47 protein-coding genes and 2 pseudogenes are annotated in these 47,492 nt (G+C 60.9%); 21 read left to right on the top strand and 28 right to left on the bottom strand.

What is annotated here, in order from left to right:
* A pseudogene (locus EZI54_RS25485) lies at positions 1 to 117 on the top strand (IS630 family transposase); the annotation flags it as partial.
* Between the two features lie 56 nt (positions 118 to 173).
* On the opposite strand, the gene EZI54_RS19925 reads toward EZI54_RS25485, so the two are convergent.
* The 4 genes from EZI54_RS19925 to EZI54_RS19910 all read right to left on the bottom strand — a co-directional run bounded on the left by EZI54_RS19925 (position 174) and on the right by EZI54_RS19910 (position 4,307).
* A complete protein-coding gene (locus EZI54_RS19925) occupies positions 174 to 2,135 on the bottom strand; it encodes an aconitate hydratase (RefSeq protein ID WP_131483637.1) in 1,962 nt (653 codons plus the stop codon).
* A 101-nt stretch (positions 2,136 to 2,236) separates the two neighbouring features.
* Entirely contained in the window at positions 2,237 to 3,202 is a 966-nt protein-coding gene (locus EZI54_RS19920; protein WP_131483636.1) for a zinc-binding metallopeptidase family protein, read from the bottom strand.
* A gap of 67 nt (positions 3,203 to 3,269) precedes the next feature.
* On the bottom strand, positions 3,270 to 3,620 hold the full coding sequence (locus EZI54_RS19915) for a hypothetical protein (RefSeq protein WP_123633997.1): 351 nt from the start codon (positions 3,618 to 3,620) through the stop codon (positions 3,270 to 3,272).
* A gap of 96 nt (positions 3,621 to 3,716) precedes the next feature.
* On the bottom strand, positions 3,717 to 4,307 hold the full coding sequence (locus tag EZI54_RS19910; RefSeq protein ID WP_131483635.1) for a YdeI/OmpD-associated family protein: 591 nt from the start codon (positions 4,305 to 4,307) through the stop codon (positions 3,717 to 3,719).
* Between the two features lie 204 nt (positions 4,308 to 4,511).
* Between EZI54_RS19910 and EZI54_RS19905 the strand changes: the two genes are divergently transcribed.
* The gene (locus EZI54_RS19905) at positions 4,512 to 4,844 is read left to right on the top strand and encodes a tRNA-binding protein (RefSeq protein ID WP_131483634.1); all 333 of its coding nucleotides are present in this window, start codon (positions 4,512 to 4,514) and stop codon (positions 4,842 to 4,844) included.
* Between the two features lie 70 nt (positions 4,845 to 4,914).
* A complete protein-coding gene (locus EZI54_RS19900) occupies positions 4,915 to 5,145 on the top strand; it encodes a ChaB family protein (RefSeq protein ID WP_131483633.1) in 231 nt (76 codons plus the stop codon).
* Positions 5,146 to 5,166: 21 nt separating this feature from the next.
* Here EZI54_RS19900 and EZI54_RS19895 read toward each other — a convergent pair whose 3' ends face one another.
* On the bottom strand, positions 5,167 to 5,547 hold the full coding sequence (locus tag EZI54_RS19895) for a DUF2750 domain-containing protein (protein WP_131483632.1): 381 nt from the start codon (positions 5,545 to 5,547) through the stop codon (positions 5,167 to 5,169).
* Between the two features lie 70 nt (positions 5,548 to 5,617).
* Complete coding sequence (locus EZI54_RS19890) at positions 5,618 to 6,997, bottom strand: aminotransferase family protein (protein WP_131483631.1); 1,380 nt, start codon at positions 6,995 to 6,997, stop codon at positions 5,618 to 5,620.
* Positions 6,998 to 7,316: 319 nt separating this feature from the next.
* Here EZI54_RS19890 and EZI54_RS19885 point away from each other — a divergent pair, with 319 nt between their 5' ends.
* Entirely contained in the window at positions 7,317 to 7,814 is a 498-nt protein-coding gene (locus EZI54_RS19885) for a cytochrome b (protein WP_131483630.1), read from the top strand.
* 152 nt (positions 7,815 to 7,966) lie between these two features.
* On the opposite strand, the gene EZI54_RS19880 is transcribed toward EZI54_RS19885, so the two are convergent.
* Positions 7,967 to 8,515 (bottom strand): TFIIB-type zinc ribbon-containing protein, encoded by a 549-nt coding sequence (locus EZI54_RS19880; RefSeq protein WP_131483629.1) that lies wholly within the window; start codon positions 8,513 to 8,515, stop codon positions 7,967 to 7,969.
* A gap of 286 nt (positions 8,516 to 8,801) precedes the next feature.
* On the opposite strand from EZI54_RS19880, the gene EZI54_RS19875 reads away from it, so the two are divergent.
* Positions 8,802 to 9,494 (top strand): class I SAM-dependent methyltransferase, encoded by a 693-nt coding sequence (locus tag EZI54_RS19875; protein WP_131483628.1) that lies wholly within the window; start codon positions 8,802 to 8,804, stop codon positions 9,492 to 9,494.
* Positions 9,495 to 9,599: 105 nt separating this feature from the next.
* Here the strand turns inward: EZI54_RS19875 and lpdA are convergent, their stop codons facing one another.
* From lpdA to EZI54_RS19850, 6 genes are all read right to left on the bottom strand, one after another.
* Positions 9,600 to 11,006 (bottom strand): dihydrolipoyl dehydrogenase, encoded by a 1,407-nt coding sequence (gene lpdA, locus EZI54_RS19870; RefSeq protein WP_131483627.1) that lies wholly within the window; start codon positions 11,004 to 11,006, stop codon positions 9,600 to 9,602.
* 3 nt (positions 11,007 to 11,009) lie between these two features.
* Positions 11,010 to 12,377, bottom strand: coding sequence for a dihydrolipoamide acetyltransferase family protein (locus tag EZI54_RS19865; RefSeq protein WP_131483626.1), 1,368 nt, complete (start codon positions 12,375 to 12,377; stop codon positions 11,010 to 11,012).
* Between the two features lie 26 nt (positions 12,378 to 12,403).
* Entirely contained in the window at positions 12,404 to 13,384 is a 981-nt protein-coding gene (locus tag EZI54_RS19860) for an alpha-ketoacid dehydrogenase subunit beta (protein WP_131483625.1), read from the bottom strand.
* A complete protein-coding gene (locus EZI54_RS19855) occupies positions 13,381 to 14,283 on the bottom strand; it encodes a thiamine pyrophosphate-dependent dehydrogenase E1 component subunit alpha (RefSeq protein WP_207389287.1) in 903 nt (300 codons plus the stop codon). The genes EZI54_RS19860 and EZI54_RS19855 overlap by 4 nt, the downstream gene beginning before the upstream one ends.
* Complete coding sequence (locus tag EZI54_RS24880) at positions 14,172 to 14,468, bottom strand: hypothetical protein (RefSeq protein WP_207389286.1); 297 nt, start codon at positions 14,466 to 14,468, stop codon at positions 14,172 to 14,174. The genes EZI54_RS19855 and EZI54_RS24880 overlap by 112 nt, the downstream gene beginning before the upstream one ends.
* A 315-nt stretch (positions 14,469 to 14,783) precedes the next feature.
* Positions 14,784 to 15,380 carry a hypothetical protein gene (locus tag EZI54_RS19850; RefSeq protein WP_131483624.1) on the bottom strand — a complete coding sequence of 199 codons (597 nt, stop codon included), beginning with the start codon at positions 15,378 to 15,380 and terminating at the stop codon, positions 14,784 to 14,786.
* 224 nt (positions 15,381 to 15,604) lie between these two features.
* On the opposite strand from EZI54_RS19850, the gene EZI54_RS19845 reads away from it, so the two are divergent.
* Both EZI54_RS19845 and groL read left to right on the top strand, forming a co-directional pair.
* Entirely contained in the window at positions 15,605 to 15,919 is a 315-nt protein-coding gene (locus EZI54_RS19845) for a co-chaperone GroES (protein ID WP_131483623.1), read from the top strand.
* Positions 15,916 to 17,550 carry a chaperonin GroEL gene (groL, locus tag EZI54_RS19840; RefSeq protein WP_131483622.1) on the top strand — a complete coding sequence of 545 codons (1,635 nt, stop codon included), beginning with the start codon at positions 15,916 to 15,918 and terminating at the stop codon, positions 17,548 to 17,550. Before EZI54_RS19845 ends, groL begins: the two co-directional genes overlap by 4 nt.
* Positions 17,551 to 17,668: 118 nt before the next feature.
* Here groL and EZI54_RS19835 read toward each other — a convergent pair whose 3' ends face one another.
* Positions 17,669 to 18,409 (bottom strand): phosphatase PAP2 family protein, encoded by a 741-nt coding sequence (locus tag EZI54_RS19835; protein ID WP_131483621.1) that lies wholly within the window; start codon positions 18,407 to 18,409, stop codon positions 17,669 to 17,671.
* Between the two features lie 291 nt (positions 18,410 to 18,700).
* Complete coding sequence (locus EZI54_RS19830) at positions 18,701 to 20,911, bottom strand: OsmC domain/YcaO domain-containing protein (protein ID WP_131483620.1); 2,211 nt, start codon at positions 20,909 to 20,911, stop codon at positions 18,701 to 18,703.
* 213 nt (positions 20,912 to 21,124) lie between these two features.
* Between EZI54_RS19830 and EZI54_RS19825 the strand changes: the two genes are divergently transcribed.
* Entirely contained in the window at positions 21,125 to 22,087 is a 963-nt protein-coding gene (locus EZI54_RS19825; RefSeq protein WP_131483619.1) for an MBL fold metallo-hydrolase, read from the top strand.
* A gap of 15 nt (positions 22,088 to 22,102) precedes the next feature.
* On the opposite strand, the gene EZI54_RS19820 is transcribed toward EZI54_RS19825, so the two are convergent.
* A complete protein-coding gene (locus tag EZI54_RS19820) occupies positions 22,103 to 23,047 on the bottom strand; it encodes a homocysteine S-methyltransferase family protein (RefSeq protein WP_131483618.1) in 945 nt (314 codons plus the stop codon).
* 610 nt (positions 23,048 to 23,657) lie between these two features.
* Here EZI54_RS19820 and EZI54_RS19815 point away from each other — a divergent pair.
* The gene (locus tag EZI54_RS19815) at positions 23,658 to 25,244 is read left to right on the top strand and encodes an NHL repeat-containing protein (RefSeq protein ID WP_207389285.1); all 1,587 of its coding nucleotides are present in this window, start codon (positions 23,658 to 23,660) and stop codon (positions 25,242 to 25,244) included.
* Positions 25,245 to 25,437: 193 nt separating this feature from the next.
* Here the strand turns inward: EZI54_RS19815 and sbmA are convergent, their stop codons facing one another.
* From sbmA to EZI54_RS19785, 6 genes are all read right to left on the bottom strand, one after another.
* The gene (gene sbmA / locus EZI54_RS19810) at positions 25,438 to 26,727 is read right to left on the bottom strand and encodes a peptide antibiotic transporter SbmA (RefSeq protein WP_131483616.1); all 1,290 of its coding nucleotides are present in this window, start codon (positions 26,725 to 26,727) and stop codon (positions 25,438 to 25,440) included.
* Between the two features lie 287 nt (positions 26,728 to 27,014).
* The gene (locus EZI54_RS19805; protein ID WP_242674535.1) at positions 27,015 to 27,716 is read right to left on the bottom strand and encodes an HAD-IA family hydrolase; all 702 of its coding nucleotides are present in this window, start codon (positions 27,714 to 27,716) and stop codon (positions 27,015 to 27,017) included.
* 224 nt (positions 27,717 to 27,940) lie between these two features.
* Entirely contained in the window at positions 27,941 to 28,306 is a 366-nt protein-coding gene (locus EZI54_RS19800; RefSeq protein WP_131483615.1) for a hypothetical protein, read from the bottom strand.
* A gap of 64 nt (positions 28,307 to 28,370) precedes the next feature.
* Complete coding sequence (locus EZI54_RS19795; protein WP_207389284.1) at positions 28,371 to 29,441, bottom strand: DUF1176 domain-containing protein; 1,071 nt, start codon at positions 29,439 to 29,441, stop codon at positions 28,371 to 28,373.
* Positions 29,442 to 29,702: 261 nt separating this feature from the next.
* Positions 29,703 to 30,989: an MFS transporter gene (locus EZI54_RS19790; RefSeq protein WP_131483614.1), complete on the bottom strand. Its 1,287-nt coding sequence runs from the start codon at positions 30,987 to 30,989 to the stop codon at positions 29,703 to 29,705.
* A 319-nt stretch (positions 30,990 to 31,308) separates the two neighbouring features.
* A complete protein-coding gene (locus EZI54_RS19785; protein ID WP_131483613.1) occupies positions 31,309 to 31,746 on the bottom strand; it encodes a hypothetical protein in 438 nt (145 codons plus the stop codon).
* 325 nt (positions 31,747 to 32,071) lie between these two features.
* On the opposite strand from EZI54_RS19785, the gene EZI54_RS19780 reads away from it, so the two are divergent.
* From EZI54_RS19780 to EZI54_RS19770, 3 genes are read left to right on the top strand one after another with little or no spacing between them, the layout of a single operon-like run.
* Complete coding sequence (locus EZI54_RS19780) at positions 32,072 to 32,551, top strand: helix-turn-helix domain-containing protein (protein WP_131483612.1); 480 nt, start codon at positions 32,072 to 32,074, stop codon at positions 32,549 to 32,551.
* On the top strand, positions 32,548 to 32,979 hold the full coding sequence (locus tag EZI54_RS19775; RefSeq protein ID WP_131483611.1) for a VOC family protein: 432 nt from the start codon (positions 32,548 to 32,550) through the stop codon (positions 32,977 to 32,979). Before EZI54_RS19780 ends, EZI54_RS19775 begins: the two co-directional genes overlap by 4 nt.
* Positions 32,980 to 32,993: 14 nt before the next feature.
* A complete protein-coding gene (locus EZI54_RS19770) occupies positions 32,994 to 33,200 on the top strand; it encodes a hypothetical protein (protein ID WP_207389283.1) in 207 nt (68 codons plus the stop codon).
* An 88-nt stretch (positions 33,201 to 33,288) separates the two neighbouring features.
* Here EZI54_RS19770 and EZI54_RS19765 read toward each other — a convergent pair whose 3' ends face one another.
* From EZI54_RS19765 to EZI54_RS19755, 3 genes are all read right to left on the bottom strand, one after another.
* On the bottom strand, positions 33,289 to 33,612 hold the full coding sequence (locus tag EZI54_RS19765; RefSeq protein WP_131483609.1) for a hypothetical protein: 324 nt from the start codon (positions 33,610 to 33,612) through the stop codon (positions 33,289 to 33,291).
* A gap of 346 nt (positions 33,613 to 33,958) precedes the next feature.
* Entirely contained in the window at positions 33,959 to 34,423 is a 465-nt protein-coding gene (locus tag EZI54_RS19760) for a GFA family protein (protein WP_131483608.1), read from the bottom strand.
* Positions 34,424 to 34,657: 234 nt separating this feature from the next.
* Positions 34,658 to 35,743, bottom strand: coding sequence for an aldo/keto reductase (locus EZI54_RS19755; protein ID WP_131483607.1), 1,086 nt, complete (start codon positions 35,741 to 35,743; stop codon positions 34,658 to 34,660).
* 197 nt (positions 35,744 to 35,940) lie between these two features.
* Here EZI54_RS19755 and EZI54_RS19750 point away from each other — a divergent pair, with 197 nt between their 5' ends.
* Together EZI54_RS19750 and EZI54_RS19745 are read left to right on the top strand one after the other, a co-directional pair.
* Positions 35,941 to 36,873: an AraC family transcriptional regulator gene (locus EZI54_RS19750; protein WP_131483606.1), complete on the top strand. Its 933-nt coding sequence runs from the start codon at positions 35,941 to 35,943 to the stop codon at positions 36,871 to 36,873.
* Positions 36,857 to 37,054 (top strand): hypothetical protein, encoded by a 198-nt coding sequence (locus tag EZI54_RS19745; protein ID WP_131483605.1) that lies wholly within the window; start codon positions 36,857 to 36,859, stop codon positions 37,052 to 37,054. Before EZI54_RS19750 ends, EZI54_RS19745 begins: the two co-directional genes overlap by 17 nt.
* Before the next feature lie 152 nt (positions 37,055 to 37,206).
* On the opposite strand, the gene EZI54_RS19740 is transcribed toward EZI54_RS19745, so the two are convergent.
* On the bottom strand, positions 37,207 to 37,665 hold the full coding sequence (locus EZI54_RS19740) for an Lrp/AsnC family transcriptional regulator (protein ID WP_131483604.1): 459 nt from the start codon (positions 37,663 to 37,665) through the stop codon (positions 37,207 to 37,209).
* Positions 37,666 to 37,826: 161 nt separating this feature from the next.
* On the opposite strand from EZI54_RS19740, the gene EZI54_RS19735 reads away from it, so the two are divergent.
* From EZI54_RS19735 to EZI54_RS19710, 6 genes and pseudogenes are all read left to right on the top strand, one after another.
* Positions 37,827 to 38,780, top strand: coding sequence for a hypothetical protein (locus tag EZI54_RS19735; protein ID WP_131483603.1), 954 nt, complete (start codon positions 37,827 to 37,829; stop codon positions 38,778 to 38,780).
* Positions 38,781 to 39,089: 309 nt separating this feature from the next.
* Positions 39,090 to 40,019, top strand: coding sequence for a DMT family transporter (locus EZI54_RS19730; RefSeq protein WP_207389282.1), 930 nt, complete (start codon positions 39,090 to 39,092; stop codon positions 40,017 to 40,019).
* Complete coding sequence (locus tag EZI54_RS19725) at positions 39,989 to 41,239, top strand: ATP-grasp domain-containing protein (protein WP_131483602.1); 1,251 nt, start codon at positions 39,989 to 39,991, stop codon at positions 41,237 to 41,239. The genes EZI54_RS19730 and EZI54_RS19725 overlap by 31 nt, the downstream gene beginning before the upstream one ends.
* Positions 41,240 to 41,266: 27 nt before the next feature.
* A complete protein-coding gene (locus tag EZI54_RS19720; RefSeq protein WP_207389281.1) occupies positions 41,267 to 41,794 on the top strand; it encodes a hypothetical protein in 528 nt (175 codons plus the stop codon).
* A 24-nt stretch (positions 41,795 to 41,818) separates the two neighbouring features.
* On the top strand, positions 41,819 to 43,027 hold the full coding sequence (locus tag EZI54_RS19715; protein ID WP_131483600.1) for a DUF6421 family protein: 1,209 nt from the start codon (positions 41,819 to 41,821) through the stop codon (positions 43,025 to 43,027).
* 112 nt (positions 43,028 to 43,139) lie between these two features.
* Positions 43,140 to 43,361, top strand: a pseudogene (locus EZI54_RS19710) (helix-turn-helix domain-containing protein); the annotation flags it as partial.
* 24 nt (positions 43,362 to 43,385) lie between these two features.
* Here EZI54_RS19710 and EZI54_RS19705 read toward each other — a convergent pair.
* Positions 43,386 to 44,309 (bottom strand): M14 family metallopeptidase, encoded by a 924-nt coding sequence (locus EZI54_RS19705; protein ID WP_131483599.1) that lies wholly within the window; start codon positions 44,307 to 44,309, stop codon positions 43,386 to 43,388.
* A gap of 317 nt (positions 44,310 to 44,626) precedes the next feature.
* Positions 44,627 to 46,633, bottom strand: coding sequence for a methyl-accepting chemotaxis protein (locus tag EZI54_RS19700; RefSeq protein WP_131483598.1), 2,007 nt, complete (start codon positions 46,631 to 46,633; stop codon positions 44,627 to 44,629).
* Between the two features lie 454 nt (positions 46,634 to 47,087).
* Here EZI54_RS19700 and EZI54_RS19695 point away from each other — a divergent pair.
* Positions 47,088 to 47,492 (top strand): SDR family NAD(P)-dependent oxidoreductase (locus EZI54_RS19695; RefSeq protein WP_131483597.1); only part of this gene is annotated, 405 nt, incomplete at its 3' end.

The raw sequence follows: 47,492 nt of genomic DNA, 5'->3' as shown, positions 1-47,492 counted from the left end.
CTTGCGACCTACAACGACGATCCCAAGCCGTTTGTCTGGCGTAAAACAGCCAATCAAATCATTGCGTCAATCGCTCGGCTGTCCGACAAAATCAATAATAAGACGAACTTTTGTTAAAGTACACTAGGGCGCGGCCAGCGGCTGCCGGCCGCCGACGACATTGCGAGGTCCGATCAGGCCACCAGGGACTCCCGCATCAGGTTGAGCAGGCCGCCCTTGAGAATCATCCGGATCTGGCGATCGCTGAGGTCGTGGGTCAGCTCGTAGCGCTGGCCACTGCGGGTATTCTTCGCGGACAGCCGTTTACCCTGCTCCAGCGTGTCGGCCAGGGCCTCCAGTGCCAGCTCGTCGCCCTGCTCAATGTCGTCGTAATCCTCGGGGTGGGTGAAGCGCAGTGGCAAGATGCCGAAGTTGCACAGGTTCTGCCAGTGGATTCGGGAGTAGCTCTTGGCGATCACCACCCTTACCCCCAGGTAGCGCGGCGCCAGCGCGGCGTGCTCGCGGCTGGAGCCCTGGCCGTAGTTCTCGCCGCCGACGATCATTGAACCGTGGTCCTGGTACTTCTTCGCCCGTTCCGGATAGGAAGCATCGACCCGGGTGTAGGTGAACTCGCTGATCGCCGGGATGTTGCTGCGGAACGGCAGGATTCGCGACCCGGCTGGCAGGATTTCATCGGTGGAAATGTCGTCGCCTACCTTGAGCAATACGGGGGCTGTTAATTTATCCGGCAGCCCATCGAACTGGGGCAGGGTACTGATATTCGGCCCCTTCTCGACGACGGTCAGTTCCGGGTGCTGCGCCGGCGGACGGATGTTGCGGTCTTCCACGTAAAACGACGTGCTCTCGTCAAAGACGGGGTAGTCGATATCCAGGTCGCGGGGGTCGGTGATCTCCCCGGTAAGGGCCGAGGCGGTGGCGGTTTCCGGACTGCATAGGCAGACCTTGTCCTCCTCGGTGCCCGAGCGGCCGGCGAAATTGCGTGGCACCGTGCGCAGGCTGATCTGGTCGGTGGCCGGCGCCTGGCCCATGCCGATGCAGCCGTTGCAGCCGGTCTGGTGCAGCCGGGCGCCGGCGCTGAGCAGGTCGTTAAGGTGGCCGAGCTTGACCAGGTTTTCCAGGATCTGGCGGGAGGTGGGGTTGATGTCGAACGACACCCGCTCGTGCACTTGGCGCCCCTTCACCACCATGGCCGGTACCGCGAAGTCCCGCAGCCCCGGGTTGGCGGAGGAGCCGATGTAGGCCTGGTAGATGGGCTCACCCGCCACTTCGCGCACGGGCACGACTTTGCCCGGGCTGCTGGGCAGGGCGATCAGCGGCTCGAGCTTGCCCAGGTCGATCTCGTCGTGTTCGTCGTAGGTGGCGCCCCTGTCGGCTTCCAACCGCTCGAAATCGTCGACCCGCTGCTGTTGTTTGAGGAAATCCCGCACCGCGTCGTCAGCCGGGAACACTGTGGTGGTATGGCCCATTTCCTGGCCCATGTTGGCGATCACGTGGCGATCCATGGCGGACAGGTGCTTGAGGCCGGGGCCGTAGTACTCGATGATCCGGCCGGCACCGCCTTTCACGTCATGGCGGCGCAACATCTCCAGCACCACGTCCTTGGCGCTGACCCAGTCCGGCAACATGCCGGTGAGCTTTACGCCCATCACCTTGGGCATGTTCAGGTAGAACGGCTGCCCGCAGATGGCCATGGCCACCGCCAGACCGCCGGCGCCGATGGCCAGCATGCCCAGCGAGCCTGCGGCACAGGTGTGACTGTCCGATCCCAGCAGGGTCTTGCCGGGCTTGCCGAAGCGCTCCATATGGACCGGATGGCTCACGCCCGAGCCCGGCGGGCTGAACCAGAGGCCGAATTTCTCGCAGGCGCTGCGCAGGAACAGGTGGTCGTCGGGGTTGCGGTTGTCGGTCTGCAGCAGGTTGTGATCGACGTACTGGGCGGACAGTTCGGTGCGGGCATGGTCCAGGCCCATGGCTTCCAGTTCCAGCATCACCAGGGTACCGGTGGCGTCCTGGGTGAGGGTCTGGTCGATCGTGAGACCGATTTCCTCGCCGGCTTTCATGCGGCCGGACGCCAAGTGGGATGCGATCAGTTTCTGGGTGACGTTGCGCGGTTGTTGCCTGCTCTTTTCCGCCATTGGGATCACCTCCTTGGCGAGCCGAATGTTGGATTCGTTTTACGAAACTATTGATCTATATGTGTGGCTGTTTCGAAGGAAACAACCCCCCGTGCACGCTATTACAGCCCCTGGGCGCCCCGACGAAGCCATTCATGTACGAACGCCAGTTTGCGTCGTGCCACGTCAGACAGGACGAAGGGATAAAGATCCGACAGTCCCATGGAGCGGTTGACGTGATTCACACCAACGGTTAACGACGCGGCGATCTGTATCAGACGGTCGGCATCTGTTTCTGAGTAAGGATCCCAACCCGAATGGGGTAGCATCGGTGAGGACAGGCCCGAGGCGATGAAACTGTCTGTGATATCCGTCAGGTGCAGTAGATGGGCCGCGGTCTCCGCCCAGTCTTCATGGGGGTGCGCCGATGCATACGTCGTCAGGTAGCGCTGTGTCCAATCAGCAGGAGGGCCCTGTTCATAATGCTTTTGCAACGCGGACGTGTAGTCCTCCCTCTCATCACCGAACATAGCGCGAAAAGCGTCCAGGAAGTCGCTGCGCAGGCTCAGTCGCCACCAGAGCATGTGCGAAATTTCATGGCGCATATGGCCGATCATCGTCCGGTATGGTTCGGCCAGTTGTTGCCTACGGGCCGTTCGGACGACCGGGTCGGCTTCTGCGACGCTGATGGTCACGACGCCTTGTGCGTGCCCCATCATAACGGGCGTCAGCCCCTCAGCCAGCATATGGAAAACCGGTTTTACACCAGGGTCTTCGGGTCGGAACCAGTGCCAGCGGCCCAGGTTATCCAGCGTCCAGCGCTTGGCGGCTTCGGTCAGGGCCCAGTTGGGCATGGCGTTGGGAATGCCCGGGTCGGGCGCCAGCGCGGTCATGGCGCAGGAGCGGCAAAACGCCCCCTGTCTCGGTGCGATCCAGTTGCAGCCGATCACATCACGGTTGATACAGAATGGCGGCATGGGCAGGAAAGCCCGCGCCTGCGGATCATAGGCGACGGGGGTGCCGTCGGCGGTGGCCAGGTTGTCGAACCAGAGCGAACCGGAACCGACCGGATTGGTAAACACACGCATGGCAGAAGCCTTTGAGCGAAAAGGTGACCCCAGTATGGTGTTGTTGGCGCAGAATGTCAGCCCGGGTTCAATGGGGCGCGCCGGGCGTTGCCTCGTCCGAAAAGTAGTCCTCTATCCAGTCGAACAGTTTGCCCGTGCTCATGTCGGCCAGCGGCATGCGCTGGAAATCCATCCCGATCTCTTCATCGATGGTGGAAAACTGGTAGAGCAGGGCCCCCGGGTCTTCATCATGAAGCACCATCACGATGCGCCGACGGGTCTGCAGGCAGTCGATGGTCATGGCATCGGCCGGTATCCCGATGTCTCGCATGCCCCGGCGCACGCCCACGACTGGATTGATGTGCTGGTGCGCCGCCTGGATGCGGGCGTGGGCCTCGCTGGCCATATCGGACAGGGCTTTCAGGGCTTGTTCGGACATCGGGCACTCCTTGATCCATTGCAAGGAGCAGGGTAGCAGAAATGACCGCCTGCGCCCTCAAGTGTCACCCGCAAGAGAGCACCGGACCGGCGGCGATCAGCGATCATTCGGCCCCAGGCCGTCCATGATTTTCGGACGGCATTTCTCGATCCGCGACTCGCGGGTGCTGGATTGCCTGGCCCCCGAGAAATAAAGGTTGTACGCGCGCCGGCGCCCGGGCGTCAGGCCCTCGAAAGCGGCCTTCAGGGCCGGATCTTCATCCAGCTTGCGCTGAAGTTCTTCCGGGTAGGTGAGCGCGTGCTTGTCGTTGAAATCGATGGTCAGCCCGGCTTTCTCCACATCAATGGCGGCTTCGATATAGGCTTTGAGGACAGGTTCCAGCTCGCCAACGGCCTGGGTACAGGTAAACGTCACCCGGCGGGCGGACTGGGTGTTTTCGCCGGGCTTCCTGAGGATACCGGCCGGGTCGTCCAGCAGCGCCCCCTTGGTGAACAGGAGTGCGCAGAAATCCTTGAAGCCTTGCAGGATCAGGACGTTGCTGCCTTCAAACGTGTAACAGGGCTTGCCCCACTTCAGTTCTTCATTGAGCGGGCAGTCGCGGACGATGTGCCTCAGGGCGGTCAGTTCATCGCGCCACCGGGTCGCTGTACTCAGGAAACGATCGACTTGGGGGTTGGAGTGGGTCATTGGTGTGCTCCGAAATAATTCCGTTTATCCAGGGCCTGGAAAGGCGTGCGCAGGTTCTGGCCGCGCGACCAACGTCAGACAGCTACTCATTCTAGCTCAGTGACGGCTTTGCGCATTAGACTGCGCGTTCGAGACCGGTGTCCGGTCACGGGCCTCTCCCGTGAGGCAGCCCGGTGCCGCAAACCCGAACACGGAGAACACAGCATGATCAGTTGGGACGACTTTGAGAAAGTGGAATTGCGCGTCGGCACCATTATCGAGGTGTCTGATTTTCCCGAAGCCCGCAAACCGGCCTATAAGCTGAAAGTGGATTTTGGTCCGGAGGTTGGTGTGCGCAAATCCAGTGCGCAGATTACCGATCTTTACGACAAGGAAACGCTGTTGGGCAAACAGGTGCTGGCGGTCACCAACTTCCCGCCCAAGCAGATCGGGCCGTTTGTCTCCGAATGCCTGGTGACGGGCGTTCACAACGAGGACGGAGCCGTCGCCCTGGTCAGCCCGGATTCCGGAGTGAGTAACGGTCAGCGACTCTGCTGACTCGCAGGGAATAATGCGATGATGGTCACCGGTAAGCCGGGTTTCACCACGGAACGGGGATTCCAACCTTATGCCCTATCATCGCAGGCGGGACCTGCCCGACAGCGTCCGCAACCATCTGCCGTCCCACGCCCTGGATATCTATCTGGAAGCCTTTAATTCGGCATGGGACGAATACCGCGATCCCGACAGCCGCCGGAGCGACGAAAGCCGTGAAACGGTGGCCCACAAGGTGGCCTGGGCGGCGGTCAAGCAGCAATACTGCAAGGAAGGCGACCGCTGGGTAAGAAAGTCGGACTAGTGTCCCGTCTGGCGAGGCGCTTTACAGACTGGCCATTTCGTCCTGCAGGTCTTTCTTGAGATCGGCCGGCGACATGATCCACAGGGTGTCGTCCGTGCCGGGGAAGACGCCGACATCCAGGCCGTCCTTGGTCAGGCCGGGCACCCATTTGTTGAAGAACTCGGGCAGGGTCAGACGTTTGGGAGACAGGTTGTCGGTGTCGCCGGCGTAGTGGGCGGCAAACGCTTCACTGGGCCACACCGGCAGGTAGGCCACGTCATCATCGGATACGATCTTCAGGAAACGGTTGTCACCGTTGACGAGGATCCAGATGTCGCGCTCTTCGATCACCGTATCGAGGAAGTAATCGAATCGCTCCTCGCCGTCGAGTTCGAGGATGGTGTCCAGTGGTTCCTCATTCATGGGAAAGCTCTCCGTGTCATGCGTCGCCCACTATAGCACGGCACCCGGCTCTTGGGACGGGGCCTGGGGCTCAGAGCGTGGGCGTCACATCGTGCAGGGCACGGTCCAGGCGTTCGACGATCGTGTCGATCTCCTGGTCGGTGGCTGTCAGCGCCGGGCTGAAGTTCAGCACGTTGTTGAAACCCGGGACACAGCGGTTGGTGCGGCCGATCAACAGGCCATGAGCCTTGCAGCGGGCCACGATGGCCATGGGCACGGACTCGTCCACAGGCTGGCGGGATGCGCGATCGGTCACCAGTTCGATGCCCTGGAACAGCCCCTTGCCGCGAACGTCCCCGATCATCGGGTAACGTTCGGCCAGGGTGCGGAAACCTTCCGTTAACCGCTCACCCTGGCGGGCGCTGTTCTCCACCAGGCCTTCCCGCTCAATGATCGCGACATTGGCCAGGGCGGCGGCCTGGGAGGCGAGGCAGCCGCCGAAGGTGGAAATATCCCGGAAATAGCCGAGGGTGTCGCCTGCGTCTTCTTTCAGCAACTCGTAGACGCGCTCCGTTGTGACCGTGCAGGAAATGGCGGCGTAACCGGAGGCCACGCCTTTGGCCATGGTGACGATGTCCGGCGTGATGCCATAGTGCTGGTAGCCAAACCAGGCTCCGGTCCGGCCCATGCCGCAAACCACCTCGTCCAGGATCAGCAGCACGTCGTACCGGTCGCAGATGTCGCGCACGGCCTGCAGGTAGCCGGCGGGCGGCGGGATGATGCCGCCACCCGCGGTAATCGGCTCGACGATCACCGCGCCCACCGTGTTCGGGCCTTCCCGCAGGATCACGTCCTCCAGGGCCTGGGCGGCCCGGGCGCCGTAGTCCTCGACGTCGCCGAACTGGCTGCGGTATTCGCAGCAGTGAGGAAATTCCACAAAGCCGGGCAGGAAGGGACCGTAATGCTCGCGCCGTTCCATCTGACCGCTGGCGCTCAGGGCCGCCAGGGTGGTGCCGTGGTAGTCGCGTTCGCGGTAGAGGATCTTGTGCTTGCGGCCGCCGTGATGCTTGTGGGCGATTTGGCGCACCATCTTGAAGGCTTTTTCGTTCGCCTCCGAACCGGAACTGGAATAGTAGACCCGGCTCATGCCCGGCATCTTGCCCAGCAGCTTCTCGGCGAACGCCGACGCTGGTTTGCTCGCCATGGAGCCGGCGAAATAATTCAGGTCCAGCAGCTGTTGGTGGACGGCATCGGCGATCTCCCGACGCCCATAGCCCACATTGGTGACCCAGACACCGCCGGCGGTGGCGTCCAGGTATTCCTGGCCATCGATGTCCCAGAGCCAGAGCCCCTCGCCACGGACGAACATGGTCAGCCCCGCGTCTGCCGTCTGCCCGGTTGTCATGTGGTGCCAGACGTGGGCCTTATCCCAGGCTTTCAGCGTGTCGGTATCCTGCTCGAAGGTGCTCATCGGATCGTTCCTCAATATCAAGCGGTTGCTGGGGCTTCCTGACAGAGGGCAGCCCCCTACTGTCACTGTAGACCCGCCCCCGACAACATTCCCCTCGGCCGGTTGACCGATGTGAAGTCCGCTTCCAGGGCGAGTCCCCTGAAAGAGCGTGACGGCCGCAAAGGCGTCGGGCAAGGCCATGAGGGAGTTATAAGAAACACTTAATGTTTCTTGCATAGACTTCCTCCCTGTCAGGACCGGCTGCCGCCCTGGCTCGGAGCCGGGCGACGGCGATCCGCTGCTACCCAAGGAACCCGTCAACAGGAAGCCGAGATCGATCATGTCCACCACCACAAGCACGAAAGCCTACAGCATGCCCCAGATCGTCCTGCATTGGGCGATCGCGATACTGATCGTTGCGAACTACATCGTCAGCGAAGGGATGGGTCACCAACTGGACGAGCATCTGGAAAACGCCGGGTTCCAGACGAACTGGGTGGGGACGTTTCATGTCTATGTGGGACTGACGGTGCTCGGCCTGGTGCTTGTCCGCCTGATTGTGCGACGGGCCAGTCCCGTCCCCGAAACCATCAGCGCGGGCCATCCTCTGCTCGACAAGGTACAGAAGCTGGCCCACGGTCTGCTCTATGTGCTGATGCTGCTGGTGCCGGTCTTCGGTGCCATGGCCTGGTACCTGGGCATGGAGTTTATGGGCGACGTCCACGTGGTGGCAATGAACACCATGATGATCATCGCCCTGCTGCACGCCCTCGCCGCCCTCTATCACCATCATGTGCTGAAGGACCGGGTGTTGATGCGGATGCTGGGGCGGGAATAGTCGTCCCCAGGCGGCCGGGCGCGAGTGAAGACAGGGGGTGCGTGACCCAGTCCACCGCCAAATCGGGGAGGCCGTCACCGGGCCTTCCCTGGACCGCCATTTCTCACGCCGCCGTTTGCCGGGGCGCAGGAGCCACCGGCCAATGCCAAGACCTAACGCACGGCAGAGTACGGGTCTTCCGCCAGGATATAGGCGCGCAGGTCCGCCCTGCTCTGGTGGCCCTGTAGCCATGCGCGGACTTCGCGGGCTTTACGGTAATCGGCCTCGCCGAATTTCTCCTGGTAGATCTCCTGGAACGTTTCCTTGGCACTGTTTGAACGGATCGACTGTTGCCAGTGATCGGTAAAGATCCGGTTGAGGGATCCCGCGAGATTGGCCAGTTTCAGGTATGTCCATTCCCCCCGGTCCATCCAGATGCCGCCCACCTGGGGGCTGTAATCCAGTTTGTGTTCACTGTCGTGAGACACGTGGTACTTCTGCATGATCATGCCGGTCACCGGGCAAAGCAGGGCATGCTTGGTATCCTCAATCTCGAAGTCGGCGTGCTCGGCGACCGTAAACTCCGGATTGTTCTCCTTCCAGGCCACATAATCTTCGACCAGCAGCCAGTCGCCACCGCAGTGATTACAGGCGTGGGAGCGGAGCTGAGGTTCGAGGAAGTCAGGCGTCAGTTCGCCCTGTTTGCAACGGGTGCACTTCATGGCAGTTTTCCTTTTTGAGTGGATGGCCATCCGTGAGGACGCCGGGGTGTTCCGCCGGCATGGCTCGGCGGGACACCCCGGCGATCGGTTTATCGCTGATATGCTAGCCAATGGCGCGGGCGTTCGCACGGGCGTGGTTGTAAAACTTTGTTGGCCTGCGGCGTCTGCCGGATCGGGCACATGAAGCTTCGGAGTCGCGTCCTGGCCGTTTGACCCTGTAATCACTATAAGGTTTACGTTTGGGACAAATCGTTCGACTCATGTAAAAACAAGGGGCGCGCCTGCCATGCAACTCGAAGAGATCAGCGACCATTACGACAAGGCTTCACGCTACTACGATGCCCTGACCGGATTTATTTTCCAGCGATTGTTAGGGATTGAAAAGCGATACCGTCAACGCAGTGTTTCCCTGCTGGGGAGTATCGATGGCGCGCATGTACTGGATATTGGCTGTGGAACGGGGCGCAACTTCCCCTACTTGGTTTCGGCGCTGGGGGAGGCGGGTTCGCTGGTCGGCGTCGAACCGTCCTTCGGCATGCTGGCGAAGGCCAGGGACCGGGCGCGCCGTAATGGCTGGTCGCAGGTGGTCCTCACGCCGGGAGATGCCGCTCGTCTCAGGGGCATTGAGCCTCCCTTTGATGCCGTGATTTCGACCTGGTGCCTGGGCATCGTCTATGACCTGCAGGCGGCTTTGGAGAGAGCGGTGGCGGTCCTGCGCCCCGGCGGCCGCCTGGTGATACTGGATTTCCAGGGCAGTCGCCCCGAGCGTGGTCTGCTGCGCTACCTGTACCCGGTCTACAGCCGGTTGCTGCAGGTGACGGGCATCGATACGGCAGAGGACCTCGACCATGACCGGCTCAAGGCAAAGTGGACCCGGGGCCGGGCATTTCTGGAGTCGCGGCTGGACGACTACCACCAGGAAGAGTATCTGGGCGGTCTGGGAATACTGATCAGTGGGACCAAGCCCTATCCGGGGTGATGGCGCCGCTCCGATCACTGTCCAGATGGATGCTCGAACGCCATAGGCCCCGGCACCCGACCTGCGGAAAGAGGGCAGGCAAAGCAGCGCCGGTAGCGCAGGGTGCTACCCGTAATGGGTCGCCTGCCCGGTCAACAGTTCGGCGGCTTCGCCCAGGGTTTCGGTCAGCGTCGGGTGTGGGTGGATCGAGAGCGCCAGATCTTCGGCTGTGGCGCCCATCTCGATCGCGAGGACGGCTTCGGCAATCAGTGATTCGGCCTGGGGACCGACGATGCCCACGCCGAGCACTCGGCCCGTGTCGGCATCGACCAGCAGCTTGGTCAGCCCCTGGCTGGCACCCATGGACACGGCGCGCCCCGACGCCTGCCAGGGAAAGCGCAAGACCTCGACGTTACGGGTTTCATCCCCGGCCTGCTGCTCGGTCAAGCCGCACCAGGCCACCTGGGGATCGGTGAACACCACGGCCGGTACCGCCAGCGCATCAAATACCGCGTTCTGGCCGGCAATGGCCCGGGCCGCGACCTTGCCTTCGTGCATGGCCTTGTGGGCCAGGAGCATGCCGCCCGCCGCGTCGCCGATGGCGTAGATATTGTCGGCTTCGGTACGACGGGCGCCATCCACACGGATGAAACCGTTGTCGTCGAGAGTGACGTCGGTAGCCTCCAGGTTGAGGCTGTCGGTATTCGGTTGACGGCCAATAGCGATCAATACACGGTCGAATTCGTGCTGGGTGGCGTCATCGCCAGTATCGATCGTGACCTGCACGCCATTGCCGGAAGCCTGCATGTCACTGGCCCTGGCGTTGAGATGGACGGCCTCGAACAACCGCTCCACGGTCCTGCTCAGCGGTTCGACCAGATCGGCATCCGTATTGGGCATAAGCCGGTCAGTCATCTCGGCAAGGGTCACCTTGCTGCCCAATGCCTGATAAACCATACCCATTTCCAGGCCGATATAGCCGCCGCCGATAACGAGCAGCGAGTCGGGGATATCCTCCAGTTCCAGGGCTTCCTTCGAGCTCATGATCCGCCCCCCGAAAGCCGTACCTGGCAGCGGGACCGGCCGTGAACCCGTGGCGATGATGGCGTGCTCGAAGGACAGTGAGGCATTGCTGTCGCCTTCAAGCCGTACGGTGCGGTTGTCCTCGAACGTGGCGCGAGCCCGGATCACGCGCACGCCGCGCTGCCGGCAAAGTTGGGCCACCCCGCCGGTGAGCTGGTCGATGACGCTGTCCTTGTGCTCGCGGATACGGTCCAGTTCCACCCGGGGCGATTCGAACGTCAATCCGGCGGACGCGGCGGCCTTGGTGGCGTGCACCAGTTCGCTGAGGTGCAACAACGTCTTTGAGGGAATACAGCCACGCCGCAGGCATACACCACCCAGTTCGTCTTCCTCGTTGACCAGGGTGACGTCCCGGCCCAGTCGTGCCGCCTCGAATGCGGCCGCATAACCGCCGGGACCGGCGCCAATCACCAGAACTTCGGTACGGGTTGGGAGTTCGTTATGGGTCATGACCTAGATGCTGAGCAGCAGGGATTCGGGGTTGGCCAGGGTGCGGATCAGCCTGGTGACGAACTGGGCCGCGTCGGCGCCGTCGTTGACCCGATGGTCGAAACCGAGCACCAACGGCAGGCGCAATCGGGGCCTGATGTCGTAGTTGTCGAGATCGCCCTGGACCACGGGTTCCAGTCGAGCCTGCCCCATGCCGAGGATCGCGACCTGTGGATGGTTGATCAGCGGGGTCAGTGAGGAGCCGCCCATCGCACCCGGGTTGGTCACCGTCATGCTGGCGCCTTGCATGTCCTCACGCGTGAGTTCGCCGTTGCGCGCCTTGCGGGCGATATCGGCCGATTCAGCGGATAACTCGATCAGATTCTTCCGGTCCACGTCGCGGACCACCGGCACCAACAGTCCGCGGTCGGTGGCGACGGCCATCCCCATATGGAAATAGCGCTTGTAGACAATCTCCTGGTTGTCCACATCCAGGCAGCTATTGAAGCGCGGGAACTGCTTAAGCGTCGCTGCCAGCGCTTTCATGACCAGCACCGTCAGAGTGAACTTGCCGCCCTGAACCTGGCCAGCCGATTCGTGCGAACGCCGGAAACGTTCCAGCTCGGTGATATCGGCGATATCCTGGTGATAAACGTGCGGGATCTGGCCCCAGGAGAGTGCCATGTTGCGGGCCGTGGCGCGTCGGACCGAGCGTAGCGGCGCACGCTCGATCCCGCCCCATTGACTGAGGTCCGGCAGGGGCGGTGGCTCGGTTTGCGCGGGTATGAGTCCTGAACCGCCGCGCGGGCTGCTGGTGCTCTGCTTGGCGCTTCGTTTCTGGCTTTCTGCCGTACTCGCGGCTGCCTCGACGTCTTCTGCGGTAACACGACCCTTTTTGCCGCTGGGTTCTATGTTGTGCAGATCGACGCCTTTCTCATGAGCCAGGCGCCGGGTACTGGGCGCGGCCGGTACCGGCTCGCGGTTCGCGCCTTTTTTCTGTGGTTTGCTTTCCGATGACTGCGGTTTTTGGCTTTCCCTGTCGTCTTCGTCGCTGTCGCGCCCGGATTCATCCGTCCCGGAGCGTGGGGCGTCGTCGTCTTTCCGGCTGACGGATACCTTCTCCTTGCTGTCTTCGCCCGTGTCGCCGGATTCACCTTCTTCATCGTAGGTCAGCAGCACATCACCGACTTCAACCATGTCGCCCTCGGATGCGTTGATTTTCCGTACCGTTCCAGAGAACGGTGCCGGTACATCTGTGTTCGCCTTATCGGTTTCCACCGTCAGCACGATGTCGCCATCCTGGACGCGATCGCCTTCACTGACATGGACTTCGAGAACTTCCGCTTCCTTGAGCCCTTCGCCGGGATCACTGAATTTGAATTCCTGAGTCATGGCGCGCTCGCTGGTTGTAAAGCTGGTTAATCGTCAAGGGTGGCGCGTGCCGCGTCCAGGATGCCGTCCACGCTGGGTAGATAGGCCTGCTCCCGCGCAAAGTACGGCACGTGGGTGTCGAATCCGGTCACACGACGTATCGGCGCTTCCAGGTACCAGAAGGATTCCTCATTCAGCCGCGCGATAATCTCTCCGGCCGGACCATAGCTGCGGTGCGCCTCGTGCACCACCAACACCCGGCCCGTACGCCTTGCCGATTCGGCAAAACGCTCGTGATCCAGCGGGGACAGGCTGAGCAGGTCGATCACCTCGGCCTCCACGCCGTCATCTGCCGAGAGGGTTTCGGCAGCCTCCAGCACCCTGTGCAACATGGCGCCATAGCTGATCATGGTCAGGTCGTCGCCTTCACGCGCTGTCCGCGAGGTACCCAGTGGTAGCGTTTCCTCCTCGTCAGGCACCTCCTCGCGGAATGCCCGGTAGGTGGCCTTGGGCTCGAAAAACACCACCGGGTCGGGATCGCGAATGGCCGACAGCATGAGCGCGCGGGTGTTGCGGGGACCCGAGGGTACGACCATCTTGAGGCCGGGAATATGGGCGTAGAACACCTCCTTGCTGTCGGAATGATGCTCCAGCGCATGCACGCCGGCACCAAAAGGGACGCGAACGGTGATGGGCATCGGGTAGCGTCCGCGCGTGCGCCAGCGGAACCGCGAGGCGTGCATCTCCAGTTGATGCAAACCCATATAGGCGAAGCCTGAAAACTGCATTTCACAGACGGGGCTGAGGCCACCGGCGGCCATGCCGATGCAAAGCCCGACGATGCCGGATTCGGCCACCGGCGTATCGATGACGCGACGCTCGCCGTACTTGTCGAGCAGGCCGTCGGTGATGCGGAATACGCCGCCATCGACCCCGATATCCTGACCGAGAACGATGATGTCGTCATCGCGTTCCATTTCCTCGGTGAGTGCCCGGTTGATAGCTTCTGCCATATTCAGCTCGGTCATCTTCCCGCTCCGTTCGCTCTGCGCGCGGACTCGCGCTGTGCCTCAAGATAGGGCGGCCGTTCGGCGTAGATGTGATCGAACATCATCTCAGGTCCCGGGAGTTCTTCGATCCGGGCTTCGGTGTCGTTCCAGGCCTGATCGATCTCATCCTTGATTTCGCTTTCCATGGTTTCGACGTCGTCCTCGGAAAGCAGCTTGCGCCCGATCATGTAGTTCTGGAAACGAGGCAGCGGGTCGCGTTCCTCCCATTCCTTCACTTCGTCTTCGTCGCGGTACTTGCTCGGATCATCGGCCGTGGTGTGAATGCCCAGACGGTAGGTCACGCATTCAATCATCGTAGGGCCGTGACCCTCGCGGGCACGCTTAGCCGCCTCGCTCACCGCCGAGTAGACAGCCAGAATGTCGTTGCCATCCACCTGCAGGCTGGGCATGCCATACGCCAGCCCTTTCTGGGCCAGGGTTCTTGACCGGCTCTGCTTCTCCCTCGGCAGGGAAATCGCCCAGTGATTGTTCTGGCAGAGAAAGATGGTGGGGGTCTGCAGCACGGCGGCGAAATTCATGCCTTCGTGGAAATCGCCTTCCGACGTTGCGCCGTCGCCGAAGAAAACGATCGAAACGTCGCCTGACTCCCGGTATTGGCTGGCGTATCCGAGACCGACAGCGTGGGGCACCTGGGAGGCGACCGGCACCGATACAGGGAGATCGTGCTTGTCGTCGGGGATGGCCCCGCCCTCGTTATAGCCGGCCGAGTAGAGGAGAATGTCGACCAGGGAAAAGCCACGCCAGATCATGGCCGCAAATTCGCGAAAGGCAGGAACGAACCAGTCCGTGTCTGCCAGCGCCGCCATGGCCCCGATCTGGCACGCTTCCTGGCCTTTGACCGGCGCGAAGGTGCCAATGCGCCCCTCACGTTCAGTGTCAACTGGCGTGCATCGAACCGCCGCGAGAGCAGCATGGTGCGAAACATCCGCTTGAGAAGGTCGTCATCGATATCCGGTGCGAGCTTCTCGTCCAGGTCCCCGTTCTCGTCCAGGATGGACAGGTATTCGACAGAGTATTCAGGCTCGACTTCGTTGCGGGGCATGGATTCCCCCTTTCGCTGGTGATCAGGCAACTGAACACGCTTAAGTAGGTTTTCAGGCTGAGAGTTTGGGGTCGGTTTTCATATAAGTGTTATTGCCTATGTTGTGTGTCGGGTCATGTCGTGTGGCATGGCCTTTCGGCACAGTGACGCCGACCGGGCGACACGACCAAAGACCTCGATCTTCTGCAGGTAAAGTGGGTAGGGAGCCGGCTCCATGGGGAGACACAACCGGATGCCGGCCGGGTGGAAAACGATCCGGGTGGTCCGGGAATCCGGCTCAGTGGGACCAGGCCTTATACGGGGCGATGGCGAGGGTCAGTGCAGCTTCTGATCATCGTCCAGATGGATGCCCAAAGCCCGCAACTGTTCGCCCATCTGCTCATCACCGGTCATCCGCCACTGACGGTACAGGGCAAGCACGTCCTCGACGCCGGTTCCCGCGTTGCGGGCGCAGGCCCGGGCGATGAGATCGAGGAAGGCGGTGAAGCGATCCGCCAGTTCGGCAAACACATGGCGGTGGCTGTAGGCATTGTCGGACAGGTAATCGTAGGCGCCGCCGCCCATGCCGACGAAATAGTCCTGCCGGAATCCCTTGCGGGCATAACGCTCCGCAAACAGCGCGCCGAGAAACAGGGCCTGATCGCCCAGTTGCCGCAGGATCAGGCAGCGTTCGTGGTCGGCGCTGGCTTCATGGGCATCCTTGTAGAGCAAGGCCAGCGGGCGCAGGCTCAACTGGCCGTCGTCGTAGCTGAACAGCTGGCGGCTGTCCCCCAGGCGTGCCAGGACCGACCCGACATACCACAGCGTATCTTCCTCAGGCCGCGGCGCCAGTGCTTCGGCGCAGTCGGTAAGCCGCTCCCGGAAATAATCACCCAACGTGCGCTCAAACGTCTGAACCGCGCGCTCTTGCATGGCGACACCTCATACTGGCTAACCTACTTTGACTATAAAACAGACAACGGCCAATTCAAGGCATAAAACGATCGATGGTTATAGAGAAATATTCGATAGGACGCTTGTTCCAGCCTCTTGAAAGCGCCCGGATTGCACCTATTTCGCGATCAAGGGAACACCCTGAACAGGGATCCCGGCAGCGCTGATTTCAGTGCATGTTTTTTAATCAGGAGGATACGTCAATGCAGATCAGACCGCTCTACGACCGGGTGGTTGTTCGTCGACTGGAAGCTGAAACCACGACCAAAGGCGGCATCGTCCTTCCCGGTAAGGCGGCAGACAAGCCGTCCCAGGGAATTATTATTGCCGTGGGTCAGGGTGTGTTGCGGGAAAACGGAGTACAGTATCCGTTGACGGTGCAGGTGGGCGATCGAGTGGTGTTTGAAAAGCACGCCGGCATCGACATCAAGCTGAACAATGAAACCTGCCTGGTGATTCGTGAATCCGAAATCCTGGCCGTTATTGATAACGTGGATGCGCAGGAGAAAGTGGCATGAGCGCGAAAGTGATTACCTTTTCACAGACGGCCCGCGAGCGGATGCTGAAAGGTGTGAATGTCCTGGCGGATGCGGTCAAGGTCACCATGGGGCCCAAGGGCCGCAATGTGATCCTCGACAAGGGCTTCGGGGCACCCCGGGTCACCAAGGACGGCGTGTCCGTGGCGAAGGAGATCCAGCTCAAGGACAAGTTCGAGAACATGGGCGCCCAGATGGTGAAGGAAGTGGCGTCCAGAACCGCCGAACAGGCCGGTGACGGTACCACCACGGCCACGCTGCTGGCCCAGGCTATCGTGCGGGAAGGCCACAAGGCCGTCTCGGCCGGGATGAACCCGATGGATCTCAAGCGCGGCATCGACCTGGCGGCCGCTGCCGCCGTGGAAGAGCTCGGCAAGCTCGCCAAACCCTGCACCGATAACAAGGCCATCGGCCAGGTCGCCACCGTGTCGGCCAACTGGGATACGGCGATCGGCGACATCCTCGCCAGGGCCATGGACAAGGTGGGCCGGGGCGGCGTGATTACGGTCGAAGAGGGCAAGTCGCTGGAGAACGAACTGGACGTCGTGGAAGGCATGCAGTTCGACCGCGGCTACCTGTCTCCCTACTTCATCACCAGCCACGACAAGATGCAGGCGGAACTCGACAACCCCTACGTCCTGCTGTTTGACAAGAAGATCAGCAACATCCGCGATCTGCTGCCGGTGCTCGAAGCCGTCGCCAAGGCCGGCAAGCCGCTGCTGCTGATCGCCGAAGACGTGGAAGGCGAGGCCCTGGCCACGCTGGTGGTGAACAGCCTGCGCGGCATCATCAAGGTGGCTGCGGTGAAGGCCCCGGGATTCGGCGATCGGCGCAAGGCCATGCTGCAGGACATCGCCACGCTGACCGGCGGGCAGGTGGTCTCGGAAGAGGTGGGACTGTCCCTGGCCAAGGTCACCCTGGATGAACTGGGCTCCGCCAAACGGGTGGTGATCACCAAAGAGCACACGATCATCGTCGACGGTGCCGGCAAGAAGAAGGATATCGAGGCCCGGGTTGCCCAGATCCAGAAGGAAATCGACGCCTCCAAATCCGATTACGACCGGGAAAAACTGCAGGAGCGAGTCGCCAAGCTGTCCGGCGGTGTTGCGGTGATCAAGGTGGGCGCCGCCACGGAAATGGAAATGAAGGAGAAGAAGGACCTGGTAGACGACGCCCTTCATGCTACCCGGGCTGCGGTGGAGGAAGGCATCGTACCGGGCGGCGGAACGGCCTTGATCCGCGCAGCCGATGCCGTGCGCCGGACGCTCAAGACCGCCGTCAACGAAGACCAGAAAGCCGGTATCCGTATCGCCCTGCGGTCGATGGAAGAGCCGTTCCGTCAGATCGTGGCCAACGCCGGGATCGATCCCAGCGTGGTGCTGGACAAGGTCCACAGCAACGAGAGCGTCAGTTGGGGCTACAACGCCCAGACCGAGGAATACGGCGACATGCTGGCCATGGGCATCCTCGACCCGGCCAAGGTCACCCGAACCGCCCTGCAGAATGCCGCCTCAGTGGCCGGCATGATGCTTACCACCGAAGCCATGGTGAGTGAGGCTCCGGAAGAGAAGAAGGCACCCCATTCCCACGGGGTGTCGGATTACGACTTCTAGTCCGGGTAATTGGCATGTTGTCAGGGGGCCGTCATGGCCCCCGCAGACTGCCGACAAACCCTCACCAATGCGGCGGGGGGGCTGTCAGCCGTCTGCGCCCGGTAAGCCGCGCTGAGTTTCAATTGACCTTCGCCCCTACCAATGAGTCGCTCTCGACCTCAGCCGCAGGCGCTTCAACGCGCGCCAGTCCGAACACGCATCCCGCAACCACGACGCTGATCAGCCAGGCCAACCCCATAGTAACCAGCGTGTGGCTGAGGAAATGGTCGCCGATGAGCATCTTGTAGAGTCCCAGCGTCCAGCCCAGGGCCATCGCGCCATTAAAGGCGATCATGCGGTTCCGTTTCGTGCGGAACAGGAAGAACAGCGAGAGCAGGGCAAACCCGCCGCTGGCGTGCCCGGCCGGAAAGCAGCGGATCCGTTTCAGGTGCTCGGCGGCGGCCACCCGATGCAACAGCGTGACGTAGGGATAGTTGCCGTCGTAATGCATCAGGTTGACCGGGCAGGGGACGTTGGTCACGCCCTTGAGCAGGTTGACCACCCCAACCGTCAACAGGCTGGCGATCAGCACCGTCAGCAGTCCGCGTCGGTAGCGTTTCACCCGTGGCCGGTTTCGCAGTGCCACGAGGCTGATCAGTAACGTCACCGCGAACAGGATGAAAACGGTCTTGGGGCCACTGTAGAACAACAGCCTCAAGACGGCGTCGTGCTTGCTCAGCAGCCATTGCTGGCTGTCGAATTGATAGAAGGCGTCCTGGACGGCCATGTCCAGGCCCGTGGTTTCACAGAGCAGGACAACGGTCACCAAAAACAGCAGGGTTCCAAGAGTCTGGACAACGAAAAAACGACGACTGATCAAGACGAGTATCCGTTATTGTTTGGCGAGTGACGGCTGATTCCGAAGGCGGTTTGCCCGCGGCCACCAGCGCAGGCCACGTGACATCCTGACCGTGGAGCTTAACGCCCGTACCTTAAGGCACTCTTAGGGGCGACCGGGGAGGTGGACATAGAAAACCCGCCTTGGCGAGGCTGCGTGAAAACGTCGCAAGCGCAGCCGTTTTCACACGGCCTCATGGCGGCGGGTTTCGAAAGCAACATCACCTCGTCCCGGACAGGGTGATGTCGGTCGGAAGGATCGTGATGGGCAGGGTTACTTCACGCTTTCGACGGGTCTCTCCGCTTTCACCGTCCGCGCCCGAGCCGCATGCAGCTTCTTGTAGCTCTCCACCAGCCGCTGGTGTTTTTCCAGGCCTTCCAACTGCATGTTGGTCGGCTCCAGCCCGTGGAAGCGCACGGTGCCGTTCACGGAACCGACGACGGCGTTCATGGTGTCCTCGCCGTACATGCGGGTGAAGTTGGCGAGGTAGTCGTCGAGTTCCATGTCCTCGTCGAGGGTGACTTCCAGGACCGCGTTCATCGCCCGGTAGAACAGGCCACGCTCGACCGTGTTGTCGTTGAACTGCAGGAACATGTCAACGAACTCGAGCGCTTCCTCGTGCCACCGCAGCGCCAGGCAGATCAGGATCTTCAGTTCGAGGATGGTCAGTTGGCCCCAGACGGTGTTCTCGTCGAACTCCACGCCGATCAGGGTGATGATGGTCATGTAGTTGTCGAGCTGGCTGGCTTCCAGGCGTTCCACCAGGTCGGCCAGTTGCTCGTCGCTCAGGCGGTGCAGGTTGAGGATGTCCTCCCGGTAGTCCAGCGCCATGTTGGTGTTATCCATGATCAGGTCCTCGACCGGATACACCTCGGAATAGCCCGGCACCAGGATGCGGCAGGCGGGGGCGCCCAGCTCTTCATAGACCGCCACGTACACTTCCCTGCCCAGGTCGCCGAGGATGCCGAACAGGCGCTCCGCTTCCTCGGCATTGGTGCCGGAGAAATCCCACTCGCAGAAGTCGTAGTCGTGCTTGTTGCTGAAGAAGCGCCAGGAGACCACACCCGTGGAGTCGATGAAGTGCTCCACGAAGTTGTTGGGCTCGGACACCGCCAGGCTGTTGAAGGTGGGCGCCGGCACGTCATTCAGGCCCTCGAAGCTGCGGCCCTGGAGCAGTTCGGTCAGGCTGCGCTCAAGCGCTACCTCGAAGCTCGGGTGCGCGCCGAAGGAGGCAAACACACCGCCGTTGCGCGGGTTCATCAGGGTGACGCACATCACCGGGAATTGGCCGCCCAGGGAGGCGTCCTTCACCAGGATCGGGAAGCCCTGCTGTTCCAGCGCCTCGATGCCTTCGACGATGCTGGGGTATTTCGCCAGGACGGCTTTCGGCACATCCGGCAGGGCAATTTCCTGCTCGATGATCTGCTTCTTCACCGCCCGTTCGAAGATCTCCGACAGGCACTGCACCTCCGCTTCGTTGAGCGTGTTACCGGCACTCATGCCGTTGCTCAGGAACAGGTTCTCGACCAGGTTGGACGGGAAGTACACCGTCTCGCCGTCGGACTGGCGCACGAAGGGCAGGGCGCAGATGCCGCGATCCGTCCGGCCAGAGTTGGTGTCGAACAGGTTGGAGCCGCGCAGGTCGCCTTCCGGGTCGTAGATGGCGCGGCAGTGGTCATCGAGAATGCCCTCCGGCAGCGCGTCGTCCGGGCCCGGCTGGAACCACTTCTCATTCGGGTAGTGGACGAAGTCGCTGTAGGCGATCTCCTCGCCAAAATACTGGTCGTTGTAGAAGAAGTTGCAGTTGAGCCGCTCGATGAACTCGCCCAGCGCCGAGCACAGCGCGCTTTCCTTGGTGGCGCCCTTGCCGTTGGTAAAGCACATGGGCGAGGCGGCGTCGCGGATGTGCAGCGACCACACGTGCGGCACGATATTGCGCCAGGAGGCGATCTCGATCTTCATGCCCAGGTCGGCGAGGATGCCGGACATGTTGGCGATGGTCTGCTCCAGCGGCAGGTCCTTGCCTTCGATAAAGGTCTGGGTGTGGCTGTCCGGTTCCACCATCATCAGGGCCTGGGCGTCTTCATCCAGGTTGTCCACCGTCTCGATCTGGAAATCCGGTCCGGTCTGCACCACCTTTTTCACCGTGCACCGGTCGATGGAGCGCAGGATGCCTTCCTTGTGCTTCTCGGGCAGGTCCTCCGGCAGTTCCACCTGGATCTTGAAGATCTGGTTGTAGCGGTTCTCCGGATCGACGATGTTGTTCTGGGACAGGCGGATATTGTGGGTCGGGATATCCCGCGCCTTGCAGTACACCCGCACGAAGTAGGCCGCGCACAGGGCCGATGACGCCAGGAAATAGTCGAACGGACTGGGCGCCGATCCATCGCCCTTGTAGCGGATCGGCTGGTCGGTGACGACGGTAAAGTCGTCGAACTTGGCTTCCAGTCGGAGGTTTTCGAGGAAGTTGACTTTGATTTCCATGACGTAAGCACCGGGCTTGGAGAATTTGGCGAGCCTTGCGGCTGAACCGGCCATTATCCAGTTTTTGAGGGCCTCCGTCTTGGTGGGGATTTCCACTGGTCCGGTTGCCCGGGAGCGACGGAGCGGTTGCCTTCCCTCGCAAAAGGCGTTATCCGTGGGTCAAAGAGCAGGCCACGGCGTCTGTCCGGCCATCCGATGACAGGGAACAACACCATGACCTTCCAGACTATCGAAGACCTCGACCACCAGATCACCCGCATCGACACCGGCATGATGCGCGATGAACTGGCCGCCTGTTACCTGATCCAGGGTGCGGACGAGTTCGCCGTCATCGATACCGGTACCAACCGGACCGTGCCGGTCATTCTGGGACTGCTGGAGCAGCGGGGCATTGATCGGTCGCAGGTGCGTTACGTGATCCCGACCCATGTCCATCTCGACCATGCCGGCGGCGTCGGCGGACTGATGCAGGCCCTGCCGGAGGCGACCCTACTGATCCACCCCCGGGGCGCCCGGCACATGATCGATCCGTCAAAACTGAAGGACGGCGTGCTGGCGGTCTATGGGGAGAAGACATTCGCGGAAGTCTACGAGGACATCATTCCGGTGCCGGAAGCCCGCGTGCGCACGCTGGACGATGGCGCCGAAATCCAACTGGGTGACCGGCGGCTGTTGTTCCTGGATACCCCCGGTCACGCCCGTCATCACTTCTGTATCCACGATGCCCGATCCAGTGGCATCTTTACCGGGGACACCTTCGGGCTGTGCTATCCGCCCTTGGCCACCGAAAAAGGCCCGTTCATCTTTCCCACCACTACACCGGTGCAGTTCGATCCCGAGCCCCTGAAGCGTTCGATCCGCCGGCTGCTGGCCCTTGAGCCTGAACGCGTATACCTCACCCATTACGGCATGGTGGAGAATCCGCAGTCGTTGGGCAAGCGCCTGCTGACCGTCGTGGATGATTTCGTGGCGCTGGCTGAAGCGGTGGAAGAGCAGGCCGCACCGGATCAGATGGAAGACGCTTTGACGGCGGCGATGAAAGACTACCTGTTCCGCGGGCTCCGGGAGCACGGTTGCCATCTCGATGACGACCGGTTGATGACGCTGATCGGGATGGATATCCGCCTGAACAGCCAGGGGCTGATGGTCTGGCTGCAACAGCGGTCAGCGGGCTGAACCACCGCGCCCGGGTCAGGCCGCCAGCACCACCTTGCAGATGGCCTCCACGTGCGCTGCATCGGTCCCGCAGCAGCCCCCGAACACGTTGAGGTTGGGCAGCAACCGTCGCACATCGCCATACAGCTGCGCCAGTTCCTCCGGATTGCCCTCATCCAACCGGGTTGCTTCATCCAACTCCGCATGGCTCTTGGCGGAGGCGTTGGCGCGCAGGCCATGAATCCGGGATCGCCAGGCGCCGCCGGCTTCCAGGGCGGCCATGAAGTGGGATGGATGGGCGCAGTTGATCATGTAGTACACCGGTGCGGCATCGGTAGCCGCGTCCACCTCTTCGATGGCCTCGCCCAGGGGTTTGCCGCTCGGCAGCCGGCCATCCGTCTCGACCGTGAACGACAGGGCGGCGGGCATACCCACGGCCTTCGCCGCGCGAACAATGCCGATGGCTTCCCCGGTGTGGGTCATGGTCATGCCGGTCACCAGATCGGCGCCGGCATCGCGAAACGTGGTGACCTGAGCCAGGTGGTAGGCTTTTGCGGCACTGTCGGTCAGGAAGGTGTCGGGATTGTAGCCGTCACCCCGGGGACCGACGCAGCCGCTGATGACGATGGGGGTGTGGCGGGTCTCATGGGCCTGGCGGATCTCGTAGAGCAGGGCGATGGCCTGGCTGTTGGCCTCGGCCAGTTGCTCCGCGGAATAGCCGAGTTTGTCCCCCCAGTCCGAACTGGCCCGCCAGGTGGCACTCTCCAGAATGCAGCCGACGCCGTAATCCCCGGCGAGTGTGGCGTAGGTCTGGTAATAGCGGTGCAGAGCCTCCTTGCCCGAGGGTGACTTCAGCAGGTCGAAAGCCGCGAAACAGGGCAGTTCGAACCCGTCATGGAAGATCAGCGTGGTCTCGATGCCGCCGTCGGTCAGGAAGATTTCTCCGGACCGTTGGGGCAGGGCATTCAGGTATTTGGCCATGACATCAGATTACCCGGGTAAACATGAGTCTTGGTGGGAGCGATTGGTGTTCATCCCCTGTGAGACAGGAACGGCGCTTATCCGATCCCGTTGCCCCTCCCTGCGCATGCATACCGGCCACCGGTTATTTATAGAAGCTACCAGTGACTTCGGTTGAGTGGGAAGGAACTTGACGGTGTAAGCCGTGGCTGTGTCATGGATATCTGTTCTTATGATCGTGTCGTTGACCACTGCGAGGTCAAACACCCTATCGTCTGGGCGGGTTCGTGCTCGCACATCCATGGACCCTTTGAGCACCTCCGAATGCCCCTGGGCATTCAGAGTCGTTCACTCGCAAGGCACGATTTTTAGCAACGCTCCTGGTTTTCAGGGCAGTCGCAACGTGCTTTGTGTCGCTTTTTGTCGAATGGTAAAGAAATGAAAGGGCTGATGGTTGATTAAATATTGGTCGCTTATAATTGTGCCGACGTGGGGTGTGGTGTCTCCAGAATGCCGTTGTGACCCATCAGCCCCCTAAATAAGCCGATGACCTGAATCATCGGTTTTCGCAAGCCATGGGAGCCAGGAAGCGGGGCTGCGCCTGAAGGCGCCGTGACCAGAATGGCAGGTTATGCTTCCACAGAACACCATGCCGGCTTTTACTGGAGATCGTGCCTTGAGACTCATAACTCCCCGAACCGGGTGGATGCTACCCGCTCTTTTCACGTTACTGCTGTCTGCCTGTGACATCGACCTGTCCTCCGTAAGCACCGGGAATGCCGCCACCGCGAGCGTGTCGCCCAGCGGCACACTGGGTATCCGCGACAACCTCGTTATCACCTTCAGCAAACCGATGGATCCCGGTTCGCTCAGCTTCGATGGCGGTCTCGGCGTTCTTTCCGATGGCGGCACCTGGAGCAGTAACAATAAGGTGCTGACGTTGGCGCCAGACGACGCCTGGGGCGCCTGGGAAAGCGGCAACCAACCCTTGAAACTGACCGTGGAGGACACCGTTGGCAACGTCACGACGGTGGACACGACGTTGGGCATCGATTTCACCGTCAGTGACTTCCAGAATGCCGCCGTGGTTATTGGCCAGACGGATTTTACCGGCAGCAGTTCGAACCAGGGCGGCGTCCCGGGCGCGGACACTCTGAATTTTCCTTACAGCGATGCCAGCTTCTTTGACGATATCCTCTGGCTCCCTGACTTTGATAATAATCGCGTGCTGGGCTTTGACGGAATTCCAACCGTCAACGGTGCGTCTGCCAGTTACGTTGTGGGCCAGGGGGATTTCATGACGGGCAGCGGAGGCACCACGGACTCGTCGATTGAAGGCCCCCAGAGGCTGCTGGCCTACAATGGCCACTACTACCTGTTGGAATACGCGAACAACCGTATCCTGATCTTCGACAGTGCGCCATATGCGGCGCCGAGAGCGGCCAGCGCCGTGCTTGGCCAGGCAGACTTTACCTCCAGCAGCAGTGACTGTTCTGCGCAGGGCCTGTATGCTCCCGAGGATATGACCATCGCCGATGGCAAGCTGCTGGTCGCGGACGGTGCCAACAACCGCATTCTTGTCTGGAACTCCGTACCGACGGCAACGGGTACCGAGCCCGATCTTGTCCTGGGGCAGGCGGATTTCACCCACTGCACTGCAAGCGACGACAATCAGGATAATGTAGCGGATGCCGCATCCAGCGCACGCACCTTGAGCGGGGTCTCTGGTGTTTGGACGGACGGCTCACGTCTGGTGGCGGCAGATACCGAGAACAGCCGTGTGCTGATCTGGAACCGTTTCCCGACTGAGAACTTCCAGCCTGCGGATATCGTGTTGGGCCAGGCCGACTTTGCACACAACATAGAAAACGACGACAACCAGGACGGTGTGGCAGACGCCACTCCCACAGCCCGCACCCTAAACCATCCCTACGATGGTGTGTGGTCCAATGGTCGGCAACTGTTCGTCCCCGACACCAACAACCACCGCCTGCTGGTGTGGAACCGCTTCCCAACCGAGAGTTTCCAGCCTGCCGACAGGGTACTTGGCCAGTCCGATTTCGTCCATGCCACGGCCGACGACGACAACCAGGACAATGCCAGTGATATGGCTTCGGCACGCACTTTCTATTTCCCGGTAGGCGGCGCGCTTCTGCGCGATAAACTCCTGATCACCGACGGCCACAACAACCGGGCGCTGGTGTTCGAAGCGAACTGAGATAGGCGACCCGGGCAGGAGCCCGGTTTGCATTGGACGCCGCCGCAGAGGCAGGGGGACCGCCGGAGCAAACGGCCCTATCCTGCTTCATTCAGCCGCCGCGCCCGTTAAGATTCAAGGCCATTCCCCGGTGTGGCCGCCTGGCTATGTCCCCGTCGCTGTGAGTACCGCCTGCCCTTGGAAAACCATAACGTCACGGATCGGCAAACGACTGCTCCAGGTAACGGCGATCAATGTCCGGTAAGGGCTCTCCGGCGAGGGTCGCTTCAAAGGCCTTCAGGCGCTTGTGGATGGACAGCAGCTCGATGATGGTGGTCCAGGAATTGACGAGATACTGGAACGACGACTCAACGCGCCCAAACGCCCGCACGATCTGCTGCATGATGCCCAGGGTCAGTGAGCCACCGATAATCGCCGGGCCCAGGGCGATGTAAGGCACCAACGCACCGACCTGCAGGTAGGAAATCCGCACGACGTTGAAGTAGAGGTAGTGAAAGTACAGGCGGAAGTAGTTCTTGCGGACGTTCTGGAAGAGCTCGCGCAAGGTGGCCGGTTGGGCGCGCTCGGCATGATCCTCACCATATACCAGCTCCTTCCGGTATGCCGCCTCCACCCGCTGGTTGCGGAACTGGAGTCCCGGGAGTTTCATGCCGGCTACGGCCACGAGCGTGGTCCCGATGATCGACCAGAAGATGGCGACAAACACCAGGCCCTGGCTGACCGGGCCGACGATCGGTAATTCCCTGACGTGGGCCGAGAGGGCCCACAACAGGGGCAGGAAGGCGATCAGCGTCATCAGGGAGTCCATCAGGCTGGCGCCCAGATCTTCCGAGATCGAGGCAAAACGCATCGTATCTTCCTGGACACGTTGCGCCGCGCCTTCGATGTGGCGCAGCTTGTCCCACAGTGCGGTGTAATAGGCGTTCATCGCGGTACGCCAGCGAAAGATGAAATGGCTGACGAAAAAGCGGAAGACCGTCGCGACGATGACGTAAACCAGCGCAATCTTCAGGAAGGTGGCGATCTCCAGATAGTAAGCCGATGGCTCCACCGAGCTGGCTTTTCCCAACGCCTTTTGCACCAGGTCATAAAAGCTTCCGAACCAGTCGTTGATGCGGACATCCAGTTCCACCAGGAACCCGTTGATAAACAGCATCAACGCGGAGCCGCCGACCGACCAGCGTTGCCAGGGATGGCGGGCAAAGAACATCCACGAACCGGTAAACAGCCCGATCGCCGCGATGAAGTACTGGTAGAACCAGAATGTCATGGCGTCGTCCGTGGCGGCCTTGAACGCGGCTTTTGCGGCGTCGTCCGCGCCGGTGCCGGGGGCAGCGGGGAAGCCATAGCCAAACAGGTCGCCGAGGCTCAGGTCGGGGCCGGCACCCTTGGCCAGCAAATACCAGGCGAGGACGCAGAACAGCGCCCAGGCGACGAAGGAGGACAGGAGCAGTCTGGGTCTGGGGAAGAAAGATACGAACATCGTCAAACGTACCTGGTTGAAGCAGGGCTGGCCCTGCAAAACCCCTGAGGGTGTCAGTGATTCATTGGGATTGGGACGGGAACATTAAGTTCCTGGGTTATGTTATATCGTAACGCTGTGTGGCCGTGATTCACGGAGCCTGAGTTGATCTGGGCGACCCTGGATGGGCGGGAGGCCGGATTTACCGATGGGCCAACATTGAACGCGGCTCGCGCGGAGACGCATTGGGACTGACATGAGAGACGGGACCGGGCGGCAGATATCCCCCCGGCGATTCAGGCGTGGATTCAGGCCCGGGGAAACATCAGGCCGTGGACGGTTACGCCATCCTCCTCCCGAGTGGCATGCAGACCCTCGTAATGGACAATGGCCGGATGAGGCCATTCGACAGTGTGACGATGGGTCGCCGTGACGACAACGACGCTGGCTCCGGCGGCAGCGCCCGACTCGATGCCCGCCGCCGCGTCCTCGAACACCAGGCAGTCGCCGGCCTCGACCTGCAGGCGGGCGGCAGCCAGCAGGTAACCGTCCGGGGCCGGCTTGCTTCGCTCGACGTCCTCCGCCGCGATCAACACGGGCGGTATCGGCAGGCTGGCCGCGGCAATGCGCCGCTCGGCCAGCGCCCGGGGCGCCGATGTCACAATCGCCCAGCGTTCCGCAGGCAGGCGTTCGAGGAACGCCGCAACGCCCGCAATGGCTTCAACGTCCTGTACGTCGTCGATCTCCGCCCGCAGGATGCGCTCGGCCTCGACCACCGGGTCCACGCCGGGGAGGTCCAGTCGCCGGATCGTCTCGACCGCCTGGATCCCGTGGATGGTGGGCAGGAACGACTCCACGTCAAGACCGTGATTCCGGGCCCAGTCTGCCCAGACGCGCTCGGCTGAGGCGATGGAACTCAGGATCGTGCCATCCATATCGAAGAGCAGGGCGGCGAAGCGTTTTGCCGCGATATCGGTGTGGTCCATGGCGAGAGAAACCCGTGCTGTCATGAGTGGATGACGGTCATGCTACGCAGGTCGGGGCTCAAGATCGATTGTCCTGTCATGTGCGGACTCACTGTCCATTTACCTGCTCTATCCCCACGTCACCTACTACCCGGCCCGGTTGCGGACCTTTATGGCGCTGATGCGTGAGATCATGCCGAGGATGGCGGGCGCCCGCCCGCCTGGCAGTCACGGCTGGACCGCTCAGTTAAGTCGATCTTGCTGGCCATTCAGTGCCGCGCCGGCTTTGCTTTCAGGCGGCGTTCCCAGTTGCCCGCATGGGTCCGCTGGCAGGCCTGCTCGCTGTCGAGATCCACGTGGCACGTGATGTCATCGACCGCAATGCCGGCATCGGCCAGCGCCTCGGCCGTGAGGTCATGTATCCACGGCCAGTCGTCGCTTTTCAGGGCGCGGGCAAGGTTGGCGTCGGTATCGAACACCCAGGTGATCATCAGCCTTTCCGGAAAGCGCTGGTAATCGACCTCGTGAGTCAGCCAGGTGAACCCGGGGAGCAGGGGTTTGGCGTCCTCGCAGGCCCGGGTCAGCGCGGCAATCAGGCGTCGCTCCACTCGGCCATGGTCTCGCTTGCTCATCATGCTGTCTCCAGGAGTGGTTTGTCCGGCAGGGGCTTTCCTGCGCGACGTGTTTGAGCGGGGCCTCTCAGTGAGTCTCGGACGTCTTTTGAACCTCCGTCACCAGCGTCGGCAGGATCCAGGCGCCGCCGGCGGCGATCAGGCGGCATTTGCCGGTGGTGTACGACGCGGTGTGGACGAATCGCTCGCCGTTCCAGGTCCAGTCGTCCCGGGACCAGCAATCGCCCAGGCCCCGTCCCTTTTGGGCGGCGTAGATGGTGCCGTCCTCGTAGCCACTGGCGGAGAGGGTCACCAGGGCGGGCTGATAGGGTGCCGTATCGTTGACGACCCAATAACCGGTTCCCATGTTATAGGCGCCCATCCAGCAGGTGGTGGAAACCAGCAGACGCCTGTCGGTGAGGCGAACCGCCTCCAGCTCGCCGACATTCCCGGACGGACTCAGGCCGAGACACTCGTCATCGCTCCCCAGCGTGGCAGCCAGCGCGGTTCGCAGGTCGGGCCGATCCCCGGTTGGCAGCGGTTGGGGCGACCCGGCCTTCTCGGCCACCGGCACGGCAACCACGACGGGCGCAGGTGTCGGCGGCGGGACGTTACCTTCCCGGTTCGAGCCGGTGGCGACCAGGGCACCCGGCGTGCCCACACGGCCCTGCACATCGTCCATCTTCGTCAGCACGGCGGTCGCGCCGGCGTCGGAGAGATGCCAGCGATAATCGTCATGGGTCCATTCGATATCGCTGTTTCGGTGAAACACGGCAAGCAACGCGGCCACCAGTTTTTCCGGCAGGTCCGCCGTCAACGAATCGGGATCGATCTCCAGGTTTCCGACGAGCCTGCCATCGATGCGCAACGCGATCCCGGGATCATCGTGCAACGAGGCCAGCTGCACGTCGTCCAGGTTCACTTCCCCGATCCGCAGCTTTCCGGTCACCGGTGTGTCCGGGCCGGCGTTCCGGGTCAGCAGCACCGAGACCGACTGGGGATCGTCAAAGTCCTGGTAGCCGGCCGCCCGGCAGGTGCCGGTGTTGTCGCAGGCGACTTCCCAGTCCTGGTGGGAAAAGTACGCGCCGCTGTCTGCGGCCTGAACGCTGGTAGACAGTATGGCCAGCATCAGGCCCATCCAGGTCGTTGATCGTCCCATGTTGATGTCTCTTTGTATGAATTCGCGGACGGGGTCCGGACTCGTTCTGATGAATCCTGGTCACATTCGCCGGGTGGTTGGAGGAGGAGATTACCGCAAGCCTGGGCGTGTCGCTATGAGTCTGACATACCGAGAGCGAGTCCTGTTGATGGCAGGGGCAGGGTTGTCAGGCTGTCAGGGTTGCCCACAATAGGGAAACCGGCGCGGCCATCGTCAAGTATGGCGACGTGTCAATGCTTGTGGTGCATCAGGAGCGCGACTTCAGTGCTGGATTTCTTCCGTCTCCGAATCGGGAAGGCCCTGATCCACCCATGGCTCGCCGTCCTCGCCCTGGAGCTGGTGATCGTAGGCGGCCTGGAGCCCCGTTTCGTCTTCGGGGGGGTCCTCGGGTTCCTGTTCGATGTGGCGGGGATAGAGGGGGGATAGCAGTGCCACCACAATGCCGGTGGCGGCGAACATGGAAAACGCATCGGCGTAGCCGAACGTCTTGACCATAAGACCGACAACGGGCGAGCCCGTCGCCTGTCCGAGCGAGACGGCCATGAAAGGCAGCACCGGTCCCATCGACAGCCGGCCCGGCAGCAGCCGGATGCCGGTCATCAGGTAGAGACCCGTCAGGCTCATGTAGGCCAGGCCGAAGACCAGGGCGGAGAATATCGTGATCACGATCTGGCCGGGGCTGGCGGCCAGCAGGGTCAGGCTCGCGGCCAGCATCATCAGCATCAGCGCCTGGGTGATGGGCGGGTTGTTGCGATCCGCCAGATCGGCCACCACCGCACCACCAAGTCCGGCGATACCGACGGCCAGCCACAGCCAGCCGGTGGCGCCCGGCGGCTGGTCGCTGAGCGTGACCATCAGATCCGGCGCGAAGATCCAGTAGGCAGCGGACACGAAGCCCATCGCGAACGCAAACAGCGACAGCCGGAAGAGGCGCGACCATTGCAGGCTGCTGATCGGGGGCGGAGGTGCCGCGTTCAGCGGCGTCACCCGCGACACCGAGGGGATAAAGGCCCAGGCGGCGACCACCCCGACGACCGCCACAACGGCAAAGGCAAAGTACGCGGAACGCCAGGCGCTGGCGATGAACAGGACCGCCGGTACGGCAACGATGACACCCACACTGGTCCCGGCGTTCATCACCGAGCTGACGCGGCCGTGCAGCGAGCGGTTGACCAGCGCCTGCATCGCCGCGGTGAGCGCCGGCATCATCAACCCCGTGCAGATGCCGCAGGCAAACACCCCCACACTGAGCGACAGGGCGCCCGAGGCCTGACTGATCAGCCCCAGGCCCACCACGCCGAACACACCGGAAAGCACCGTCGTATTGCGGGCACCGAGGCGAACGGCGGTGACCGGAGCGACCAGCGTGGCCAGTACAAAACTGATGAGCGGCAGGGAGCCGATGAGGCCGATCACATCCGGCGCCAGCGCCAGATCGTCGCGGATGGGCGGGACGAACAGGCCGAAGGCGAAACGCGCAAGTCCGTAGCTGATGGCGATCAGGCCCGCCCCGAGCAGGGCAAAGCTGGTGCTCGACGGCACCTTCATACGGAAGCCCAACCGGTGAGGAGAGTGGCTACTCTTGCCGTATCCGCGGGCCATCCGCATGATGCGCTGACCGTCGATCGATACGGGACGTCGGACGTTTTTTGCCTCACACTGCGGCCCTCTCTCAGTTGGAGCAGTCCCTGCCTTTGGATGTGATACCTGCCCAGCCTAGGAATGGACCGGGCCGGATTCAAGCGGGCGTGGTTAAAAGGGGCTCGATCTGTCGTTTCTGTTCATGGGCAACGGGAGCACCAGACGGCAGGGCGTGGAACAAGCCGGTGCCGGGCGCTTCTCACCGACGCCGGCTTGGCGGGAGGCGTCACGCCATCGGGTTTTCGTGCACGGGAATGGGATCCAGATCCGGGGCGACAAACGATTGGCGGGCCTGTTCTGAAAACAGCCGGTCTGCCGAGTAGTGCGTCATCATGATGCCGGAGTCGAGCAGCGCGGGATTCTGTTCAATAAACTCGTCAGCGGATGTCGAGGTGGCCGTATTCGCCATAAAGTGGCGAACGGCCAGAACCCAGGCTTCCGTCAGTGTCTGGTGGTACTTCCGGGACGGCTCCACGCCGGCGTGCTTCAACAATCCCAGCAGGGCGTGTCGCATCAACTGCACGGACTCCTCGGCCCCGTTCTCGACAAGATACGTATACGCCAGGCGCACATGGGCCCGGTGATTGAATTCAGAAACGGGAAATTCGCAGGACTCAACCTGCATCCTGAACGCTATATCGTCTTCAGAAGCGAAATGAGGCATGACGGTTCTCCGATAGGCACTGGCCGCAGCCCCGGAACATTCCCGAAGCGTCCTTTGGCGCCGGGTGGCCGCAGCGGTTTGGGGCCTTGCTATCGAGTAGGGGCAACGATAGGCCCTGACCTGATCAAGTATACGAAAAACCGGAGGTTCGATCTGCCCCGATTCTTTACCTAAACTGGGATCAACGCCGACAGGGAGGTGTGTCTACGCGGCTTCGCTCCCAGTGCCTCGCAGGTAAACACATCCGTTATGGCTCTGGTTGCGGATGTTTCGCGCTCGGGGCGCTCTCCAGGTGGGGAATGACGATGGCCAGGCAGGAGGAAACATGGCCCAGAGCCCTGAATTGTTGCGTCGACTGCTTCGTGCGAAAGACAGGATGGATCGCGCGCCCCACGAGGAGTGGCCCATTCACCGACTGGCACAGGTCAGTGCCGTTTCCGGGTCGCACTTCGCGCGTTCGTTCAAGACCGCGTTTGGCGTGCCCCCACACCGCTACTTGCTGACCCGCCGCATCGAGCGGGCCGTCGCGCTGCTTCGCGATACGGAACTGCCGGTTACCGAGATTGCCTTCCAGACGGGCTGGAAGAGCCTGGGTACTTTCGGTCGTGTCTTCCGTGACATCACCGGTGAGAGTCCGGGGAGCATACGTGCCCGGCAGCGGTCCACCCCGCATGGGCGGGAACACATGCCCGAATGCATGGTACGCGCCGCCGATCGCCCGAACCTGAAGATGGCAGTTTTGGAGAAGCGACGGAAGACATCCGTTGCGAGAATGAATCACCCATCAACGGAGGATCTTCTATGACGCAAGGTATCGATGTGGTCGGTCTGTATGTCCGGGATCAGGACGAAGCGCTGACGTTCTACGTCGAGCGGTTAGGGTTTCGGGTCCACACGGACGTGCGCAACGGGGACTATCGCTGGCTTACGGTGCAGCACCCGGAGCAGCCGTCGTTCCAGCTCGGCCTGTTCAAGCCGGGGCCGCCGGTCCATGACGAAGCGACAGCGCGGACCCTGTGCGAGGTTGTGGCCAAGGGCGCCATGCCGCCGCTGGTGCTGGTGGTGGAGGATTGCCGCGCGGCCTACGATCGGCTGAGCAGAATGGGGGTGGAGTTCACACAGGAACCGGTCGACCGGTATGGCGCCGTGGACGCCGGTTTCCGCGATCCGTCCGGTAACGGATGGAAGATGATCGAAGCCCGGCCACAGCCACCATCGGAGGGCTCGAAATGAACTGGAGTCTATGGATGCGACAGGGCCATCGCTGGCTGTCGATCGTTTTCACGCTCACCGTCGTCGCCAACTTCGCATTCCGGGCGGTGGCCTCGGGTGAGCCGCCAATGTGGCTGACCTACGCGCCGTTGCCGCCGCTTTTCCTGCAATTATTTTCCGGCCTTTACCTGTTTGCACTGCCGTATCGTTCCAGGTGGCGCAGCCGGCCATGCGACGGATAGGCCCGAACGACCGGCGCCGGACCCGTGTCACGGGTTTCCGGTGTTGGGCGGATCACGGCCTGTCGAGCGTCGTATCTCCGTCGTGCGCCTATAGCCTGCTTTCCTGCCTGGATTCGATGGCGACCACCGTATTGTTTTCTATGGTGACGACAACCAGCGACATACCACCAAGCGAGCTTCGTAAACGATACGTCAGGATTTCCCGTTTAACCGGATTTCCCCCCGCACCGTCATCGACAGCGATCGTTTCCACTTCCTGGTTAACGGGATCGCCAGCAATATAGAGGACTTCCTGCTTGCTTTGCCCGTCCTGGATGAGCTTGCCATTTGCCAGTCGGAAAGAGTCGTTGGCGTGGGCAAACAGTGCGGTTGTCAGCAGTGCCATCGCGACCAGGATTTTCAAAAGTCTCATCGTTCCATTCCATCCTTGAGAAAACGGTATGGATCCACCGTGGTTTGCATTGCGCGCTCACCGCCAGCAGACCACGGTCGTGTAATGATGTTCAAGTGTAACGAGGGGCCGCAGTTGCCGCTTCTCCGAAACGACCATGTCGAGGATTTGCCGCAGCTTCGTTCCCATTCAGGGTAAGTCATGGGCTGACAGTCGGGCAGCCAGGTTGGGACAATAGGACAGGGTACGGCCTGCGTCATGGATGGAATCCGTCGAGCCCGACGTTTGCCAGCCAGAATTCCAGCCATCACTCCGCCGATCATCCAGGCCAATCGCAACGAGCAACAAAATGTGCAGTGCCCTTGGGCTAGCCCTTCTGAATACTCTGCGCATACTCCCGCGCCAGGCTTTCATAGGACTCCGGCGGCGGAAACTTCTCGAAGCTGTGGATGGCCGGCGTACTCGCCCAGGGCAGCTTTTCGCAGGTGTAGGTTTCGACAAACGGTTCGAACCAGTTGCAGTCATCCAGCATGGTCGGGCGGACGTTGACGAACGGCATAGGGTCGTCGAATCGTGTGAACATCCAGCTCATGCAATCCGGACAGAAGAAGTGCCGGATCTCGTCGCCGCGCAGTCCGCCAATCACCGGATCGCCGCGCGTGACGGAAAAGGCGTCGTGAGGAATGAGGGCCGACAGGGAGTAAGCGCTTGAACTCATCCTCTGGCACCCCGTGCAATGGCACGCCATTGTCAGGATGGGGACGGCATCAATACGGATGCCCACCTTGCCGCAGCGGCATTCGCCTTCCATGGGGAGTAAGCTCTCGATCATTGTTGAACGCTCCTTGTTGTGAGTCGGTCGGGACAGCCTTTGCAATATAGCGTGTTCGCAGGGCAGCGTGCAGCATGATAAGGGGCGTTCTCGAGGTGCCTCGTGATGAGGCCGGCCCGGATGCTTCCCCGACGCCGGTGATCCGGTCCTGCCTTCTGCCGGCGACGGATCGGGCAAAAGGCAGGACGGACCCTCAGTATCTGTTCAGCCTGCAAACGACCAGGGCTCTACCGCTCACCCTTGCTTGGGGCTCCGATACGCCCCCTGACGCTCCAGCATCCAGCCCGGGTACTCGGCCGGCAGGCGGCTGACCTCGTCCAGGGCTACCAGTTCGTCGTCCGCGAAGCGCACCTGGGCCGCCAGGATGTTGTCGCGCAACTGGTCCACCCGCTTGGCCCCCACAATGACGCTGGTCACGGCGTTCTGGTGCAGCAGCCAGGCAAGGGCGATCTGGGCCACCGAGACCGGCTGGCCGTCCACCGTCTTGCCGGCGGCGATTTCCCGCATCACGGCGATCACCTTGCTGCCGCGTTTCCGGTTTACGGGCGGGAAGTCGAATTTGGCACGGCGGTTCTCCTCCGACACGTCCGGCCCCTCGTACTTGCCGGACAGGTAGCCACCGGCCAACGGGCTCCACACCATCAGGCCGATGTTTTCGGACTCCAGCATGGGAATCACTTCCCGCTCCAGATCCCGACCGACGAGGGTGTAGTAGGCCTGCAACGACAGGATCGGGCACAGCTTGCGGGCCCGGGTGATCCCGACCGCCTTCATCACCTGCCAGGCGGCCCAGTTCGACAGACCGACATAGCGCACGTGACCATGCTGCACCAGGGTATTCAGCGCTTCCAGGGTCTCCTCGATCGGCGTGGCCGGGTCGAAGCCATGGATCTGGTACAGGTCGATGTAGTCGGTCTGCAGACGTTCCAGGCTGGCCTTGCACTGGGTCATGATATGACCCCGGGATGCGCCGCGGGCGTTGGGGCTGTCACCCATCGGGCCGAGCACCTTGGTGGCCAGCACCACATCTTCACGGGCAATACCCAGGTTCTTCAGCGACTGGCCCGTGATGCGCTCACTGGCGCCGTTGCCGTACACGTTGGCGGTGTCGATGAAATTGATGCCCGCCTCCAGGGCGGTCTTCACCAGTTCATCGGCCTGGTCCTGCTGCAATTGGCCGATCAGGCCCCAGATGCCATCCTCGCCGCCGAAGGTCATGGTTCCCAGGCAAAGTTCCGAGACAAACAGGCCGGAGTTACCAAGGGTACGAAGGCGCAGGGGCGCATCCTGGCTGGACAGGGAAATATTGGGTGTAGACATAACCGATCATCTCCTCTTGATGGACAAACCTGCCGGAGTAGGGCAGTGGGATCATGCTACGGCGAAGCGGGGAGGATCGGGCTGGCGGAAACTCTCACGCGATTGCACGATCCTATCAAACTGGCCCGGGGCGATGGCCGGCCGGGCTGAATTGCCGCGCCGAAAAGCCTATGATCGGATCAGAACAGGAGACGCCCATGACCGCCCAACCCAACGTGATGCCGATGTCACCGGACAACCCCGCCCTGGATCGACTGCGTGATCTTGCTGAGCAGCAGTGGCTGAACCACGGCCCGGAGACCGCCGTCGACGGACTACGCCTGACCCGGGCGCCGGAACCCAGCGGCACCATCCGGGCCCTGTATCAGACCTCATTTTGCATCGTGCTGCAGGGCGCCAAGGTGACGATCATCGGAGAACAGGCGTTTCACTATCGCCAGGGTGAGTGCCTGTTCGCGTCGGTCAACCTGCCGGTGAACTCCCGCATCGTGGAAGCCACGCCGGAAAAACCGTATGTGGCGCTCAGCCTGTCGATCGATCCGGCGATGATTTCCGAGCTGCTGGTGGCCCACCCGGAGATGGCCTACCGGGGACCCAAACGGACGGCACTGGCGACGGCCCCGGTGCCGGAGGAACTGTACGATCCTCTCATCCGCCTGCTCCGGTTGCTCGACCAGCCGGTCGACCGCGACGTCATGGAACCACTCATACGCCGGGAAATCGGTTGGCGCCTGTTGCGCTCGCCGCTGGGGCCGGCCTTGCAGCAAATCGGCATGAAGGACAGCGATACCGCCCGCATTGGCCGGGTCACCGCCTGGATGCACGCGAACTACCGGCAGCCCTTCAAGGTGGGGGACCTGGCCGACATGGCCAACATGAGCCCGGCCTCCTTTCACCGGCATTTCAAGGCCATCACCCAGCTCACGCCGGTCCAGTTCCAGAAGCGGGTGCGCTTGCAGGAAGCCCGGCGGTTGCTGTTCAGCGAACAGGAAGTGGCCAGCGTGGGTTACCAGGTCGGCTACGAGAGCCCGTCCCAGTTCAGTCGGGACTATCGCAAGCTGTTCGGGGCGCCACCGGGGCGGGACAAGGCGGTGCTGCGGTCCAGTGTGGCGATTGAGAGCGAGGTTTAAGATCGCCGACAAGTCCGGCAGCGGCGACCACAACCGGAACATCGTGGCACTGATCACGCCGGACGACGGCAACCCGAGAATCGTCACCATCTACATCTCGGATACAGACGCCGACTTCAAGGCCCGTAATGCGGCGCTGAAAGAGCTGGGGGTGGCAGTCATCAGGGTGATCGAAGACTGAGCTGTCGAGATCGTGAAAAAATGCGATTAAGCGATACCGGGTCACGGGATTGAAATACCACTCGCACTGGCTCGGGCCAGTGGCAAAAGCGCTGGTCCATGTTGGTTAACCCCGCTTCCTGTCGATCGGGGCTCGCAAGGCTCCGGGCCGGTTCACCGCAGCCTGTGAATGGTGGTGTCGAACTTCTTGCGATCGCGTGAGATCAGCGTCCGGAACTTCTTCACGTTGTCGTCGGCGTACAGCAGTTCGTCGCAGAAGCGGTCATAGGCGTCCATGTCCGGGACTTCGACGATCAGGACGAAATCGACTTCCCCGGTCACCTGGTAGCACTGCTTGACGTCGTCGACCGCGATGGCGCTCCTCAGGAAACGCTGGTAAAGATCCTTGCGATCGCGTTCCATCGTGACCTCCACCACCATGTGCATGCACAGGCCGACAGCGGCCGGGTTGACCAACACCACCTGACGCTCGATCACACCACTTTTCCACAACCGCCTGACACGCTTGAGGCACGCTGATGGAGACAACCCCACGATGTCTGCCAGCGCCTGGTTGGTGAGGCTGGCGTCGCGTTGCAGTTGGATCAACAGGCGTTTGTCGATGGCGTCCATAAGTGGCTCTCCCTGCATTTCATGAGTGACGGGTCAATAATCTGCACTTTCCGGGATAGAAAACAACACAAAATAGGTCGTTGAAGCGATGTTCGACAGAAGATGTTGCAATACCGCTGCTACCATGAACGCTCGTTGACACGGAGCCAACAGGAGGCGGTATGCCATCTCGTGCTTTCGAGCGCCTAGGCGGGTTCATGCGCGATGTGCTCGGGGTCTACATCACTCTGCTAAAGGTGCTGGTGCCGGCGCTGGTCGTCGTAAAGATCCTCGATGAGCTTGGAGCGACGATCTGGCTGGGGCATGTTCTGGCCCCGCTGATGCAGCTTTTTGATCTGCCTCCCGAACTGGGGATTGTCTGGGCGACCACACTGCTGACCAATATCTTCACGGGCATGGTGGTGTTCTTTGAAATAGCCGGCGATATGCCGCTGACGGTCGCGCAGGTCAGCGTCTTCAGCGCGCTGTTGCTGATCGGCCATTCCCTCCCGGTGGAAGGCGCCGTGGCGCGCAGAGCTGGCGTGCCCTGGTGGGCCACCCTGGTCCTGCGTATGGGCGGCGCGCTGGTCTTTGCCGGATTGCTGAATGCGGGATATCAGCTTCTCGGTACCGGCTCCCGGCAGGCCGGGTTGATGTGGCGTCCGGAACCTTCGGCCTCAGGGTTTGGTGGCTGGTTGCTGGGTCAGTTCGAGACGCTGGGCATGATCTTCCTGATCATTCTTGCCTTGATGATCCTGCTCGCCGTGCTCCGCTGGCTGAAGTTCGAGCGTTTGATCCATATGGCCCTGTCGCCATTGCTGAAAACGCTGGGCATTGGCCGGGCCGCGGCGAATGTCACGGTGATTGGCACTACCCTGGGGCTGACCTATGGGGCGGGCCTGTTGATCCGGGATGTGGACAGCGGGGTGATGAGCCGGCGCGACAGCGTACTGGTCCTCTGTTTTCTTGGACTTTGCCACAGCGTGATCGAAGACACATTGCTGATCCTGCTGCTGGGGGCCGACCTGTGGGCAGTACTCTGGGCGCGACTGGCCTTTGCAATCCTGGTGATTGGGCTCCTTGCGCGTTGGCCGAGTCACTGGTTACCGGTCCGCCTGGGAGCGTCGTGGCGCTGATCGCGCCAAGTGAAGCTCAATGCATGATGCCCGGTGATTTATTGTGTATTCGATGCGCTCATGTGCTTTTGGGGGCCATGTTTAATGCGGTTGACATCTCTCGCTCGCAGACTTTTCCAGTTTTAAATCCGGCTGTTGCGGATCATATTGGCAACGTCTATAGTCGAAAAAAATGCACCTCAGGAAAAGGATTTCCAAGGCCGTGCCCACCGTTTCTCTGTCTCTGTGTTTTCTGCACGATAAAAGGTCGCGCTTAATATTCAAACGGTGTGGCCAAGCCATGCCGTTAGCACGTTTCCCGAAAGTCGCATGAACGCGATGACGGCATTCCTGAGAAAGTACCACGTCAGTATCGCCTTCCTGGTTCTGTGCATGATCGGGGGGACCACATGGGCGTTCCAGAAACTGGGGCTTGAAGGTAGCCTGCCTCTGTGGTCTTCGGGGATGCGGTTTTTTATCGCTGGGCTTTTAATTGCCGGTTTTCAGGTAGCGCAGAAAAAATTCAAGGTCGATTCAACCCTGTTAAAGCTCGCCTCCTTAAATGGGCTGTTCTACTTCGCCGTGCCCTTTGGCAGCGTCTATTGGGCATCGAACCAGCTTCCAAGTGGCCTGATTTCGGTCCTTGCCACGTTCATTACCATCTTTGCATTGATCCTGAACAAGCTGCTCCGGGGCGTGCCGACCACCAAGACCCAGCAAGTTGGGGTATCGGCTGCGCTCGTTGGCATTTTGGTCGTCTTTGGTGACAGGATCGCCTTCAACCAGGACATAAGCGACGCGTTTGCAATGGCTGTCGTGCTTACCGCCATGCTCGGCTCGGCGGCGATCACCGTCACGGTCCAGAGAAAGATCAGGGACCTGCCGCTGCTGACGTTCGTTTCGGTCTCCATGCTGTCGGGGGCTTTCTTTCTCCTGTCACTGAGCCTGTTCGTCGAGACCGGTGTGCGGAGTTTCTCCGGAATCAGTCTCTATGCCTTGATGTACCTTGCGATCATCGGTTCTACGGTCGGGTTTTCGCTCAATGTCCTGATCCTGAAAAACTGGCACATATCAAAAGCAACATCCCATTTATTTATATCTCCAGTCATTGCTCTTTATATTGGGTATGTTTTTCTGGGCGAAAAACTGACTGCCAATATATATGTGGGCACGGCACTGGTCATCACTGGAGTGATGTTTATAAATATCAAGCAAAGGAGTGTCGAAAGTTGCGCAGCGAGAGAAAGCACATCGCAGTAGTCCTTCAGAATGTGAAGTTACCGTTTATTTTTGAGGAAGCTGAAGCGTTAGGCCTGGAGCTGACCTTTTTCTACAACTCCGAGGACCCGGCCCCGGGAGGCCTTCCAGGCGTTATAAAATGTGTTCCCATACCGATTTTCAGTGACGCGAGTGCCGCTTTCCAAATCATGAAAGCCGAGCACGAGCAGAGGCGGTTTGACGGTATCGTCACGCTCTCGGAGCCGTCCCTGAATTTTGTGGCTCATGTTGCCCAGTCGCTCGGGCTCCGGTTTCTTTCACCAGAGACCGTTGAAAACTGCCGGGACAAACGAAGCATCAGGAGAACCCTGGACTCAAACGGTCTTAACACGCCCGGCTACATCTACCATGACGGCACCCGCGAGCTGGATTTGGGGTCGCTGTCCTTCCCCCTGGTGGTTAAGCCAACGAACGGGTTCTCCAGTCAGGGGATCATCAGGGTCGACGACCGGGATTCGCTGCTGGAAGCCGTTAAGAATGTCCAGGACATCAATGAGCGCGAACTGTCCCGGATCGCCCGGGACAAGCCTGGAATCATTATCGAAGAATTCATTGACGGTCCTGAATACGTCGCAGAGACCCTATCCATCAACGGTGCGGTTTTTGTTCTCTCTATCGGCGACAAGGGCGACTGTAAGGGGCCCTACTTTGAAGAAGGAATCTACATCGCGCCGGCCCGGATAGGCGATCAGCAGCGACAGCGGATTTCTCAGGAGGTCATCGCTGCTGTGAAGGCCATGGGCATAACCGATGGCCCCGCGCATACGGAACTGCGGGTCAATGCCGACGGCAAGCCCTATGTCATCGAGACCGCACCCCGAGTGGGCGGGCAGGGTATTTCCCATTACATCGTCAAGGAGACGACGGGGGTGAACCTGCTGAAGCTCGTGTTCCTCAACGCTCTGGGGGAGCTTCGTGAGAGCGACTTGCCCAACCCGGTTGTCCCGTCGAAGACGGCAGGAAACTACATCATCCCCGTCAGGGGAAGTGGTGTATTCCAGAAGATCGACTGCGAAAGAAATATCCTGGATGACGCTTCGGTTAACCGGGTGATGCAGTTCTTTGAGCGCGGCAAACTCGTGCGCCCGTATCCCCACTTTTCCGGTTATCCCGGATTTATTCTAACGAGTCACGACAACCACCAACAGTGTGAGGATTTCTACAAAGCGTTAGATGAAAACCTCGTGATTGAGTACGACTGAAAAACTCGGAAATAGGGATTGTTTCTTGTGAATTCAGATACCGTAACGATTCATACACTGGGACCTGCCGGCACGAACTGTGAAAAGGCGGGGTATTTCTGGCTGGAGAATAAGGGACTAAAAGGTGACGTCAAACTTTACGACACCCTTGAGATAGCCATCACTGAAGTCAAGAAAAAGCCCAATGATGTCTTACTGGGTTGCGCCGTTTATCCTGAATTGCATCACCTTGTTTTTGAAAACCTCAAGGACATGGAGATCCAGGACAGTTTTATTATCCCCACCTACAACATGGTGCTTGCAGCATCCAGCCCGGACCTGGCGTTCGACGCCTCGACGGTCATTGCAACTCACCCCGCGCCGGCGCACCTGGCGAAAAAATACGGTCATAGCGTCAAGATCGTCAATAGCAACTCTCAGGCCGCCTGGTCTTGTGTCCACAACGAGGCCGATGCCTGCATCACGACACTGAAGGCTGCCATGGAAAATGATCTGACTGTGGTTTGCGACTTTGGTGAGGTGCCCATGTGCTTCACGATTCATGCGAACAAGTGATCGATCAAGGGAATGAGGGCTGCCATGAGCATCGAATATGTTGATTACATCAACAACCATATCGTGCCGCGCGTACACCGGCTTCAGGCGCTCCAGAGCAGGGACGGAAGTATCCGGGCTGGGGTGGGGCTGGCCGAGGGCATACTGCGCGACCTGATCGATTACACCAAACCACTGTACGTATCGATAGGTCTGGAAGAAACGCACGAGTCACTGGCCGTGGATATCGAGGACTGGATCGTTAGAGGCCTTGATAAGACGCCGTACTTTGACAATACCATCAATACGTTTACCGCCCCTGAAAATCACAGCCTGACGTTTTTTCTTGGACCGATGAGGACGCCCAACGGTCCCAATGACAGAGGCTTTTACCTCGAGGCGTTCTTTGCAAAGAGGGAAGAACCGTCGTTCATGGCACCCATTGCGGCGGAAATGCCTCATCCCAAGAACGGATGCCAGTCCCTGAAGCTGCTTGCGGGCAGCAAGGGCTTTACCGAAGAGAAGTGCATTGTCTTTTTTCCTGAAAATGTACGAACCAGGAATGAAGTGCACCTGCAGAACTATGCGATGTTCTTCTTCAATAAATTCTTCAGGATCTTTAACCAGGAAACGATCCTCAGGGCAAAGTCCGTCTTTTCAATCGGTGCCCTCCGTTGTGAGAAGCTGACTGAAGACGAATATTATGAGGCTCGTGTCCTATGGGGATATCTTCACGATTATTTCCATCACGTCGGCCACCGGCCTTTTGACCAGAACATTCAGGTCAAGATGAATTTCTTTGTCGGCATTCTCGAAGAAATCAGGGCCGACGTGAGCACCGTGCTGGCGCTGAATGAAAAGCGCTTTAAATACTGGGATGCCATCATCGAGTTCATCCTCTTTGAGCGACTGCTGAGGTACCCCTCCCAGCACGATGCCACCAACAACTTTGACTCCGGAACGGGGTTCTTCCTGTTCACATGGCTCTGGAGAAACAGTGACTGCTTCCAGCATGCCTCCGATGGCCGCTTATCCTTCAACTTTGAGGCGTGCGTGGAGAGCCTATCCGTCCTGCTATCCGAGATCGACTCGATTGAGGCCATTGCGCACGATCAGGGATATAAGGAGGCCGCCAGGAGGTACGTTGAAGGCATTCTCGCTTCCGGTGAAGACGGCGAGCGATTCGCCATCCCGGAGGACTTCGTTATTCAGAGAGCCAATAGCGAGATCGAAGTCCCGTATCTGGTGTTCTGATTGCCCGCCAATACGGGACAGGTAGAAGCGGCGGGCGGCCGGTGAGCGGCTCGCCGTCGGCCTCATCACCCAGTCTGCATTGGGCTTGATCCGGCATTCGGATCAACCGTCCGTCGAGACCGTCCGGCTTCATCAGGCCAGACTGCTGATGTTCCGGAACGGCATGACCGCAGCGGCGGCCTCAGCGGGTGTCGGCTACGAGAGCCCGTCGCAATTCAGCCGGGAATTTCGCCGCCTGTTTGGACGCTCGCCCCGGGAAGAGGTGGCCTGGATGCGCTCATCTTTCGAGCTGCCGCCTCCGGAGTCCCCGTCTCTCTATGTGTCTTCCCATTGAGCGGGAGGCGATCCCTGCGCTGACCTACCGGTGCGCCAGGGCGTAATCGATCGCCGCACACACCGCCGCAACCTGTGCGGCATTGCATTGCTCTGTGGTGGCGCGGGGGCTGTCCGGGTAGACCTCGGTCGTCGTCCGGTAGGGCGCGCGGGTGAGGTTGGTGCACAGGCCCATTTGCTGGATCGGGTACTCGATAACGCCGCGGGCCGCCACGGGGGTGCCGAAGAGCTCACCTTTGTCATCGGCCGGCGCGATATGGGTCACCTGCTCCACCGCCTCAATCACCGCCTGCTGGAACTCGGGCTGCGGGCTTTCGCGGTCATCGACCAGATAGAAACCGTCGGGAATCCCGCCTGGTTCAAACGGCTTGCCGTCGCGGGCCGCCAGGGCAGGGCGAAACTCACTTTCGTCGGTATCGGTGGTTTCGTGCAGGTCGATGTGCAGCTGGGCCTGATCGCGGATGGGCGCAACCAGCCGCATGAGGGCCGCCGCCTCTTCCGCCTGACCGTCATCCCGGAACGACCGGTTCGGATCGACCGCATTGGCGTTCCAGCGGTGGATGCGTTCGTAAGCCCAGGGGCTAACGCAGGGCGCCACGAGCAGGTTGATGCGGTCCGTGTAATCCGCGGCACGCTGCTCGACGAATTGCAGCGCACCATGGACACCACTGGTTTCATAACCGTGGACACCGCCGGTCACCAGCACGATCGGCCGATCGTCCCGCCAGTCGCGACTCCGGATGGCCATCAGCGAATAACGGTCGGCGCCATACGCCAGGTGGCCATACGCCTCCACATCGAAGCGCGAGCGCAGACGCTCGATCACGCTCAACACCTCGGACTCGTAGCTGCGCTGGCGGGTCTGACGGGACAGCCACTCGGCACGTTCCGCATCGCCCCAAGGGGTGCCGGGTGTGCCGATGGGATACGGGGTGGGAGTCGTGTTCAAATCGCTTTCTCCAGTGATGGCGGGCGCAAACGGGCATTCTAGCATCCGTGCCTGGGGGCGCAATCCGGCTGGATATCGTGCCAGGACAGCACTACGCAGTCGTGATTCTAACGGATGATGTTCGTTTCCAGGAGCGCGCACCCCGGATTGACGGCATAGACGCCATCTCCTGCGGCCACCTGCAATGAGCCTGAACGGGTATAAGGCAGTTGTGGATCGGCGTGGACGTAAGGGGGGGGGGTATTTGGCTTCTTTCAGGATAACGAGGTCGCCAGCCCCCAAAACCAACCGCCCACGCAACAGATCAACGCTGAGCCTCAGGCAACCACCCGAAACTCATTGGCCAGATCCTGCAACTGACGGGCAAGCCGCGCCTGTTCCGTGGTGACCTGAGTGATCTCCTGGGAGCCGGTCAGCGTCATGATGGCCGCCTCGCTGATGGATTCCATGCTGCCCGCCAGGTCACGGCTCACGGCCACCTGTTCTTCCGATGCCGTGGCAATCTGTGCCGCCATGCCGGAGATGCTGCTGATGTCCAGGAGGATATCGGAAAAGGTCTGCTCCAGTTCCGAAGCCTGCTCACGGGTCTCCGTCGCCAACTGGCGGCTGGAGACGATCGAGCGGCTGGCGTTCTCGGTGCTGTCCCGGAATTCGTTGATAATCCGTTCAATCTGGGTTGTGGAGTCATGGGTCTGGCGGGCCAGGGTCCTGACTTCGTCGGCAACCACGGAAAAACCGCGTCCATGTTCGCCTGCCCTGGCCGCCTCAATCGCGGCATTCAGGGCCAGCAGGTTGGTCTGCTCTGCCACCTGCCGGATGACGTCAATCACATCGCTGATGGCTCCGCTGCGTTTCTCCAACTCCTCAATCACCTGATTGACGTCCTGAACGGATTCGGTCAGCTGGCGGATTTTATCGACACTGGACCGCAGCACAGTTTCGCCGAGCTGGCTTTTCTCCGTAGCGTTGTTGGCGGCGTCGGCCACCTGCTGGGTATTCTGGGAGATCTCCTCCGAAGTGGCTGACATTTCCTCGGAGGAGGCCGCCACCTGCTCGACCTGTTGTTGCTGGTTCCGGACCTGGTTACCGTTCTGGCTGGCGGTGGAACTGGTTTCCTCGGTGGCGGCAGCCAATTGCACGCTGGCCCGGTCGATCTGGCGCAGGGCGTCGCTGAAGCGATCGAACAGCTTGTTAACCGCGCCGGCGATCGTGCCCAGCTCATCCCTGGAGGTCACCGGAAGCGACCGGGACAGATCCTTGTGGTTCATGGCGTGTTGAAGGCCGTCCACCACATCCCTGACCTGCCGACCGATCGTGCGGGTGATCAGCACCATCAGGGCCATTACGAGGGACACGGCTGCAACCGCCAGGATAGACGTTGTCGCCAGGGACGAGCTGGCTCCGGCGACGACCTCGGCAGTAGCGGATTCCACCCTGGAGAGAACCCCGTCATTGACCCGGATCAGGGCATCAATGCGGTCGGTCGCGCCATCGAACCACTGTTGGGGCGTCAGCCTGGCAATACCGGCTTCAGTTTGGGTCAACGTGTTCCTCATGGAATCCATGGCTCGAGCATCGGCCCGGGTAATGGCATCGCTGACGGAAAGCCGGATGTCGCTTGGCAATAGACTCACAGCCAGCCGGAAGAGGGCGTCCTGCTCACCCTTGAGCGAAGCAATCCGCGTCACGGTGGCAAGGCTGAATTCCCGGCTTTGCACGAGACTGGCGCCAATCGCCCGCTCGCGGCCGGCCATTTCGGTGGCTTCTGACATGGCGTGGTACGCCGACATCTGCCGGGTTATTCGATCCGACGTGGACTGGCGGATTATCTGCTTTTCCCGGTCGATAAGTTGAGCGATCAGCGCCGTGTAGTACTTTGCCGACTCGGCACCGGTCATATCCCGTTGGTCGATGGCCTGACGATGGCGCGACAGCTCGTCCAACTTCTCATTGGAGGCTTTGATGCCGTCGACCAGAACCGCTGGCAGACTGGATTCGGCCAGCAGCCGTTGAACGGACTGCCGATAGGACAGAATGGCGCGGTCGCTCTGTGTGCGCTGACTGCGGAGAGCATTCGCAGCTTCACTGCTTTGGCCGCCAGAGGCCAGGAACACGGCCGAGCGGCCCCGTTCTCTCTGCAGCTCCTGAATTACTGGGGCACCAAGCTTTGCGAGCTCAATCATGCCATCCAGGATCTGGGCATTCTGGTAGTCGGAATAACTGGAGCGAACAGCGTTGCCGGCAAAGATAAGAATAACCACCAGGGCGGGGGTTACCAGAGCCAGCAGCTTTCCGCGAATTGAGAGCGTATGGAGTCCTTTCATCAGACGGTATCCTGTTGGGAATATCTGAAAGCAAGTGTAAGGAATCCAGGGGGGCGGGACCATCGTCCAGTCAGGGTATAAGAAGAGATAGTTTCGCGATGGTAAGCTCTTGTATTTTAATGTTAATCATTTGTTTTTGAGAGTTTTTCACAGCTTGCCTTGAAGACCATGGTGGTAACCACATGGAGGTAGGTTTCATGGATGTGGACGCCATGTGGTCATGTTTTCGAGGTAGCTTGTGACCGCCTGCTTAGCAGGTGGGCTGCCTGCATTCATACGCTCTGCATCCCTTATTCCTAATCTGGCCCTGGGAACCAGTGTTTCTGATCAGCTGCATGTTTTGATCTCAATCAAAACGCCGAAAGCCGGGTTGTATAACGTTTAAACACTAGGCGGCGACGGAGCTGTGGGATGACGTCATGGGTGAGTCCTATTGGTTACGGGGGAAAGGGTCATGGACAGATTGAAAGGCAAAGTGGCCGCGGTCACCGGTGGCTCCATGGGTATTGGTGCTGCCGTCGTCCGGCGGATGGCGGAAGAGGGCGCGGCCGTCGCCGTCCTGGACCGGGAGGACCGAGAGGGACAAGGGCTGGCGTCCGAACTGACGGCGAAGGGCCACACTGTTCGCTACTGGCACTGCGATGTCACCGACGGAAATCAGTTCAAGCGCGTACTGGATGAGGTGGCCGAGGCCTTCGGGGGTCTGACGGTCCTGGTCAACAATGCCGGGATCGCCGGGCCGAACAAGCCCACACACGAGCTGAGCGAGGAAGAATGGGACCTTGTACAGTCCGTTAACGTGAAAGGCGTGTTCCTCGGGACCAAGCATGCCATACCCCACATGAAGCGGGCCGGGGTG

The sequence above is a fragment of the Marinobacter halodurans genome, from assembly GCF_004327985.1.
GTDB classification, from domain to species: domain Bacteria; phylum Pseudomonadota; class Gammaproteobacteria; order Pseudomonadales; family Oleiphilaceae; genus Marinobacter_A; species Marinobacter_A halodurans.
Note: the sequence above shows the minus strand (reverse complement) of the source record. Positions and strands in the feature narration are given on the sequence as shown.

What these genes read in the sequence shown, in the direction of transcription:
- EZI54_RS19925 (WP_131483637.1), bottom strand. Translation starts at nt 2,135, where the DNA reads ATGGCGGAAAAGAGCAGGCAACAACCGCGCAACGTCACCCAGAAACTG.
- EZI54_RS19845 (WP_131483623.1), top strand. Translation starts at nt 15,605, where the DNA reads ATGCAGATCAGACCGCTCTACGACCGGGTGGTTGTTCGTCGACTGGAA.
- EZI54_RS19780 (WP_131483612.1), top strand. Translation starts at nt 32,072, where the DNA reads ATGGCCCAGAGCCCTGAATTGTTGCGTCGACTGCTTCGTGCGAAAGAC.
- sbmA (WP_131483616.1), bottom strand. Translation starts at nt 26,727, where the DNA reads ATGTTCGTATCTTTCTTCCCCAGACCCAGACTGCTCCTGTCCTCCTTC.
- EZI54_RS19860 (WP_131483625.1), bottom strand. Translation starts at nt 13,384, where the DNA reads ATGACCGAGCTGAATATGGCAGAAGCTATCAACCGGGCACTCACCGAG.
- EZI54_RS19830 (WP_131483620.1), bottom strand. Translation starts at nt 20,911, where the DNA reads ATGGAAATCAAAGTCAACTTCCTCGAAAACCTCCGACTGGAAGCCAAG.
- EZI54_RS19715 (WP_131483600.1), top strand. Translation starts at nt 41,819, where the DNA reads ATGAGCATCGAATATGTTGATTACATCAACAACCATATCGTGCCGCGC.
- EZI54_RS19735 (WP_131483603.1), top strand. Translation starts at nt 37,827, where the DNA reads ATGCCATCTCGTGCTTTCGAGCGCCTAGGCGGGTTCATGCGCGATGTG.
- groL (WP_131483622.1), top strand. Translation starts at nt 15,916, where the DNA reads ATGAGCGCGAAAGTGATTACCTTTTCACAGACGGCCCGCGAGCGGATG.
- EZI54_RS19900 (WP_131483633.1), top strand. Translation starts at nt 4,915, where the DNA reads ATGCCCTATCATCGCAGGCGGGACCTGCCCGACAGCGTCCGCAACCAT.
- EZI54_RS19765 (WP_131483609.1), bottom strand. Translation starts at nt 33,612, where the DNA reads ATGAGACTTTTGAAAATCCTGGTCGCGATGGCACTGCTGACAACCGCA.
- EZI54_RS19805 (WP_242674535.1), bottom strand. Translation starts at nt 27,716, where the DNA reads ATGACAGCACGGGTTTCTCTCGCCATGGACCACACCGATATCGCGGCA.
- EZI54_RS19700 (WP_131483598.1), bottom strand. Translation starts at nt 46,633, where the DNA reads ATGAAAGGACTCCATACGCTCTCAATTCGCGGAAAGCTGCTGGCTCTG.
- EZI54_RS19750 (WP_131483606.1), top strand. Translation starts at nt 35,941, where the DNA reads ATGACCGCCCAACCCAACGTGATGCCGATGTCACCGGACAACCCCGCC.
- EZI54_RS19920 (WP_131483636.1), bottom strand. Translation starts at nt 3,202, where the DNA reads ATGCGTGTGTTTACCAATCCGGTCGGTTCCGGTTCGCTCTGGTTCGAC.
- EZI54_RS19875 (WP_131483628.1), top strand. Translation starts at nt 8,802, where the DNA reads ATGCAACTCGAAGAGATCAGCGACCATTACGACAAGGCTTCACGCTAC.
- EZI54_RS19825 (WP_131483619.1), top strand. Translation starts at nt 21,125, where the DNA reads ATGACCTTCCAGACTATCGAAGACCTCGACCACCAGATCACCCGCATC.
- EZI54_RS19885 (WP_131483630.1), top strand. Translation starts at nt 7,317, where the DNA reads ATGTCCACCACCACAAGCACGAAAGCCTACAGCATGCCCCAGATCGTC.
- EZI54_RS19865 (WP_131483626.1), bottom strand. Translation starts at nt 12,377, where the DNA reads ATGACTCAGGAATTCAAATTCAGTGATCCCGGCGAAGGGCTCAAGGAA.
- EZI54_RS19800 (WP_131483615.1), bottom strand. Translation starts at nt 28,306, where the DNA reads ATGATGAGCAAGCGAGACCATGGCCGAGTGGAGCGACGCCTGATTGCC.
- EZI54_RS19790 (WP_131483614.1), bottom strand. Translation starts at nt 30,989, where the DNA reads ATGAAGGTGCCGTCGAGCACCAGCTTTGCCCTGCTCGGGGCGGGCCTG.
- EZI54_RS19730 (WP_207389282.1), top strand. Translation starts at nt 39,090, where the DNA reads ATGAACGCGATGACGGCATTCCTGAGAAAGTACCACGTCAGTATCGCC.
- lpdA (WP_131483627.1), bottom strand. Translation starts at nt 11,006, where the DNA reads ATGACCCATAACGAACTCCCAACCCGTACCGAAGTTCTGGTGATTGGC.
- EZI54_RS19905 (WP_131483634.1), top strand. Translation starts at nt 4,512, where the DNA reads ATGATCAGTTGGGACGACTTTGAGAAAGTGGAATTGCGCGTCGGCACC.
- EZI54_RS19890 (WP_131483631.1), bottom strand. Translation starts at nt 6,997, where the DNA reads ATGAGCACCTTCGAGCAGGATACCGACACGCTGAAAGCCTGGGATAAG.
- EZI54_RS19910 (WP_131483635.1), bottom strand. Translation starts at nt 4,307, where the DNA reads ATGACCCACTCCAACCCCCAAGTCGATCGTTTCCTGAGTACAGCGACC.
- EZI54_RS19740 (WP_131483604.1), bottom strand. Translation starts at nt 37,665, where the DNA reads ATGGACGCCATCGACAAACGCCTGTTGATCCAACTGCAACGCGACGCC.
- EZI54_RS24880 (WP_207389286.1), bottom strand. Translation starts at nt 14,468, where the DNA reads ATGCCCCGCAACGAAGTCGAGCCTGAATACTCTGTCGAATACCTGTCC.
- EZI54_RS19775 (WP_131483611.1), top strand. Translation starts at nt 32,548, where the DNA reads ATGACGCAAGGTATCGATGTGGTCGGTCTGTATGTCCGGGATCAGGAC.
- EZI54_RS19770 (WP_207389283.1), top strand. Translation starts at nt 32,994, where the DNA reads ATGCGACAGGGCCATCGCTGGCTGTCGATCGTTTTCACGCTCACCGTC.
- EZI54_RS19760 (WP_131483608.1), bottom strand. Translation starts at nt 34,423, where the DNA reads ATGATCGAGAGCTTACTCCCCATGGAAGGCGAATGCCGCTGCGGCAAG.
- EZI54_RS19795 (WP_207389284.1), bottom strand. Translation starts at nt 29,441, where the DNA reads ATGGGACGATCAACGACCTGGATGGGCCTGATGCTGGCCATACTGTCT.
- EZI54_RS19915 (WP_123633997.1), bottom strand. Translation starts at nt 3,620, where the DNA reads ATGTCCGAACAAGCCCTGAAAGCCCTGTCCGATATGGCCAGCGAGGCC.
- EZI54_RS19850 (WP_131483624.1), bottom strand. Translation starts at nt 15,380, where the DNA reads ATGCAAGAGCGCGCGGTTCAGACGTTTGAGCGCACGTTGGGTGATTAT.
- EZI54_RS19880 (WP_131483629.1), bottom strand. Translation starts at nt 8,515, where the DNA reads ATGAAGTGCACCCGTTGCAAACAGGGCGAACTGACGCCTGACTTCCTC.
- EZI54_RS19895 (WP_131483632.1), bottom strand. Translation starts at nt 5,547, where the DNA reads ATGAATGAGGAACCACTGGACACCATCCTCGAACTCGACGGCGAGGAG.
- EZI54_RS19820 (WP_131483618.1), bottom strand. Translation starts at nt 23,047, where the DNA reads ATGGCCAAATACCTGAATGCCCTGCCCCAACGGTCCGGAGAAATCTTC.
- EZI54_RS19815 (WP_207389285.1), top strand. Translation starts at nt 23,658, where the DNA reads ATGCTTCCACAGAACACCATGCCGGCTTTTACTGGAGATCGTGCCTTG.
- EZI54_RS19785 (WP_131483613.1), bottom strand. Translation starts at nt 31,746, where the DNA reads ATGCCTCATTTCGCTTCTGAAGACGATATAGCGTTCAGGATGCAGGTT.
- EZI54_RS19755 (WP_131483607.1), bottom strand. Translation starts at nt 35,743, where the DNA reads ATGTCTACACCCAATATTTCCCTGTCCAGCCAGGATGCGCCCCTGCGC.